This window comes from Isoptericola cucumis (genome assembly GCF_014635665.1).
Lineage (GTDB): Bacteria > Actinomycetota > Actinomycetes > Actinomycetales > Cellulomonadaceae > Isoptericola > Isoptericola cucumis.
The window spans coordinates 221,827-279,497 of the sequence record NZ_BMDG01000002.1; the positions used below are offsets into that span (position 1 = coordinate 221,827).

The 57,671-nt window shown below is 74.9% G+C and carries 52 protein-coding genes (2 of these 52 only partly in view); 41 read left to right on the forward strand and 11 right to left on the reverse strand.

What is annotated here, in order from left to right:
• The 15 genes from dacB to IEW03_RS03280 form a co-directional block, all read left to right on the forward strand.
• On the forward strand, positions 1–1,314 hold the 3' portion of the coding sequence (gene dacB / locus IEW03_RS03210) for a D-alanyl-D-alanine carboxypeptidase/D-alanyl-D-alanine endopeptidase (RefSeq protein ID WP_188522208.1). It extends 93 nt beyond the left edge of the window; 1,314 of the gene's 1,407 nt are visible here — the last part of the coding sequence; its start codon lies off the left edge, out of view; it ends in the stop codon at positions 1,312–1,314.
• Positions 1,315–1,369: 55 nt separating this feature from the next.
• Positions 1,370–2,455: an Rv3626c family coenzyme F420 biosynthesis-associated protein gene (locus tag IEW03_RS03215; protein WP_188522209.1), complete on the forward strand. Its 1,086-nt coding sequence runs from the start codon at positions 1,370–1,372 to the stop codon at positions 2,453–2,455.
• A gap of 87 nt (positions 2,456–2,542) precedes the next feature.
• A complete protein-coding gene (tilS, locus tag IEW03_RS03220) occupies positions 2,543–3,724 on the forward strand; it encodes a tRNA lysidine(34) synthetase TilS (protein ID WP_188522210.1) in 1,182 nt (393 codons plus the stop codon).
• Positions 3,725–3,727: 3 nt separating this feature from the next.
• Positions 3,728–4,279, forward strand: a complete 552-nt coding sequence (gene hpt, locus IEW03_RS03225) for a hypoxanthine phosphoribosyltransferase (RefSeq protein WP_188522211.1) — start codon at positions 3,728–3,730, stop codon at positions 4,277–4,279.
• Between the two features lie 160 nt (positions 4,280–4,439).
• Positions 4,440–6,521, forward strand: a complete 2,082-nt coding sequence (ftsH, locus tag IEW03_RS03230; RefSeq protein WP_188522212.1) for an ATP-dependent zinc metalloprotease FtsH — start codon at positions 4,440–4,442, stop codon at positions 6,519–6,521.
• The gene (gene folE, locus IEW03_RS03235; protein WP_188522213.1) at positions 6,518–7,126 is read left to right on the forward strand and encodes a GTP cyclohydrolase I FolE; all 609 of its coding nucleotides are present in this window, start codon (positions 6,518–6,520) and stop codon (positions 7,124–7,126) included. Before ftsH ends, folE begins: the two co-directional genes overlap by 4 nt.
• Before the next feature lie 2 nt (positions 7,127–7,128).
• Entirely contained in the window at positions 7,129–8,133 is a 1,005-nt protein-coding gene (gene folP / locus IEW03_RS03240) for a dihydropteroate synthase (protein ID WP_371870588.1), read from the forward strand.
• Positions 8,130–10,052 (forward strand): 2-amino-4-hydroxy-6-hydroxymethyldihydropteridine diphosphokinase, encoded by a 1,923-nt coding sequence (gene folK, locus IEW03_RS03245; RefSeq protein ID WP_229737347.1) that lies wholly within the window; start codon positions 8,130–8,132, stop codon positions 10,050–10,052. Before folP ends, folK begins: the two co-directional genes overlap by 4 nt.
• Before the next feature lies 1 nt (position 10,053).
• Positions 10,054–10,539: a DUF3180 domain-containing protein gene (locus tag IEW03_RS03250; protein WP_188522214.1), complete on the forward strand. Its 486-nt coding sequence runs from the start codon at positions 10,054–10,056 to the stop codon at positions 10,537–10,539.
• Between the two features lie 118 nt (positions 10,540–10,657).
• Complete coding sequence (locus IEW03_RS03255; protein WP_229737348.1) at positions 10,658–11,194, forward strand: PH domain-containing protein; 537 nt, start codon at positions 10,658–10,660, stop codon at positions 11,192–11,194.
• Positions 11,191–12,834, forward strand: coding sequence for a PH domain-containing protein (locus IEW03_RS03260; RefSeq protein ID WP_188522216.1), 1,644 nt, complete (start codon positions 11,191–11,193; stop codon positions 12,832–12,834). Before IEW03_RS03255 ends, IEW03_RS03260 begins: the two co-directional genes overlap by 4 nt.
• Positions 12,831–13,844, forward strand: a complete 1,014-nt coding sequence (locus tag IEW03_RS03265; protein ID WP_188522217.1) for a Rossmann-like and DUF2520 domain-containing protein — start codon at positions 12,831–12,833, stop codon at positions 13,842–13,844. Before IEW03_RS03260 ends, IEW03_RS03265 begins: the two co-directional genes overlap by 4 nt.
• Entirely contained in the window at positions 13,841–14,821 is a 981-nt protein-coding gene (gene panC / locus IEW03_RS03270) for a pantoate--beta-alanine ligase (RefSeq protein WP_188522218.1), read from the forward strand. Before IEW03_RS03265 ends, panC begins: the two co-directional genes overlap by 4 nt.
• A 34-nt stretch (positions 14,822–14,855) precedes the next feature.
• A complete protein-coding gene (gene panD / locus IEW03_RS03275) occupies positions 14,856–15,269 on the forward strand; it encodes an aspartate 1-decarboxylase (protein WP_229737403.1) in 414 nt (137 codons plus the stop codon).
• Between the two features lie 7 nt (positions 15,270–15,276).
• The gene (locus tag IEW03_RS03280; RefSeq protein ID WP_188522219.1) at positions 15,277–16,986 is read left to right on the forward strand and encodes an L-aspartate oxidase; all 1,710 of its coding nucleotides are present in this window, start codon (positions 15,277–15,279) and stop codon (positions 16,984–16,986) included.
• A 48-nt stretch (positions 16,987–17,034) separates the two neighbouring features.
• Here the strand turns inward: IEW03_RS03280 and nadC are convergent, their stop codons facing one another.
• Positions 17,035–17,982 carry a carboxylating nicotinate-nucleotide diphosphorylase gene (gene nadC, locus IEW03_RS03285; RefSeq protein WP_229737349.1) on the reverse strand — a complete coding sequence of 316 codons (948 nt, stop codon included), beginning with the start codon at positions 17,980–17,982 and terminating at the stop codon, positions 17,035–17,037.
• Positions 17,983–18,049: 67 nt separating this feature from the next.
• Between nadC and lysS the strand changes: the two genes are divergently transcribed.
• From lysS to mshA, 5 genes are all read left to right on the forward strand, one after another.
• Positions 18,050–19,567, forward strand: coding sequence for a lysine--tRNA ligase (gene lysS / locus IEW03_RS03290; protein WP_188522220.1), 1,518 nt, complete (start codon positions 18,050–18,052; stop codon positions 19,565–19,567).
• An 18-nt stretch (positions 19,568–19,585) separates the two neighbouring features.
• On the forward strand, positions 19,586–19,753 hold the full coding sequence (locus IEW03_RS03295) for a hypothetical protein (protein WP_188522221.1): 168 nt from the start codon (positions 19,586–19,588) through the stop codon (positions 19,751–19,753).
• Positions 19,754–19,877: 124 nt separating this feature from the next.
• Positions 19,878–20,213, forward strand: a complete 336-nt coding sequence (locus tag IEW03_RS03300; RefSeq protein WP_188522222.1) for a histone-like nucleoid-structuring protein Lsr2 — start codon at positions 19,878–19,880, stop codon at positions 20,211–20,213.
• A gap of 95 nt (positions 20,214–20,308) precedes the next feature.
• The gene (locus IEW03_RS03305) at positions 20,309–21,451 is read left to right on the forward strand and encodes a lactonase family protein (RefSeq protein ID WP_188522223.1); all 1,143 of its coding nucleotides are present in this window, start codon (positions 20,309–20,311) and stop codon (positions 21,449–21,451) included.
• Positions 21,451–22,851 (forward strand): D-inositol-3-phosphate glycosyltransferase, encoded by a 1,401-nt coding sequence (gene mshA, locus IEW03_RS03310; protein ID WP_188522224.1) that lies wholly within the window; start codon positions 21,451–21,453, stop codon positions 22,849–22,851. Before IEW03_RS03305 ends, mshA begins: the two co-directional genes overlap by 1 nt.
• Positions 22,852–22,958: 107 nt before the next feature.
• Here mshA and IEW03_RS03315 read toward each other — a convergent pair whose 3' ends face one another.
• Complete coding sequence (locus tag IEW03_RS03315; protein WP_188522225.1) at positions 22,959–23,579, reverse strand: LuxR C-terminal-related transcriptional regulator; 621 nt, start codon at positions 23,577–23,579, stop codon at positions 22,959–22,961.
• Entirely contained in the window at positions 23,576–24,907 is a 1,332-nt protein-coding gene (locus IEW03_RS03320; protein ID WP_188522226.1) for a sensor histidine kinase, read from the reverse strand. Before IEW03_RS03320 ends, IEW03_RS03315 begins: the two co-directional genes overlap by 4 nt.
• Before the next feature lie 188 nt (positions 24,908–25,095).
• Here IEW03_RS03320 and IEW03_RS03325 point away from each other — a divergent pair, with 188 nt between their 5' ends.
• From IEW03_RS03325 to IEW03_RS03335, 3 genes are all read left to right on the forward strand, one after another.
• Positions 25,096–26,193, forward strand: coding sequence for an ABC transporter permease (locus tag IEW03_RS03325; protein WP_188522227.1), 1,098 nt, complete (start codon positions 25,096–25,098; stop codon positions 26,191–26,193).
• Positions 26,194–26,249: 56 nt separating this feature from the next.
• Positions 26,250–26,945 carry an ABC transporter ATP-binding protein gene (locus IEW03_RS03330; RefSeq protein WP_188522228.1) on the forward strand — a complete coding sequence of 232 codons (696 nt, stop codon included), beginning with the start codon at positions 26,250–26,252 and terminating at the stop codon, positions 26,943–26,945.
• 76 nt (positions 26,946–27,021) lie between these two features.
• On the forward strand, positions 27,022–27,447 hold the full coding sequence (locus tag IEW03_RS03335) for a DUF2871 domain-containing protein (protein WP_188522229.1): 426 nt from the start codon (positions 27,022–27,024) through the stop codon (positions 27,445–27,447).
• On the opposite strand, the gene IEW03_RS03340 is transcribed toward IEW03_RS03335, so the two are convergent.
• Positions 27,438–29,120 (reverse strand): DHA2 family efflux MFS transporter permease subunit, encoded by a 1,683-nt coding sequence (locus IEW03_RS03340; RefSeq protein ID WP_188522230.1) that lies wholly within the window; start codon positions 29,118–29,120, stop codon positions 27,438–27,440. The two genes, IEW03_RS03335 and IEW03_RS03340, sit on opposite strands and share 10 nt — an antisense overlap.
• A gap of 166 nt (positions 29,121–29,286) precedes the next feature.
• Between IEW03_RS03340 and IEW03_RS03345 the strand changes: the two genes are divergently transcribed.
• The 4 genes from IEW03_RS03345 (at position 29,287) to IEW03_RS03360 (ending at position 34,235) form a co-directional block, all read left to right on the forward strand.
• On the forward strand, positions 29,287–29,727 hold the full coding sequence (locus IEW03_RS03345) for a nitroreductase family deazaflavin-dependent oxidoreductase (RefSeq protein WP_188522231.1): 441 nt from the start codon (positions 29,287–29,289) through the stop codon (positions 29,725–29,727).
• A 79-nt stretch (positions 29,728–29,806) separates the two neighbouring features.
• Positions 29,807–30,547, forward strand: coding sequence for a phosphoglyceromutase (locus IEW03_RS03350; RefSeq protein WP_188522232.1), 741 nt, complete (start codon positions 29,807–29,809; stop codon positions 30,545–30,547).
• A gap of 81 nt (positions 30,548–30,628) precedes the next feature.
• The gene (locus IEW03_RS03355; RefSeq protein WP_188522233.1) at positions 30,629–31,651 is read left to right on the forward strand and encodes a DUF4037 domain-containing protein; all 1,023 of its coding nucleotides are present in this window, start codon (positions 30,629–30,631) and stop codon (positions 31,649–31,651) included.
• A gap of 127 nt (positions 31,652–31,778) precedes the next feature.
• Positions 31,779–34,235, forward strand: a complete 2,457-nt coding sequence (locus IEW03_RS03360) for a polysaccharide lyase 8 family protein (RefSeq protein ID WP_188522234.1) — start codon at positions 31,779–31,781, stop codon at positions 34,233–34,235.
• Positions 34,236–34,241: 6 nt separating this feature from the next.
• Here the strand turns inward: IEW03_RS03360 and phoU are convergent, their stop codons facing one another.
• The gene (phoU, locus tag IEW03_RS03365; protein WP_188522235.1) at positions 34,242–34,907 is read right to left on the reverse strand and encodes a phosphate signaling complex protein PhoU; all 666 of its coding nucleotides are present in this window, start codon (positions 34,905–34,907) and stop codon (positions 34,242–34,244) included.
• 172 nt (positions 34,908–35,079) lie between these two features.
• On the opposite strand from phoU, the gene IEW03_RS03370 reads away from it, so the two are divergent.
• From IEW03_RS03370 to pstB, 6 genes are all read left to right on the forward strand, one after another.
• The gene (locus IEW03_RS03370) at positions 35,080–36,375 is read left to right on the forward strand and encodes a sensor histidine kinase (RefSeq protein ID WP_188522236.1); all 1,296 of its coding nucleotides are present in this window, start codon (positions 35,080–35,082) and stop codon (positions 36,373–36,375) included.
• Complete coding sequence (locus tag IEW03_RS03375) at positions 36,372–37,100, forward strand: response regulator (RefSeq protein WP_188522237.1); 729 nt, start codon at positions 36,372–36,374, stop codon at positions 37,098–37,100. The genes IEW03_RS03370 and IEW03_RS03375 overlap by 4 nt, the downstream gene beginning before the upstream one ends.
• Before the next feature lie 186 nt (positions 37,101–37,286).
• Positions 37,287–38,408, forward strand: coding sequence for a phosphate ABC transporter substrate-binding protein PstS (locus tag IEW03_RS03380; protein WP_188522238.1), 1,122 nt, complete (start codon positions 37,287–37,289; stop codon positions 38,406–38,408).
• A gap of 124 nt (positions 38,409–38,532) precedes the next feature.
• Positions 38,533–39,525, forward strand: a complete 993-nt coding sequence (gene pstC, locus IEW03_RS03385) for a phosphate ABC transporter permease subunit PstC (RefSeq protein ID WP_188522239.1) — start codon at positions 38,533–38,535, stop codon at positions 39,523–39,525.
• Positions 39,525–40,496 (forward strand): phosphate ABC transporter permease PstA, encoded by a 972-nt coding sequence (pstA, locus tag IEW03_RS03390; protein WP_188522240.1) that lies wholly within the window; start codon positions 39,525–39,527, stop codon positions 40,494–40,496. Before pstC ends, pstA begins: the two co-directional genes overlap by 1 nt.
• 49 nt (positions 40,497–40,545) lie before the next feature.
• Positions 40,546–41,325: a phosphate ABC transporter ATP-binding protein PstB gene (pstB, locus tag IEW03_RS03395; protein WP_188522241.1), complete on the forward strand. Its 780-nt coding sequence runs from the start codon at positions 40,546–40,548 to the stop codon at positions 41,323–41,325.
• Positions 41,326–41,446: 121 nt separating this feature from the next.
• Here pstB and IEW03_RS03400 read toward each other — a convergent pair whose 3' ends face one another.
• Entirely contained in the window at positions 41,447–41,944 is a 498-nt protein-coding gene (locus tag IEW03_RS03400; RefSeq protein ID WP_188522242.1) for a hypothetical protein, read from the reverse strand.
• Positions 41,945–42,194: 250 nt separating this feature from the next.
• Here IEW03_RS03400 and IEW03_RS03405 point away from each other — a divergent pair, with 250 nt between their 5' ends.
• The 3 genes from IEW03_RS03405 to ispF all read left to right on the forward strand — a co-directional run bounded on the left by IEW03_RS03405 (position 42,195) and on the right by ispF (position 44,104).
• Positions 42,195–42,677: a CarD family transcriptional regulator gene (locus IEW03_RS03405; protein WP_188522243.1), complete on the forward strand. Its 483-nt coding sequence runs from the start codon at positions 42,195–42,197 to the stop codon at positions 42,675–42,677.
• Between the two features lie 189 nt (positions 42,678–42,866).
• Positions 42,867–43,610: a 2-C-methyl-D-erythritol 4-phosphate cytidylyltransferase gene (gene ispD, locus IEW03_RS03410; RefSeq protein ID WP_188522244.1), complete on the forward strand. Its 744-nt coding sequence runs from the start codon at positions 42,867–42,869 to the stop codon at positions 43,608–43,610.
• On the forward strand, positions 43,607–44,104 hold the full coding sequence (gene ispF / locus IEW03_RS03415; protein WP_188522245.1) for a 2-C-methyl-D-erythritol 2,4-cyclodiphosphate synthase: 498 nt from the start codon (positions 43,607–43,609) through the stop codon (positions 44,102–44,104). Before ispD ends, ispF begins: the two co-directional genes overlap by 4 nt.
• A 27-nt stretch (positions 44,105–44,131) precedes the next feature.
• Here ispF and IEW03_RS03420 read toward each other — a convergent pair whose 3' ends face one another.
• Entirely contained in the window at positions 44,132–45,493 is a 1,362-nt protein-coding gene (locus IEW03_RS03420; protein WP_415803635.1) for a D-arabinono-1,4-lactone oxidase, read from the reverse strand.
• A gap of 187 nt (positions 45,494–45,680) precedes the next feature.
• On the opposite strand from IEW03_RS03420, the gene IEW03_RS03425 reads away from it, so the two are divergent.
• The 4 genes from IEW03_RS03425 (at position 45,681) to rlmB (ending at position 50,871) form a co-directional block, all read left to right on the forward strand.
• Positions 45,681–46,871, forward strand: a complete 1,191-nt coding sequence (locus IEW03_RS03425) for an alanine racemase (RefSeq protein ID WP_188522247.1) — start codon at positions 45,681–45,683, stop codon at positions 46,869–46,871.
• Between the two features lie 36 nt (positions 46,872–46,907).
• Positions 46,908–48,233: a low temperature requirement protein A gene (locus IEW03_RS03430; RefSeq protein ID WP_229737351.1), complete on the forward strand. Its 1,326-nt coding sequence runs from the start codon at positions 46,908–46,910 to the stop codon at positions 48,231–48,233.
• Between the two features lie 9 nt (positions 48,234–48,242).
• Positions 48,243–49,676 (forward strand): cysteine--tRNA ligase, encoded by a 1,434-nt coding sequence (gene cysS / locus IEW03_RS03435; protein WP_188522248.1) that lies wholly within the window; start codon positions 48,243–48,245, stop codon positions 49,674–49,676.
• A 205-nt stretch (positions 49,677–49,881) separates the two neighbouring features.
• Positions 49,882–50,871, forward strand: a complete 990-nt coding sequence (gene rlmB, locus IEW03_RS03440) for a 23S rRNA (guanosine(2251)-2'-O)-methyltransferase RlmB (protein WP_188522249.1) — start codon at positions 49,882–49,884, stop codon at positions 50,869–50,871.
• A 52-nt stretch (positions 50,872–50,923) separates the two neighbouring features.
• Here the strand turns inward: rlmB and IEW03_RS03445 are convergent, their stop codons facing one another.
• The 4 genes from IEW03_RS03445 to IEW03_RS03460 all read right to left on the reverse strand — a co-directional run bounded on the left by IEW03_RS03445 (position 50,924) and on the right by IEW03_RS03460 (position 56,074).
• Positions 50,924–52,261: a DUF4032 domain-containing protein gene (locus IEW03_RS03445; protein WP_188522250.1), complete on the reverse strand. Its 1,338-nt coding sequence runs from the start codon at positions 52,259–52,261 to the stop codon at positions 50,924–50,926.
• Positions 52,262–52,367: 106 nt separating this feature from the next.
• Positions 52,368–53,492 (reverse strand): ABC transporter ATP-binding protein, encoded by a 1,125-nt coding sequence (locus tag IEW03_RS03450; protein WP_188522251.1) that lies wholly within the window; start codon positions 53,490–53,492, stop codon positions 52,368–52,370.
• A 234-nt stretch (positions 53,493–53,726) separates the two neighbouring features.
• The gene (otsB, locus tag IEW03_RS03455; RefSeq protein ID WP_188522252.1) at positions 53,727–54,602 is read right to left on the reverse strand and encodes a trehalose-phosphatase; all 876 of its coding nucleotides are present in this window, start codon (positions 54,600–54,602) and stop codon (positions 53,727–53,729) included.
• Complete coding sequence (locus tag IEW03_RS03460; protein ID WP_188522253.1) at positions 54,599–56,074, reverse strand: alpha,alpha-trehalose-phosphate synthase (UDP-forming); 1,476 nt, start codon at positions 56,072–56,074, stop codon at positions 54,599–54,601. Before IEW03_RS03460 ends, otsB begins: the two co-directional genes overlap by 4 nt.
• Positions 56,075–56,213: 139 nt before the next feature.
• On the opposite strand from IEW03_RS03460, the gene IEW03_RS03465 reads away from it, so the two are divergent.
• On the forward strand, positions 56,214–57,671 hold the 5' portion of the coding sequence (locus tag IEW03_RS03465) for a serine/threonine-protein kinase (RefSeq protein ID WP_188522254.1). Its footprint extends 489 nt past the window's final position; only the first 1,458 of its 1,947 coding nucleotides appear in the window; the start codon lies at positions 56,214–56,216; its stop codon lies beyond the right edge, outside the window.

Genomic DNA, 57,671 nt, shown 5'->3' on the forward strand with positions numbered 1-57,671 from the left:
GGCATGCTCACCACCGCTCCCGCCCCCGCACCGCCCGCGCCGTTCCCGTCGGCCCCGGGGGCCACCACCGGCACGATGGCGGAGCGTCCGCTGCCCGACCTGCCGGACGACGCCCCCGTGCCCACCCGTCAGGCGGTCGGCAGGCTCGTGACCGACGTCACGGACTCGGGCCGGCTCGGCAAGCGTGTCGGGGTGCTCGTGACCGACGGCACCACCGGCGACGCGCTCGGCGGCGCCGCCCCGGACCGGCCGATGGTGCCCGCCTCCACGCAGAAGGTGCTCACGGCCGTCGCGGCGATGTCCGGCCCGGGAGGCGACGCCACGCTGCCCACCACGGTCGTCCTCGACGGCGACGACCACCTGGTGCTGGTCGGCGGCGGCGACATGATGCTCGCCGCGGGGGCGGGCGACCCCGACGCCGTGAACGGGCGCGCCGGGCTCGCCGACCTCGCCGAGCAGGTCGCGGACCAGGTCGCCGACGACGGTCGCGCGACGGTCACGCTGAGCGTCGACGACACGCTGTTCACCGGTCCGGCGATCGCGCCGGCCATCCCGAAGGCCTGGATCAAGGGCTACATCGCCCCGGTGTCCGCCCTGGCGGTCGACGTCGCCCGGCGCTCCGACGGCGAGTACGCGCCGCGCTACGCCGATCCCGCGCTGCGCGCCGCGGGCCAGTTCGCCGCCGCGCTCGAGAAGCGGGGCGTGACCGTGCGCGGCGACGTCGGGCGTGCGGCCGCGCCGTCGTCCGCCCACGAGGTCGCGCGCGTCGAGTCCGCGCCGCTGCGCGACCTCGTGACGTACCTGCTGGAGCACTCCGACAACACGATCACCGAGGTGGTGGGGCGCGTCGTGGCGCTCGACGCCGGGCTCCCGGGCTCCCTGGACGGGGCACGCGAGGCCGTGACCGCCCAGGTCACGGACCTCGGCGTCGACCTCGACGGCGTGCGGCTGGCCGACCTGTCCGGTCTCGGCAGGGGCTCGCTGATGACGCCGCGCCAGCTGGCGGACGTCGTGCAGCTGGTGCTGGACCCCGAGCACCCGGCGCTGCGCGACGTGGCCCGGGGGCTGCCCGTCGGGGGCCTGTCCGGCACCCTGGGCGACCGCTTCCCGAAGAGCAACCCGGGCCGCGGGTACGTGACCGCCAAGACCGGCAGCCTGCCCGACGTGCGAGGGCTCGCGGGCACGGTCGTCACGGCGGACGACCGGCAGCTCGTGTTCGTCGTCCTGGCCGACCGGATCGACGACACGTGGCGCGCGACCGACGTGTTCGACGACTTCGCCGGCGCGCTCGCCGCGTGCGGCTGCTCGCCGTGACCCTCCGCCCGTCCCACCCGGCGGGCCCACGGGGGTCGCTGGATACGGTGGACCCGTGACCTCCACCGCTCCCGCCGCGGAGCCCCTGCTCGACTGGACGGCGGCGGCACAGATCGCCGGCCGTCTCGCCCGACCCGGCACCACCGCGCCCCGCGCCGAGCTCGACGAGCTCGTGGCCGGGCTGCGGACCGCCGCGGGCGACGCCGTCGGGCACGTGCTCGACGTGACCCGCATGGCCCCGGCGGCCCGGCTCGCCGACGGCGGGCTCGGCGACGTGCACGTCGTGGACCGCGCCGGCTGGACCCGCGCGAACGCCCAGTCGATGCGCGCCATGACCGACCCCGTGATGGCGACGCTGGGGTCGCAGGTGCCGGCGACGTCGGCGGGCGCGCGGTTGGCGGGCGCCGCCGAGGCGGGCGGCCTGCTGGCGCTGCTCTCGGGCCGCGTGCTCGGCCAGTTCGACCCGTACGGCGCCGACCGTGGCCGGCTCCTCCTGGTGGCGCCGAACGTGCTCCAGGTGGAGCGCGCCCTGAACCTGCGCCCGCGGGACTTCCGCCTGTGGGTGTGCCTGCACGAGCAGACCCACGCCCTGCAGTTCGCCGCCGCGCCCTGGCTCGCCGACCACCTCGTGGGGCGCGTCGGGGGACTCCTGAGCGGGGTCACGGAGAGCTCGCTGCGCATGGCGCGGGCGCCCCTGCGGCAGAAGCTGGCCGTCGTCGGGCGCACGGTGCTGCGTGCCGCGCGCGGCGAGCTCGTGACGCCGCTCGACGGCGTCCTCGGGCCCGCCGAGCGGCGCGAGCTGGAGGAGATCACCGCCGTGATGGCCCTGCTCGAGGGGCACGCCGACGTGATGATGGACGCCGTCGGGCCGCGCGTGGTGCGCACCGTGCGCACCATCCGCGCCCGCTTCGAGAAGCGTCGTGACGGCGAGGGCGCGCCCGCCCTCGACGTCGTGCTGCGCCGGGTGCTCGGCATGGACGCCAAGCTCGCGCAGTACCGCGACGGCGCCGCCTTCGTGCGGGCCGTCGAGCAGCAGGTGGGCCGCGACGGCCTCAACGCCGTCTGGAGCGAGTCGGCGCACCTGCCGTCCGCCCGCGAGATCGCGGACCCGCGCGCCTGGGTGCGCCGGGTGCACGGATGAGCCGGAGATGCAGCAGAAGGGACGAGGAACGAGGCGCTCGCCTGCAGCGGGACCGCAGGCTCGGCCGTCAGGGACAGAGGCGGCACGGTGACGAGGGTTGACCCGGCGCTCGCGGCGGCGCGCTCGGCCGTGCGCGCCGAGCTCGCCGACCTGGTCGCCACGGGCTCGCTCGGGCCGTCCGGCACGGTGCTGGTCGCGTGCTCCGGCGGCGCGGACAGCCTCGCGCTGGCCGCGGCCACCGCGCTGGAGGCCGGCCGTGTGGGCCGGTCGGTGCGGTCGCGGGGGTTCGCCGTGCGGGCCGGCGCCGTCGTGGTGGACCACGGCCTGCTGGCGGGATCGGCCGACGTCGCGGACCGGGCCGCCGCGCGGTGCCGCGAGCTCGGCCTCGACCCCGTCGTCGTGCGGCGGGTGCACGTCCCGGACGACGCGGCGGCCGGAGGGCCCGAGGCCGCGGCGCGCGCGGCGCGGTACGACGCCCTCGAGGCCGCCGCGCGGGAGACGGGCGCCGCTGCCGTGCTGCTCGGGCACACGCTCGACGACCAGGCGGAGTCCGTGCTGCTGGGGCTGGCCCGGGGGAGCGGCGCCCGCTCGCTCGCCGGGATGCCGCGCCGCCGGGGCGTGCACCGCCGCCCGTTCCTCGGGCTGCGCCGGTCGCAGACCGAGGCGGTGTGCGCCGCGGTCGGCCTCGAGTACTGGACCGACCCCACCAACCTGCTGCCGCCCGACGGAGCCCCGGCCCCGGCCCGGACGCGCGTGCGGGGCGTCGTCGTGCCCGCGCTGACGGCCGCCCTCGGGCCCGGCGTGGTGGAGGCGCTCGCCCGCACCGCCGACCAGCTGCGTGACGACGCCGACCTGCTCGACGACCTGGCCGCCGACCTGCTCGCCGAGGTCTCGACGGTGCCGGCCGGCGAGCCGGACGGCACCGGGCCGGGCGGCGGCGGGGCCGCCGGCGCCGGGCTCGTGCTCGACGCCGAGGCGCTGGCCGGGGCCGCCCCCGCGCTGCGGCGCCGCGCGCTGCGAGCCGCGGCGCTCGCCGTCGGCTGCCCGCCCGGGTCCACGACGGCGCGCCACGTCGACGCGCTCGACGCCCTCGTCGTCTCGTGGCGTGGGCAGGACGCGGTCCACCTGCCGGGCGATGCTCGCGCCCGGCGTGCGTGTGGCAGTCTTTTCCTGCGACCGGCCGGCCCCCGACCGGGCCGGGCCACCTCGGCGGTCCCCTCGACGCCGTCGCACCAGCACGTCCCCCAGCCCCGCCCCGAAGAGGAGTAACCCGTGGATCAGTCGGACGTCTCCGGCGACCTCGCCAACGTCCTGCTCACCGAGGAGCAGATCGGCGCCAAGCTCGACGAGATCGCCGCCCGGATCGACGCGGACTACGCGGGCAAGGACCTGCTGCTGGTCGGTGTGCTCAAGGGGGCGGTCATGGTGATGGCCGACCTCGCGCGGCGCCTGCACCACCCCGTGCAGATGGACTGGATGGCCGTGTCCTCGTACGGCTCGGGGACCAAGTCCTCGGGCGTCGTGCGCATCCTCAAGGACCTGGACGCCGACCTGTCCGGCCGCAACGTCGTGATCGTCGAGGACATCATCGACTCGGGGCTCACGCTCTCCTGGCTCGTGGCGAACCTGCGGTCCCGCGGCCCGGCGTCGGTCGAGATCGCGGCGATGCTGCGCAAGCCGGACGCCGCGAAGGTGGACGTCGACGTGCGCTACGTCGGGTTCGACATCCCCAACGAGTTCGTCGTGGGCTACGGCCTCGACTACGACGAGAAGTACCGGAACCTGCCGTTCGTCGGGACCCTCGCCCCGCACGTCTACAGCTGACGTCGCACGCCGGGGCCGCCGGCCTCACCGCCTGCGTCGTCGCCCCACGGCCCGCGTCGCGCCGTGGGCGAACACCCACCGTTCGTCCACATCCAGCGTGTAGCGTCGTGGACACACATTGCCCGGACGGAAGGGAAACGGGGAGCCGCCCCCGTCGCCGATGAACATCAAGAAGATCCTCACTGGCCCGATCATCTGGATCGTGGTCGGGCTCCTGCTCGTCTCGCTGGCCTTCAGCGCGTTCAACACGGAACGGGTCTCGCGGATCGAGACCTCGCAGGGCATCGAGCTGCTCTCGGGTGACACGGTCGAGCACGCGCTCCTGGTGGACGGGGAGCAGCGCGTCGAGCTCGAGCTGAGCGAGAAGTACGTCACCGACGCCGGCTCGGACGACGAGCAGGACCACGGCACCAAGGTCGAGTTCTTCTACGTCGCCCCGCAGGGTGACGAGGTCGTGTCCGCGGTCAACGGTGCCGACCTCGCGGACGGCTTCGACTCCGAGGTGCCGCAGCCGAGCTTCTGGGGCTCGATGCTGTCCTTCATCATCCCGTTCCTCATCATCGGCGTGGTGTTCTGGTTCATCCTGTCCCGGATGCAGGGCGGCGGGAAGAACGGGGTCATGGGCTTCGGCAAGTCGAAGGCCAAGATGATCACCAAGGACATGCCGCAGGTGACGTTCGCGGACGTCGCGGGTGTGGACGAGGCCGTCGAGGAGCTCCACGAGATCAAGGAGTTCCTCTCCGAGCCCGCCAAGTTCCAGGCCGTGGGCGCCAAGATCCCCAAGGGCGTGCTGCTGTACGGCCCGCCCGGCACGGGCAAGACCCTGCTCGCGCGCGCCGTCGCGGGCGAGGCGGGCGTGCCGTTCTACTCGATCTCCGGCTCGGACTTCGTCGAGATGTTCGTCGGCGTCGGTGCCTCCCGCGTGCGCGACCTGTTCGAGCAGGCCAAGAACAACGCCCCCGCGATCATCTTCATCGACGAGATCGACGCCGTCGGCCGCCACCGCGGCGCCGGCATGGGCGGCGGCCACGACGAGCGCGAGCAGACGCTGAACCAGATGCTCGTCGAGATGGACGGCTTCGACGTCAAGACGAACGTCATCCTCATCGCGGCGACCAACCGCCCCGACATCCTCGACCCCGCCCTGCTGCGCCCGGGCCGCTTCGACCGTCAGGTCTCGGTCGAGGCCCCGGACCTCAAGGGCCGCGAGCACATCCTCAAGGTGCACGCCCAGGGCAAGCCGATGGTCGAGACGGTCGACCTGGCCGTCGTCGCGCGCCGCACGCCGGGCTTCACCGGCGCCGACCTGGCGAACGTCCTCAACGAGGCCGCGCTGCTCACGGCCCGCAGCGGTGCCCAGCTCATCGACGACCGCGCCCTGGACGAGGCGATCGACCGCGTCATCGCGGGCCCGCAGAAGCGCACCCGGGTGATGAAGGTCAAGGAGCAGAAGATCACCGCGTACCACGAGGGCGGGCACGCCCTGGTAGCGGCGGCGATGCGCTACACGGACCCCGTCACCAAGGTGACGATCCTGCCGCGCGGCCGGGCGCTGGGCTACACGATGGTCATGCCGCTGGAGGACAAGTACTCCACGACGCGCAACGAGCTGCTCGACCAGCTCGCGTACGCGATGGGCGGCCGGGTCGCCGAGGAGATCGTCTTCCACGACCCGACCACGGGCGCCAGCAACGACATCGAGAAGGCGACGGCGATCGCCCGCAAGATGGTCACCGAGTACGGCATGAGCGAGAAGGTCGGCGCGATCAAGTACGGCACCGGGTCGGGCGAGCCCTTCATGGGCCGCGACATGGGCCACCAGCGCGACTACTCGGAGGCCGTGGCCGGCGCGATCGACCACGAGGTCCGCATGCTCGTCGAGGCCGCGCACGACGAGGCCTGGGAGGTGCTGACGCAGTACCGCGACGTGCTCGACGACCTCGTCCTGCGCCTCCTGGAGTCCGAGACGCTGAACCAGGCCGAGCTGGCGGAGATCTTCGCGCCCGTGGTCAAGCGCGACCCGCGCGACGTGTGGCTCTCCAGCGAGCAGCGCACGGTGCACACCCGCGGGCCGATCCTCACGGACGCCGAGAAGTCCGCCGCGTCGGACGGCAACGGGCAGTCGGCCGTCGTGCCGCAGGACGAGGCCGCCGTCGTGGGCGAGGACTCCTCGCAGTCCGGCCCCGACTTCGGACCGGGCCTGGGCCCCGACGCCGACGGCCCTGCCGGAGGGGCGCGGTGACCGAGGCGTCGTTCGGCGTCCGGCGCGCCGCCGACGTGCCCCCGTACGACGAGGCGCGCGCCGAGGCCGCCGTGCGCGAGCTGCTGCTCGCGGTCGGGGAGGACCCCGACCGCGAGGGCCTCAAGGAAACGCCCGCCCGCGTGGCGCGCGCGTACAAGGAGATCTTCGCGGGCCTGCGCCAGGAGCCCGAGGACGTCCTGACCACCACCTTCGACCTCGGCCACGAGGAGATGGTGCTGGTGCGCGACATCGAGGTGTACTCCACCTGCGAGCACCACCTGGTGCCGTTCCACGGCGTCGCGCACGTGGGCTACATCCCGAGCACCGACGGGCGCATCACCGGGCTGTCCAAGATCGCGCGCCTGGTGGACGTCTACGCCCGCCGCCCGCAGGTCCAGGAGCGCCTCACGACGCAGATCGCGGACGCGCTGGTGCGCATCCTCGAGCCCCGCGGCGTGCTCGTCGTGGTCGAGTGCGAGCACCTGTGCATGTCCATGCGCGGCGTGCGCAAGCCCGGGTCCCGCACCGTCACGTCGGCCGTGCGGGGCGGGCTGCAGAACCCCGCGACGCGTGCCGAGGCGATGAGCCTCATCACGGGGCGTTGACCGTGCCGGCGACGGGGCACCCGCGCGACGGGGAGGTCGCCGGGCTGCCGGAGCTGACCGCCGTCGGGCGGTGCCTCGTCATGGGGGTCGTCAACATCACCCCCGACTCGTTCTCGGACGGGGGCGAGTGGTTCGAGCCCGACGCCGGCGTCCAGCACGGGCTCGACCTGCTGGCGGACGGCGCGGACCTGCTCGACGTCGGCGGCGAGTCGACCCGTCCCGGGTCCGCGCGCGTCAGCGAGGACGAGGAGCTGCGCCGCGTGGTCCCGGTGATCGAGCGGCTCGCCGCGCACGGCGCCGTCGTGTCGGTCGACACGACCCGGTCGGCCGTCGCGGAGCGGGCCGTCGCCGCCGGCGCCCGGCTCGTCAACGACGTCTCGGGCGGCCTCGCCGACCCGCGCATGGCGCACGTCGTGGCCGAGACCGGCGTCGCGTACGTGGCGATGCACTGGCGGGGGCACGCCGACGTCATGGATGACCTCGAGGTGTACGACGACGTCGTGGCCGAGGTCGCGGGCGAGCTCGCCGCGCGGCTGGACGCGCTGACCGCCGCGGGCGTCGACCCGCGGCAGGTGGTCCTCGACCCGGGCCTCGGGTTCTCCAAGGCCGGCACGCTCAACTGGCCGCTGCTCGCGCACCTCGACGCCCTGCACGCCCTCGGGCGGCCCGTGCTCGTGGGCGCGTCGCGCAAGCGGTTCCTCGGCCACCTGCTGTCCGGGTCGCACGGCCTGCGCGACGACGCACCCGCGCCGCCGCTGGCGCGCGACGAGGCGACGGCCGCGGTCTCGGCCCTCGCCGCCGCCTCGGGGGCGTGGGCCGTCCGCGTCCACGCCGCCCGGGCCAGCGCCGACGCCGTCCGAGTCGCGGACGCCTGGACGTCGGCGGGGGTCGGCGGGGAAGATCTGCGGGTGCCCGACGCCGGTCCGCCCGGCACCGGCACGACAGCACGCACCACGACCAGCACCAGCACAGGCGGGGCCGCCGCCGAAGGAGAGGGCACCTCGTGACTTTCGCCGCAGCCGTACCCGGCCCTCAGGGACAGCCGCTCGACCAGATCCGCCTCGACGGCGTCACCGCGACGGGCCACCACGGCGTCCTGCCGCACGAGCGGACGGACGGCCAGGAGTTCCGCGCCGACGTCGTCATGCACCTGGACACCCGCTCGGCGGCGTCGTCCGACGACCTCGCCGCCACCGTGAGCTACGCCGACGTCGCCCAGGACGTGCACGACGTCCTCGCCGGGTCGCCGGCGGACCTCGTGGAGACCGTCGCGGAGCGGATCGCCGCCGCCGTCCTCGCGCGGCCTGCCGTGCAGGCCGTCGACGTGCGCGTGCACAAGCCGCAGGCCCCGATCGAGGTGCCGTTCGACGACGTGTCGGTGGTCGTGCGCCGGGACCGGTCGCACGCCCCCGTCGTCGAGCCTGTCGTCGAGCCCGTCGCGGAGCCGGTCGTCGAGCCCGTCGCGGAGCCGTTCGCGTCGTCGGCGGAGCCCGCGGGCGCCCCGGCCGCCGTGGTGGCGGCCGAGCCGGTCCCGGTGCCCGTCCCGGCCGCGCCGCCCGTCCCGGCCGTCGACCCGCTCGACGCGGCGCCCGAGCAGCCCGTCGAGGCGGTGCTCGCCCTCGGTGCCAACCTCGGTGACGCCCAGGTGACGCTCCGCGAGGCGGTCACCGACATCGACCGTGTCCCGGGCGTCCAGGTCACCGACGTCTCGCCGCTCGCGCGCACCGCCGCCGTCGGCGGCCCGGAGCAGCCGGACTTCCTCAACGCGGTGCTGATCGTGCGCACCACGCTCGCCCCGCGCGACCTGCTGCGGGCCCTCCAGGACGTCGAGGACCAGCACGGCCGCGTCCGTGACGAGCGCTGGGGCCCCCGGACCCTGGACGTGGACATCGTCCAGTACGGCACCCTGACGTCGACCGAGCCCGACCTCGAGCTGCCGCACCCGCGCGCCCGCGAGCGGGCGTTCGTCCTCGTGCCGTGGGCGGAGGTCGCCCCGGACGCCGTGCTCGGCGGCCTCGGTGGCGGCGTCGTCGGCCAGCTCGCCGTCACGGCGCCCGACCGCGCGGGCATCCGCTGGCTCGCGCTCGACTGGCTGACGGGGCCCACCCAGAGCACCGGGCAGGTCGCGACGGGCGACGCCCCGGCGCCGTCCGCGCCCGTGCCGCAGGCCGACCCGGCGCCGGCCCAGGTGCACGAGCAGGCGCACGAGCCGCAGGCTCCCGCCCAGCCGCAGGCGCCCCAGCCGCAGGCGCCCCACCAGCCGCCGCCGGCGCAGCCGCAGGCGCCGGAGGCGTACGCCCCGGAGCAGCAGGCCCCGGAGGCGTACGTGCCGCAGGCCTACGTCCCGGAGCAGTACGCGCCCGAGCCGGAGCCGTACGCGCCCCGGCCCTACGCGCCGTCGGGCGAGACGCCGCTGGCGCAGCCCGGACCCGGCCTGGCCCCCGCACCGGCGGAGCCGCCGTACACGCCGCGGGCGGCGGAGCCGCCGTACACCCCGCCGGCGGAGCCGGGGCACCCGTTCCCGCCCGTGGCGGACGCGGAGCCGCCGTTCCCGCCGACGCACGACGCGCTGCCGCAGCGGTCGCCCGCCCCGCACGCGCCGGAGCACCCGGATCGCCCGGAGCCGGTGTTCCCGCCGGTCAGCGCCGGCCAGGCTCCGCCCGAGCCGGCTCCGGCCGGGCCGATCCACGACGTCCCGGCCCCGCCCGCACCCGTCGAGCGGCCCCGGCAGGGTGACGACGGGCTGGTGTCGGGCGTCCCGGCCGACCTGAGCCCGCACGCCCCCGTGCCTCCGGCGCCCCCGGAGGCGGACGTGTTCCCGCCGTACGGCGGCGAGCCGGCGCAGGCCGACCCGTTCCCGCCGTTCGGGGCGGGCGACGCCGGGCAGGTGCGCGACGAGGAGCGCGACGAGGGTCGCGACCGCTGACATGCGCCGCACCTCCGTGGGGACCCTCGCGCTGGTCGCGGGCGTGGTGGCCGTCGTCGGCGCCGTCGTGCTGCGGCTGCTCGAGACGCGCGGCATCTACCTGCCCGCGGTCGCGTGGGTCGAGGACGCCGCCATGCTCGCGCTCGCCGCGGGGATCTTCTGGGCGGGCTGGGCGGTGCGCGCCTACCAGCGGGGCGACCGCCCGGACCTCGACCCGTTGCGCGCGGCGCGCACCTTCGTGCTGGCCAAGGCGGGAGCACTCACGGGGGCGCTGCTGACGGGCCGCTACCTCGCGACGGTGCTCGTGGTGCTCGGCCAGCTCGAGATCGAGTCCCGGCGCGAGCAGGCCGTGGCCGCCGGCATCGGTGCCGTGTGCGCGGTCGTGCTGGCCGTCGTGGGGCTCGTCGTGGAGAAGTTCTGCGAGCTGCCGCCGTCGGACGACGACGACGGGGACCGCGAGGAGAGCGTCGACCCGCTCCCGTCGTGACGTGCCCCGCCCGGCGGCCGGTGGAGCGCCGAGTCATGCTTCCGGCGGACCCGGGTGCCGGGAGACCAGCCCGACGGACGATGTCGCGACGTGCGGGCCGGATGGAAGGATGGGAGCCATGACCAGCATCCCCACCGGGCCGGAGCCGTCGCCCGCGCCGCCGGCCACGCCGTCGACCGGACCCTTCGACCCGCCGGGCGTCACCTGGCAGGGCGTGTCCCCGCGCCTGGTCCAGGCCCGGCTGATCTCCGCGACCGCCACGACAGCCGTGCCGGTGGTGGCGGGCGTGGTGCTGGCCCTCGTGCTCTCGCCGTGGTTCTGGCTGCTGGCGGGCGTCCCGGCGGCGCTGCTGCTGTGGGCGGTGCTGCTCGTGCCGCGCCAGGTGCGCGCCATCGGGTACGCGGAGCGGGACGACGACCTGTTGATCCGCAAGGGCATCCTGTTCCGGTCGCTCGTGGTCGTGCCCTACGGGCGGATGCAGTTCGTCGACGTCGAGGCGGGCCCGCTCGACCGGAAGCTGGGCATCGCGAAGGTCCAGCTGCACACCGCGTCGGCGAACACCGACGCGGACATCCCGGGCCTGGTGCCGGACGAGGCCGAGAGGCTCCGCGACCGGCTCAGCGCGCGGGGCGAGGCGAGGCTGGCGGGCCTGTGAGCACCGAAGAGACCGCCGGGCCGGCGGCGGGCGCCGGCCTGAGATGGCGGCGGGTCCATCCCGTCACCCCGTTCGTGCGGGGGTGGGCCGTGATCGTCGCGGTGCTCGTCATCGGCAGCCAGCAGGTGCTCGACGACGTCGCGGGGGCGCTGGAGGCGGCCGGCGAGATCGGCAGCTTCTGGTGGATCGTGGTGCTCGCCATCGTGCTGTTCGTCGGCATCGTCTTCGGGTACGCCGCGCTGGCGTGGCGCATGACGGCGTACGCGGTCGACGACGACGCGGCGCACCTGCGCAAGGGCGTCCTGTTCCGCCAGCAGCGGCACGCACGGCTCGACCGGCTGCAGGCCGTGGACGTGCGCCAGCCGCTGCTCGCGCGGCTCTTCGGCCTGGCCGAGCTGCGGCTCGAGGTCGCGGGCGGCGCCGACTCGGCCGTCGCGATCGGCTTCCTCAAGGAGGCCGAGGCGCAGCGGCTGCGGGCCGACCTCCTCGCGCGCGCCGCGGGCATCCGCGCGGGGAAGACCTCCCCGGCCCGGCCGTCGACGGCGGACGCGCACGGGGCGCCCGTCCCGGCCGCGGAGCCCGTCGCGGGCGTCGACCTGCCGGTGGCGCCCCCGGGCGGTGACACGGCCGCCGCGCCCGGAGCACCCGGTCCGGCCGCCGAGACATCGTCCGTCGGCGGGCCCGCTGGCGAGCCCGAGGACGCGCCGGCGGCAGGGGAGGACGTCGCGCCGCCCGAGGCGCCGGAGCGCCCGGTCTACGAGGTGCCGCCGTCACGGCTGCTGCTGTCGCTGCTGCGGCTGCCGGGCCTGTGGGTCGCGGTGCTCTTCCTGGTGGGGCTCGGCGTCGTGGTCGCCATGACGGGGAGCTTCGGCGTCCTCGTGTCCGCCGCGCCGGCGGTGCTCGGCGTCGGCGGCTACCTGTTCCAGCGGTTCGCGGGCGAGTTCGGCTTCCGCGCGGCGCTGTCGCCGGACGGGATCCGTCTGCGCCACGGGCTGCTGGAGACCCGCGCCCAGACCATCCCGCCCGGCCGGGTGCAGGCCGTCTCGCTCACGCAGGGCCCGTGGTGGCGCGGTCCGGACTGGTGGCGCGTGCGGGTGACCGTCGCCGGGTACGGCGGCGCCGAGGGCTCCACCGACGAGTCGCAGAACGTGCTGCTCCCGGTCGGCCCGCGCTCCGAGGCGCTCACCGCGTTGTGGCTGGTGCTGCCGGACCTCGAGGTGCCGGGCGGACCCGACGAGACGCTCGCGCTGCTCGACGAGGCGCTGACGGGCGACGCGCGCACCGACCGGTGGTTCGTCACCAGCCCGCGCCGGGCGCGGCTCCTGGATCCCTTGAGCTGGCGGCGCAACGGGTACGCGGTCACCGGCCGGGCCCTGTTCGCCCGCGGCGGCAGGTGGGTGCGTCACCTGGAGGTCGTGCCGCACGAGCGCACGCAGTCCCTCGGCCTCGACCAGGGGCCGTGGCAGCGGCGGCGGGGGCTGGCGTCCGTCGCCCTGCACACGACGCCCGGCCCGGTCAGCCCGGCCGTGCACCACCTCGACGCGGACGAGGCCGCGCGGCTGCTCGGCGAGCAGTCCGTGCGGGCGCGTGCCGCGCGGGCGCACGCCGGCCCGGAGCGCTGGATGGAGGCGCGGCAGTGAGCGTCCCGGCGCCGGGGGCCTCGCGACCGGGGCGTCTCGGCGTGGGCGTCGTCGGCGCGGGCCGCGTCGGCGCGGTCCTCGGCAGCGCGCTGCGCTCCACGGGTCACGTCGTGGTGGGCGCCAGCGGCGTGAGCGACGCGTCCCTGGAGCGGATCGAGACCCTGCTGCCCGGCGTCCCGCACCTGGAGGTGCCGCAGGTCGTCGAGCGGGCCGAGCTCGTGCTGCTGGCGGTGCCGGACGACGAGCTCGCGGAGGTCGTGGCAGGCCTCGCGGCCCTGGGGGCGTGGCAGCCGGGCCAGCTCGTCGTGCACACGTCGGGCCGGTACGGCACCGCGGTCCTGGAGCCGGCCCTCGCGGTCGGCGCGATCCCGCTGGCGATCCACCCCGCGATGACGTTCACCGGCACCTCGCTCGACCTGCACCGCCTCACGGGCAGCACCTTCGCGGTCACCGCGGCGGCCACGGTGCAGCCGATCGGCCAGGCCCTCGTGGTCGAGCTGGGCGGCGAGCCCGTGATCGTCGACGAGGCGGCGCGCGGCCTGTACCACGCGGCGCTGGCGCACGGCTCCAACCACCTCGTGGTGCTGGTCGCGCAGGCGGCGCAGGCGCTCGAGGCCGCGGGGATCGAGCGGCCGGGCCAGGTGCTCGCGCCGCTGCTCGGCGCGGCGCTCGACGGCGCCGTCCGGTCCGCCGACGTGCGCGAGGGCGTCGGCCCGGGGGCGATCGCCGCCCTCACGGGCCCCGTCTCGCGCGGCGACGTCGGCACGGTCCGCGCCCACCTCGACGCGCTGGCCGGCCTCGGCACGACCGCCGGCGCCACCGACGTCCCGACGTCGTACGCCGAGCTGGCCCGCGCGGCCACGCGGCGTGCGCTCGCGGCGCACCGGATCGACGCCACCGCGGCGCGCACCCTGCTCGACACGCTGAACCCGCCGCCCGCGGACCCACCCGACGAGCGCCCCGACCCTCCCGACGAGAACCCCGACGAGCCCCACCAGGAGCGACCGTGACCGACGAGACGCCGAGCGCCGAGGCGACGAGCGACCCGACCGCCCCCGCCGTCGTGCGCACGCGCGAGGAGCTGCGCGACGCCCTCGCGACGTGGACGATCTCGGGTGCGGAGCCGACCGACCGGCGCGCGGTCGTGATGACGATGGGCGCCCTGCACGACGGGCACCTGCGGCTCGTGCGCCGCGCGCGCGAGGAGGCCGGCCCGACCGGCCAGGTGGTCGTGACGATCTTCGTCAACCCGCTGCAGTTCGGGGCGGGCGAGGACCTCGACCGCTACCCCCGCGACCTGGACGGCGACGTCGCGAAGCTCGCCACCGCCGGCGCCGACCTCGTGTTCGCGCCCACGCCCGACGTCGTGTACCCGGACGGCGACCCGATCGTGCGGGTCTCGGCGGGGCGCATCGGCGAGGTGCTCGAGGGCGAGCTACGACCCGGGCACCTCGACGGGGTGCTCACGGTGGTGCTCAAGCTGATGCACCTGGTGCGGCCCGACGTCGCGCTGTTCGGCCAGAAGGACGCGCAGCAGCTGCTGGCGGTGCGCCGGATGGTGGCCGACCTGGACCTCGACGTCGAGGTCGTGGGGGTGCCGACGGTGCGCGAGGCGGACGGCCTCGCGATGTCGTCGCGCAACGCGTACCTGTCCGACGAGGAGCGCGCGCTGGCGCTCGCGCTCTCGCGTGCGCTGCGCGGCGGGGCCGACGAGGCCGCCGCAGGTCACGGCGCCGCGGCGGTGCTGGGGGCGGCCTCGGGAATCCTCAACGCCGCCGGCGGTGTTGTGGTGGATTACCTCGCGCTCGTCGACCCGGCTACCGTTGACCCGGTGCCCGCGGACCATCGCGGTCCCGCGCTCCTGCTGGTGGCGGCGCGCGTGGGCGCCACCCGACTGATCGACAACCAGGCCGTGGACGTCACCGCCGCCCCCGACGAGGGCCGCGAGCCGGACGACACCGCAGGCCAGGAGGCAGACCGTGACTGACCGCCCCTCGACTCCCGCGTCCCTGCAGCGGCCGATGATGATCGGCAAGATCCATCGCGCCACGGTCACGCAGGCCGACCTGCACTACGTGGGCTCCGTCACGGTCGACACCGACCTGCTGGAGGCGGCCGACCTGCTCCCCGGGCAGCAGGTCGACATCGTGGACGTCACGAACGGCGCCCGCCTCACCACGTACGTCATCCCCGGCGAGCGCGGGTCGGGCCAGATCAGCATCAACGGCGCGGCGGCCCACCTGGTGCACCCGGGCGACATCGTCATCATCATCGCCTACGGCATGCTGTCCGACGCCGACGCGCGCACCTTCGACCCGCACGTGGTGTTCGTCGACGCCGCCAACCGCATCGTCGAGGCCGGTGACGACCCGGGCCAGGTGCCGGCGGGCCACGGCCTGCAGGCGAGCGGCCTGCCGTTCGCGTCGGTGCGGTGACCGCTCGGTGAACGGGCCGCGGCTCGCCCGCGCCCTCGCCGCCCCCGCCCCGGGCTGGACGACCGCCGCCGACGCGGTCGTCGTCGGGTCCGGCATCGCCGGCCTCACCGCGGCCCTGGAGCTGCGCACCCGCGTCCCGCGCGTCCTGCTCGTCACCAAGGGCGAGCTCTCGTCGGGCTCGACCGTCTGGGCGCAGGGCGGCATCGCGGCCGCGCTGCACCCCGAGGACACCCCCGACGCGCACCTGACCGACACGCTCACCGCGGGCGGCGGGCTCAGCGACCCGGACGCGGTGCGCGTCCTCGTCACCGAGGGGCCGGACCGGGTGCGCGAGCTGGTCGCGCGCGGCACGACGTTCGACCTGGGGCCGGACGGCGGCATCGCCCTCACCCGCGAGGGCGGGCACCGCGCCGACCGCATCGCGCACGCGGGCGGCGACGCGACGGGCCGGGAGATCTCCCGCGCCCTCGTGGCGCAGATCGACGCGGTGCGGCACGACCCGGGCATCGAGGTGATCGAGAACGCGCTCGTCCTGGACGTCCTCACCGGGGAGCCGGGCGCGGGCGGTCCGGGCTCCGGCGGGCGCCCGCCGGTCGCGGGCGTGACGCTGCACGTGCGCGGCGCGGGCACGCGCGACGGCGTGGGCGCTGCCCTGGCGCCCGTCGTCGTGCTGGCCACCGGGGGAGTGGGCCAGGTGTTCCGCTCGTCCACCAACCCGCCCGGTGCGACGGGCGACGGGATCGCGGCGGCCCTGCGGGCCGGGGCCGCGGTCGGCGACCTCGAGTTCGTGCAGTTCCACCCGACGGTGCTGTGGCGCGGGCTGGGCGCCAAGGGGCAGCAGCCGTTGATCAGCGAGGCCGTGCGCGGGGAGGGCGCCCTGCTGCTCGACGTCGACGGCGTCCGGTTCATGCCGGCGGAGCACGAGCTGGCCGAGCTCGCGCCGCGCGACGTCGTCGCGCACGCCATCGTGCGGCGCACGGCTGCCACCGGCGCCGACCACGTGCTGCTCGACGCCCGCCACCTCGGCGCCGCGTTCCTGCGCCGCCGCTTCCCGAGCATCACCGCGCGGCTGGCCGGCCACGGCATCGACTGGACCGAGGAGCCGGTGCCCGTCGCGCCCGCCCAGCACTACCACTCGGGCGGCGTCGTCACCGACGCGCGGGGACGCACCGACGTGCCGGGCCTGTACGCCGTCGGGGAGGTCGCGTGCACGGGGGTGCACGGCGCCAACCGGCTCGCCTCGAACTCGCTGCTCGAGGGGCTGGTGTTCGCACACCGCGCCGCGCGGGACGTGGCCCGGCGCTACGACGACGGCGAGCTGCGCCGCGCGCCGGACCCGGTCGCGCGGCCCGGCGGCACGGGACTCGTGGCCGCCCCCGCGCGCTCGCGCGTGCAGCGGGCGACGTCCGACGGGGCCGGGCCGGTGCGCTCGGCGGAGTCGTTGGCCCGGGCCGCCGCCGACCTCGCGGCCGTGCGCACCGACGCGCACCGCGCGAGCGACGTCGTCGCCGACCCGCAGGCCGCCGAGTGGGAGACGACCAACGTGCACCACGTGGCGACCGCGCTGGTCCACGCGGCCGCGCTGCGCACGGAGTCCCGCGGCGGGCACTTCCGGACCGACTTCCCCGCGCCGGACGCGGCCTGGCGGCGGCGCGTCGCGCTCGCCCTCGACGACGACGGCGCCCTCGCCGAGGCCGTGCCGGCCGTGGCGAGGTAGGAGGCGAGGTACGGGGCCAGGTGGTCGGGGCCGCGCCGGGCGGTGCGGCTAGCTCGCGGGGCGGAGGTCGAGGGCCAGGTCGAGGATCGGCGCCGAGTGGGTCAGGGCCCCGACGGACAGGTAGTCGACCCCGGCCTCGGCGACCTCGCGGGCGCGGTCGAGCGTGAGGTTGCCGGTGGCCTCCAGCTCGACGTGCGCCGGCACGCCGTCCCGCCCCTGCCGGGCCCGCACGGCGGACACCGTCGCGGCGAGCACCGGCGTCGGCATGTTGTCCAGCAGGAGGAAGTCCGCCCCGGCGTCGAGCGCCTCCATGGCCTGCACCGTCGTGTCCGCCTCGACCTGGACCGCGACGTCGAAGGCGGCGCGCACCGCCGCCACGGCGGCCGCGACGGAACCGGCGGCGACGACGTGGTTGTCCTTGATCATCGCGACGTCGTACAGGCCCATGCGCTTGTTGGTGCCGCAGCCCGCGCGGACCGCGTACTTCTCGAGCGCGCGGAGGCCCGGCGTGGTCTTGCGCGTGTCGAGCACCTGGGCGCCGGTCCCGGCGAGCTCACGGGCCCACGCGGCCGTCGCCGTCGCGACGCCCGACGCGCGCGAGGTGAGGTTGAGCAGCGTGCGCTCGGCGACCAGCAGCACCTGGACGGGGCCCGCGAGCGAGGCGAGCACCTGGCCGCGCGCGATGTCGTCGCCGTCCTGGGCGTGGAAGGTCACGGCCGGGGCCGGCAGGCCGAGCCGCGTCGCGACCTGGCGCAGCGTCTCGGTCACGACGACGAGCCCCGCGACGGTGCCGGCCTCGCGCGCGACGAGATCGGCGGTGCCGGTGGCCGACGCCGGGACGGTGGCCTGGGAGGTGACGTCGCGGCCGGGGGCGGGGCCGAGGTCCTCGTCGAGCGCCGTCGTCACCGCCCCGGCGACCCACGCCGGGTCGAGGCCGGGCTGGACGGCGGACGGTTGGTCGACGACGGGCAGGTCCCGCTCTGGAGTCGTGCTCACGGCGTGCCACGCTACCGGGCGGGGGCGGGCGTGCGGCTGTGCTACGGGCCACACGTAGAATCGACGGGTGACCTCCCCGCAGAATCCCGCTCCCGCCGTGCCCGAAGACGACCTGCCCGAGCAGCTCCGGGTCCGTCGGGAGAAGCGCGACCGGCTGCTGGAGGGCGGCACCGACGCGTACCCCGTGAGCGTGCCCGTCACGCACCGGATCGACGCGGTGCGCGAGGCCTACGGCCACCTGGCGGCGGGCGAGGAGACGGACGACGTCGTCGGCGTCGCCGGCCGCGTGGTCTTCCTGCGCAACACGGGCAAGCTGTGCTTCGTCACGCTGCAGGACGGCGAGGGGAACCGGCTGCAGGCGATGCTGAGCCTCAAGGAGGTCGGCGAGGAGTCGCTGGCCTCGTTCAAGGCCGACGTCGACCTCGGCGACCACCTGTTCACACACGGCCGGGTGGGGGCGTCGCGGCGCGGCGAGCTGAGCGTCTTCGCGGACGAGTGGCGGATGGCGGCCAAGGCGCTGCGCCCGCTGCCGGTGCTGCACAAGGACCTCTCGGAGGAGGCGCGCGTCCGCCAGCGGTACGTCGACCTCATCGCGCGGCCCGCGGCCCGCGACATGGTGCGGCTGCGCTCGGGCGTCAATCGTTCGCTGCGCGACAACTTCCACCGCCGGGACTTCCTCGAGATCGAGACGCCGATGCTGCAGACGGTGGCGTCGGGTGCTTCTGCGCGTCCCTTCACGACGCACATGAACGCCTATGACATCGACCTGTTCCTGCGGATCGCGCCCGAGCTCTTCCTCAAGCGCGCGGTCGTCGGTGGTGTGGAGAAGGTTTTCGAGATCAACCGGAACTTCCGTAACGAGGGCGCCGACTCCACGCACTCGCCGGAGTTCGCGATGCTCGAGTCGTACGAGGCGTACGGCGACTACAACACCATCGGCGCGCTGACCCAGGACCTCGTGCAGAAGGCGGCCGAGGACGTTCTCGGCACCACCGTGGTCACCCTTCCCGACGGCGAGGAGTACGACCTGGGCGGCGAGTGGGCCCAGATCACGATGTACGGCTCGTTGTCGGAGGCGCTGGGGGAGGAGATCACTCCCGCCACGAGCGTCGAGCATCTCCTGGTCCTCGCCGAGAAGGCGGAGATCTCCCTCGACCCGAAGAAGGCCAACCACGGCAAGCTCGTCGAGGAGCTGTGGGAGCACCACGTCGGCGACGGGCTGTACGCCCCCACGTTCGTGCGCGACTTCCCGGTCGAGACGTCGCCGCTGGTGCGCGACCACCGCACGGTGGACGGCGTGGTCGAGAAGTGGGACCTGTACGTGCGAGGCTTCGAGCTGGCCACGGGGTACTCCGAGCTGGTCGACCCCGTGATCCAGCGCCGCCGGTTCGAGGCACAGGCCGTGCTCGCGGCGGCCGGTGACGACGAGGCCATGGCACTGGACGAGGACTTCCTCGAGGCGATGGAGTACGCGATGCCGCCCGCCGGTGGCATGGGAATGGGAATCGACCGGCTCCTCATGGCGCTCACCGGGCTCGGAATTCGCGAGACCATCCTCTTCCCCCTCGTCAAGCCGACGCTCTGAAACGAGACGAGATATTCGATGAACACGTTTCTCGCCGTGCTGGCCGGTCTGATCCCTTCAGTCGGGGTCGGGCTGCTGTTCTGGCTCGCCATGCGAAAGATCATGCACGCCGACCGGAACGAACGGCTCGCGCTCGACCGAATGGACGCCGAAGAGAACGAGACCGCGAAGGGCACCACCGCCTGAGACGGCTCACCATTCTCGTCGCCGTCATCGGCCCCGCCGAGAAGTCGCATTGACAAATGCGCTCCCGAATGGGCATCGTTCGTATTGTCACGCACAATTCGACGGAACCGAGAAGGAGCCCAGAGTGGTTCAGAAGCAGCAGATCGTGCTGATCGACGATGTCGACGGCGGCGAGGCGGACGAGACCGTCACCTTCGCGCTCGACGGCGTCGCCTACGAGATCGACCTCACGACCGCGCACGCGGCCGAGCTGCGGGACTCGTTCGCCACGTGGATCGGGCACGGTCGCAAGACGTCGGGCCGCGCCGCGGGCGCCGCACGTAGCGGGGGCCGCCGGACGGGCACCGACCGCGCGCAGCTCGCCAAGATCCGCGAGTGGGCCCGCGACAACGGCCACCAGGTCAGCGACCGGGGCCGTATCCCCGGTTCCGTCCTCGCCGCCTACGAGGCCGCGCACTGATCGAGCACTGACGCGGCGCCGCCGCACCCACGACGCACGCCCCGGCCGGGACACCCCGGCCGGGGCGTGCGTCGCGTGCGTCCTAGGCTGGTGCCATGACCGACGCGACCTCCCGCCCGCTGTGGATCGGCACGTACCCCCGGCCGGGCACCGCCCCGGGCAGCGGCGAGGGGGTGCACCGCGTCGACGTCGACCCGGCCGACGGTACGGTCCGGGCCGAGCGGCTCGTCGCGACCGTCCCGTCGCCCGCCTTCCTCGCCCTGCACCCGACCGGGCGCACGCTGTACGCCGTCTCCGAGACGCCCGCGGGCACGCTCTCCGCGTTCCGGCTCGACGGCCCGGAGGGCGACGCCGCGCCGGTCGTGTCCGGCGCCGTCGCGTCGGGCGGCGACGACCCCTGCCACGTCCTCGCCCTCCCGGACGCCGTCTGGGTCGCGAACTACGGCGACGGCGTGGCCGCCGCGCTGCCGGCCGACCCGGGCTCCGGCGACCTGGGCGCCGAGGCCGTCACGACCTTCCCCGGCGCAGGGTCCGGCCCGGTCGCCGCGCGCCAGGGCGGGCCGCACGCACACTTCGTCGCGGCGGCCGGCGACGACGTCGTGGTCAGCGACCTCGGCGCCGACGTGCTCCGGCGCTACCCGGCGTCCCCGGCCCCCGGCGGGTCCGTTGACGGGGGTGCTGACGAGTCCCCCGGGGACGTCGCGGCGACCCTGCCGCCCGGCACGGGGCCGCGGCACCTGGTGACGCTGCCGGACGGGTCGCTGGTCGTGGTGGGCGAGCTGGACGCGCGCGTGCACGTGCTGACGCCCGACGGCGACGGGTGGGCGCCCTCGTCGGCGGCCCCGGTGAGCGCGGGCGCGGCGGCCGGCACGGACTTCGCCTCCCACGTGACCCTCAGCGCCGACGGCATGCGGCTGCACGTCGGCGTGCGCGGCTCCGACGTGCTCGCCGTGCACCGCGTGCGGTACCCCGCCGGGTCGTCCGGGGCGCCGACGCTCGAGCACCTCGCCGACGTGCCGCTGGGCGAGGGCGCCTGGCCGCGGCACCACGCCGTCGTGTCGACGCCCGCCGGCACGGGCGGGGCGGCCGGCGCGACGCCCGCGACGGAGCTGGTCGTCGTCGCCCTGCAGGGCACCTCGGAGCTGGCGACGGTCCGCGTCGACACGACCACCGGCCGGGGCGAGGTCGTGAGCCGGTACGGGCTGCCCACCCCGCCGGCCTGCGTGCTGGAGGCGTGATGCGTGACGCGCACACCACGGGTGCGGGCCGTCCGGGGCCGCGCGTCGCGATGCTGTCGGTGCACACGTCCCCGCTCGACCAGCCGGGCACCGGCGACGCCGGCGGGATGAACGTCTACGTGCTCGAGCTGTCCCGGGCGCTCGCGCGCCGGGGCGCGGAGGTGGAGATCTTCACGCGGGCGACGTCCTCCGCCCAGCCGCGCTGGGTGGACGTCGAGCCGGGCATCCGGGTGGCGCACGTCGCGGCGGGCCCCTTCGAGGGCCTGGACAAGCACGACCTGCCCGGCCAGCTCTGCGCGTTCGCGGCCGGGCTGATGCGGGCCGAGGCGCACCGTCCGCCGCACTGGTACGACGTCGTGCACAGCCACTACTGGCTCTCCGGCCAGGTGGGCTGGCTGGCCGGCGAGCGGTTCGACGTCCCGCTCGTGCACACCATGCACACGATGGCGCGGGTCAAGAACGCGGCGCTCGCCCCCGGCGACACCCCGGAGCCGCTCGGCCGGGTCGTGGGGGAGGAGCAGGTCGTCGCCGAGGCGGACGCGCTGGTGGCCTCGACGCGCGAGGAGGCCGACGAGCTGGTGCGCGAGTACCGGGCCGACCCGGACCGGGTGCACGTGGTGGCGCCGGGAGTCGACCTGGACACGTTCACGCCGCTGCCCGCCGGGCCCGACGGCGTTCATGACGCGGCGGCCCACGACGCGGCGAAGCGGGCGCTGCGCGAGCGGCTCGGGCTGCCGACCGACCGGCCGGTCGTGCTGTTCGCGGGCCGGGTGCAGCTCCTCAAGGGGCCCGACGTGCTGGTGCGCGCCCTCGGGGTGCTGGCCGACCACGCGAGCGAGTCCGCGGGCCGGGGTCCGCTGCCCGAGGGCGCCGCGGCCGACTGCTGGCGCGACGGCGGCGGCGCGCAGGTGCCCGCGCTCGTCGTGGTCGGCGGGGCCAGCGGTCGGCCGACGGCCGTGCGGGAGCTGGAGGCGCTCGCGCACCAGATGGGTGTGACCGACCACCTGGTCGTGCGTCCGGCCGCGCCCCGCGAGGAGCTCGTCGACTACTTCCGGGCGGCGGACGTCGTCGCCGTCCCGTCGCACAACGAGTCGTTCGGCCTCGTCGCCGCGGAGGCGCAGGCCGCCGGGACGCCGGTCGTCGCGGCCGCCGTCGGGGGCCTGCAGACGGTGGTGCAGGACGGCACCTCCGGCGTCCTCGTGCCCGACCACAGCCCGTGGACGTGGGCGCGCGTGCTCGGTGACCTGCTCGCCGACGACGAGCGGTTGCGCCGGCTCGCGGCGGGGGCGCGGCGGGCGAGCGAGCGCTTCTCGTGGGACGCGGCCGCGACCGCGATGCTCGACGTCTACGCGCAGGCCGCGAAGGTGCACGGGGCGCGCCGCGCCGACCCGCCGGCCTGACGCGCGCGCCGGGTCTTGCATCCGACCCTGCATCCGACCCTGCACCCGACCCTGCACCCGACCCTGCACCCGACCCGGCGTCGCCCCGCTCGTCCGTCCGGCCGTGGTCAGAGCATGCCGCGCTCGCGGGCGACGGCCGCGGCCTCCGTGCGGGACTGGGTGCCGAGCTTGGTGTTGACGTGCGCGAGGTGCGACTTCACGGTCGCGACGGACACGAACAGCTCGCGCGCGATGGCGTCGTTCGACCGGCCGGCGGCGACGAGCCGCAGCACCTCGAGCTCGCGCGCACTGAGGGACTCGCCCGGGTGCCGCATCCGCCCGAGCAGCCGCCGCTGCACGTCCGCGCCGAGCGCGACCTGCCCCGCCGCGGCCGACCGGACGGCGCCGGCGAGCTCCTCGGTGGGGGCGTCCTTGAGCAGGTAGCCGGTGGCGCCCGCCTCGACGGCGGCGAGGATGTCGGCGTCCGTGCCGTAGGTCGTCACGACGAGCACGGGGGTCGAGTGGTCGCGGACGACCGCGCCGGTCGCCTCCGCGCCGCCCATCCGGCCCGCGCCGAACCGCAGGTCGAGCAGGACGACGTCGGCGCGGCCGCCGTCCGCGAGCCACCGCAGCAGGTCCTCGGCGCTCGACGTCTCGTGCACCACCTGCATGTCCGGCTGGGTGTCGACGACGGCGCGCAGGCCGGCGCGGACGACCGGGTGGTCGTCGGCGAGGACGACGTCGATCATCGGGGGGCCTCCGTGGGTCCGGCGGGCTGCGTGGTCGGCACCGTGACCGCCAGGGCGGTGCCGCCGCCCGGGGTCGTCTCCAGCGCGAGCGTCCCACCCAGCTCGGCTGCGCGCGAACGGATGGCGGGCAGGCCGAACCCGCGCCCGCCGTGCCTGTCGGTCTGCCTGCCTGCCTGCCGGTCCGCGGGCGTCGTCGCGGCGTCGAACCCCTTCCCGTCGTCCACCACGTCGAGGGTGACCGTCTCGGGGGCGTAGGTGAGCGTCACCTGCGCGCGGGCGGCGTCCGCGTGCTCGGCCACGTTGGCGAGCGCGGACTGGGCGATGCGCAGCAGCCCGGTCTCCAGCGGGACGCCCAGCGGCCGCGGCGTGCCGCTGGTGCGCACCGTCACCGTCAGCGGCCGCCCGGTGCCCTCGTCCTGGCTCGCGTCGTGGCTCGCGTCGTGGCTCGCGTCGTGGCTCGTCTCCCGGTGGGTGGCCTCCGTCCGTTCCGCGACGCGGCGCAGCGCCTCGAGCAGCGTCGTGGTGCGCTCCAGGTCGGGCGGGGTGAGGTCGTGCACCACGCGGCGCGCCTCGGCGAGCCCGTCGCGGGCGGCGCCGCGGGCGTCGGCCAGGAGCGCCCGCACCCGGTCGTCGTCGGTGCCGACGGTGTTCTCCGCGGCGCGCAGCAGCAGCTCGATCGCCGAGAGGGACTGCGCGAGGGTGTCGTGGATGTCGCGCGCCAGCCGGGCGCGCTCGTGGGTGACCGCCCGCTCGCGCTCGGCCTGTGCGAGGTGCTGGCGGACCTCGGTCAGCTCGTCCACGGTGCGCTGGCGGGCCTGCGTCTCTCGCACGAAGGCCTCGATGCCCAGCACCACACCCACGGCGACGGCGCCCCCGAGCACGGGCCCGAGGACGTAGCCGGTCCAGGAGTCACCCGGCCCCACCTGCACCAGCAGGCCCTCGGCGACGGCGACGACGGTCGTGGCGGCGACCGCCACCACGCCCCGGTGCGGCCCGAGGACGTGCATCTGCAGGAACATGAACGGGAACGCGATCCACAGCGCCGCCGGCGTCAGCCACAGCAGCGCCACCCAGGCGAGGGCGAGCCCGGCGACCCACGCGGCGTCCGGCCACCAGGCGCCGCGCGGGGTGTCCACCGACCTCTCGTGCACGCGCACCACGATGCGTCCCCAGACGTAGACGCCGAGCAGCACGGCCGCCACGGCGACGGCCGGCCCGGTCCGGCCGGAGGGCGCCTGCACCACGGCCACCACGACGAGCACCGCGAGCAGGACGTCCAGCCCCAGGAACAGGCCGCGCGTCGCGGAGGGCACCCGGTGGCGGATCACCCGTCCACCGTAGCCGCGGGGAGCCGGCGCGCATCGTCCGAAAGGTGGAGCGCCGGGCCCACCCTTCGGCGCCGCGAGATCACCCCGGGTCCCGATGATCGCGGGGCCCTCGCAGCGGAGGCTGGAAGCAGTCCGGCAGCCGGTCCTGCGCCGCCTGCTCCCCGCGTCCCCGCAGCATGGAGGTACCCGTGTTCGTCGCCCTGCGCGATCTCAAGAACGCCCGCGGCCGGTTCGTCCTCATGTCGGTGGTGATCGTGCTGATCACCTTCCTCGTGACCTTCCTCGCGTCGCTCACCGCCGGCCTGGCCCGCGAGTCGACGTCGGCGGTGACGGACCTGCCGGCCGACCACGTCGCGTTCTCGATGCCGACGGCCGGCGACGACCCGGAGTTCACGGCCTCGAGCGTGACGTCCGACCAGTGGGAGGCCTGGGCGCAGGTGCCGGGCGTCGAGTCCGCCGAGCCGCTGGGTCTGGCCACCACCCGGGCGCAGTCCGACAGCACCACGGCCTCGGTGACCGCGCTGGGGGTGGCCGACGGCTCCGGCCTGGTGCCCGAGGGCGCCGGTGATGTCGAGGAGGGGACCGTCGTCCTCAGCCCGGGCGCGGCGGACGCGCTCGGCGCGCAGGCGGGGGACACGGTCTCCCTGGCCGGCACCGAGCTCACCGTCGCCGCGACGACCGGCGCGGACCAGTCGTTCTCCCACACTCCGGTCGTGTGGACCACGCTCGACGACTGGCAGACGATCGGCGCCCGCGGCCCCGCCGCCGGGTCGGACGAGCCCGTCGCGACCGTCGTCGCGCTGACGACCACGGGGGCCGACGCCGCCCTCGCCGGCGCCGACGACGACCTCGGCACCACCACGGTCACGACGTCGGACGCCCGGTCGGCCGTGTCCTCGTTCGCCGGGGAGAACACGTCCCTGACGACCATGCAGGCCTTCCTGCTCGTCATCTCCGCCCTCGTCGTGGGCGCGTTCTTCACCGTCTGGACGATCAGCCGCTCCGGCGACATCGCCGTGCTCAAGGCGCTGGGCGCCTCCACGCGCTACCTGCTGCGCGACGCGCTCGGCCAGGCGGCGGTGCTGCTGGTCGGCGGCGTCGCCCTCGGCACCGGTCTCACCGCCGCCGGCGCGGCGCTGCTGCCGGACGCCGTCCCGGTCGTCGTCACCACCGCCACGACCCTCGTGCCCGCCGCGGGCCTGATCGTGCTCGGCCTCGTCGGCGCCGGGATCTCCGTCGCACGCATCACCCGCATCGACCCGCACGCGGCGCTCGCGGCCCGCTGAGCCGCGTCACCACCCGCGTCACCACCGCACGTCACACCCACCGAAGGAGCAATCCCGTGGACCTGCACCTGGAGCACGTCACCCTCGTCTACCCCGACGGCGACAGCACCCTGACGGCCGTCGACGACGTCGACCTGCACGTGGCCGCCGGCACGACGACCGCGCTGCTCGGCCCGTCGGGCGCCGGCAAGTCGAGCCTGCTGGCGGTGGCCGCAGGGCTGACCCGTCCCACCGGCGGCACGGTGCGGATCGGCGACGACGTCGTGCTCACCCCCACCACGACCGTCGCGGCGTCCACCCGCGTGCGGCTCGAGAGCATCGGCATGGTCTTCCAGTCGCCGCAGCTGCTCGGCTCGCTCACCGCCCTCGAGCAGCTGGAGCTGCACGCCCACCTGCGCGGCCGGCGGCCGGCGAGCGTGCGGGAGCGCGCCCTGGAGCTGCTCGACGCCGTCGGGGTGGCCGACCACGCGGGCAAGCGGCCGGCGCAGCTGTCCGGCGGGCAGCGGCAGCGCGTCGCGATCGCGCGCGCCCTCGTCGGCCGGCCCGAGGTCCTGCTCGTCGACGAGCCGACGTCGGCGCTCGACCACGAGCGCGGGACGCGGGTCGTCGAGCTCATCACCGGGCTGGCCCGCGAGACCGGGGCCGCGACGCTGCTCGTGTCGCACGACGCCTCCACCCTCGCGACCGTCGACGCCACGGTGCGGATGCTCGACGCCCGGATCGAGGAGCCGGCGCCGCTCGCGGCGCGCTGACCCGCCCGTCCCGTCACTGCCTGTCCCCGTGCCTGTTTCCGGTTCCCCGTCCCGTCCTCGTCAGAAGGAGACCTTCGTGAAGAAGCTCTACGTCGCCGCGGCCGTCTACGCGACCCTCGGCCTGCTCGCCGGCCTGTTCTACCGGACCTACACCGTCGCGCAGGACTTCACCGGGAGCACCCAGCTCGCGGTGACCCACACCCACCTGCTGGCGCTCGGCTTCATGGTGATGCTGATCGTCCTCGCCCTCGACGCCACCCTGAAGATCTCCGGCTCCCGGTCGTTCTCGTGGTTCTTCGCCACCTACAACGCGGGGCTCCTGCTCACCGTCGGGGTCATGGTCTGGCACGGCATGCTGCAGGTGCAGGGCGAGACGGAGGTCAGCGGCGCCGTCCCCGGGATCGCCGGGCTCGGGCACATCCTGCTCACCGTCGGGATGGTCGCGCTGCTGGTCTCCCTGCGGGCGCCGGTGCGCGACGCCGTCGCCCGCCGTCAGGCCTGAGGCCCGGGCGCCGGCCGTCGTGACGCCCGCACCACCGCGCCGGACGCGACCAGGCCGAGGACGAGGAACACCCCGGCCACGAGCAGCGAGCCGCGGGTGGCGTCCGCGAAGCCGGCCGACAGGGCGTCCACGACCGCCGGCCCCTGGTCGCCCAGGTCACCGTGGGTGCCCTGGGCCCGCAGGCCCGAGATGACGTTCCCCGCGGAGCCGCTCGTCGCGTCGGCGAGCCGGTCGACCTGGCCGGCGGGGAGACCCTGGCCGTCGAGCGCCGCCGGCACCGTCGTGGCGAGCGAGACGGCCAGGGCCGTCCCGACCAGGGCGGTGCCCAGCGCCGAGCCGACCTGACGCACCGTGGACTGCGTCGCCGAGCCCTGGCCGGACTGCGCGGGCGGCACCTGCGCGAGCGTGGTGCTCGTGAGCTGGGCGGACGCGAGCCCCAGCCCCACCCCGTAGACGACGAGGACGCCGGCCAGCAGCCACGGCGAGACGGTCGGCGTGACGACGAACGCCACGGCCGCCACGCCCACGACCTCGAGCACCAGGCCGATCACGACGACGAGCGGGGCGCCCACCCGCTCGGCGAGGTGGCGGGCGGAGGCCCCGGAGGCGAACGCGCCGATCGCCATCGCCGCGAGGACGAGCCCGGCACCCATCGTGGACAGGGCCAGCACGTTCACCAGGAAGAGCGGCAGCACGAAGATGATGCCGAACTCGCCCACGGCGACGGTCGTCGCGGCGACGTTGCCCCACCGGAACGTCGGGATGCGGAACAGGTCGAGGTCGAGCAGGGCCGACCGGCCCACGCGGGCCCGGTGCCGCTCCCACACGACGAACAGGACCAGCAGGCCCAGCCCGAGCGCGATGAGCACCGGCACCGCCGAGACGGGCGCCGTCGCCGGCCACGTGAGGCCCAGGACCTCCAGGTCCGCCTCCGGCGCCCACCACCCCAGCGTCTGGCCCTCGATGAGGCCGAAGACCAGCGCGCCGAAACCCAGGCCCGACAGCAGCAGCCCGTCGACGTCCAGCCCGGGCACCGTCACGGTCGCGCGGGTCTCGGGGACCCACAGGTATGCGCCCACCACGACCAGCACGCCGATCGGCAGGTTCACGAGGAAGATCCACGGCCAGGTGAACGACGTCGTCAGCCAGCCGCCCGCCAGCGGGCCGATCGCCGCCGCCCCGGAGATCACCGCGCCCCACACGCCGAACGCGGCGGCGCGGTCCTTGCCCCGGAACGTCGCGTTCACCGTCGACAGCGTCGACGGCAGGATGGCGGCGGCCCCCAGGCCCTGCACCAGGCGTCCGCCGATCAGCGTGCCGCCGTCGTCGGCCGCGGCGGACAGCAGGGAGCCGACGAGGAACGCCGCCACGCCCACGACGAGCAGCCGGCGCCGCCCCAGCCGGTCGCCCAGGCGCCCGGCGGACAGCAGCAGCCCGGCGAGCACCACGGCGTACGACGCGCTCACCCACTGGGCGTCGCTCAGGCCGAGGTCGAGGTCCGCGACGATGTCGGGGATGGCGACGGCGACGATCGTGCCGTCGATGACCACCATCGACAGCGCCACCGACAGCACCACCAGGGCGCGCCACCGGTGGTCGTGCGCGCGGTCGTCCACCTCGGGCTCCTCGTCGGGGCGCCCGCCCGCGGCGCCGGTCGTCGGATCAGCGTTCATCCCTCGTCCCTCGTCGGCTGCGGTGCCCGGTGGTGCCGGTCCCGTGGCGTGATCGGGGCCTCCGGGTCGACCTGGCTGATATGACACCACGTCAGAAGCCTCGGGGCACCTGCGGCGGATCGGCCGCGGCGGGAATGCTCGGCCGCGGCTCGTCATTGCAGCAGGCATGCCGATCACCGGAGAGTACGCACCCAGCCCGTCCGCCCAGGCCGCCCGCCAGGTCGAGCTCTACGAGAGCTCCGGCGGCACGAAGGGCACGACCATGCGCGGCATGCCCGTCGTCATCCTCACGACCGTGGGCGCCAAGACCGGCAAGCTCCGCAAGGTCCCGCTCATGCGGGTCGAGCACGAGGGCGCGTACGCGGCCGTCGCCTCCCTCGGCGGCGCTCCGAAGCACCCGGTCTGGTACTTCAACGTGCTCGCGAACCCCCGCGTGGAACTGCAGGACGGCCCCCAGGTGCACGAGTACGTCGCCCGCGAGGTCACCGGCGACGAGAAGGCGCTGTGGTGGGAGCGGTGCGTCGCCGCGTACCCGGACTACGCCGACTACCAGACGAGGACCGACCGCCAGATCCCCGTCTTCGTGCTGGAGCGCGCCGACGCCTGATGCGACCCTCCGGCCCGGCGCCGGTCCGGGATCCGGCCCGGCGGTGCGACCCGCCGGGCCGAGAAGGCAGGATGGACCCATGACCTACACCCTCGTGCTGCTCCGCCACGGCGAGAGCGAGTGGAACGCGAAGAACCTCTTCACCGGCTGGGTGGACGTGCCGCTGTCCGAGAAGGGCACCGCGGAGGCGACGCGCGGTGGCGACCTGCTCAAGGAGGCCGGCGTCGCTCCTGACGTCGTGCACACCTCGCTGCTGCGCCGCGCCATCAACACGGCCAACCTGGCGCTCGACGCCGCGGACCTGCACTGGATCCCGGTCAAGCGCAGCTGGCGCCTCAACGAGCGCCACTACGGCGCCCTGCAGGGCAAGGACAAGAAGCAGGTGCGCGACCAGTACGGCGAGGAGCAGTTCATGCTCTGGCGCCGCTCCTACGACGTGCCGCCGCCGGACATCGAGCTCGGCTCCGAGTTCTCGCAGGACGCCGACGTGCGCTACGCCGGCGAGCCGATCCCGCGCGCGGAGGCGCTCAAGCAGGTGCTCGACCGGGCGCTGCCGTACTGGGACGGGGAGATCGTGCCCGACCTGCAGGCCGGCAAGACCGTCCTCGTCGCCGCGCACGGCAACTCCCTGCGCGCCATCGTCAAGCACCTCGACGGCGTCGACGACCAGACCATCGCCGGGCTGAACATCCCGACGGGCATCCCGCTGGTGTACGAGCTCGACACCGAGACGCTGAAGCCCACCAACCCGGGCGGCACGTACCTCGACCCCGAGGCCGCGAAGGACGCCATCGCGGCCGTCGCCAACCAGGGCAAGTGACACCCGGCGCCTGACACCGACCGACCCCGGGTCTCCGAAAAGAGGCCCGGGGTTCGTCGTGCCTGCTGGCAGCATGGCCCCGTGCACACCGGGACCGGCCTCGCGCGGGCCTATTACGACGACGTCGTCCGCCCTCTCCTCGACGCGTGGCGGCCGGGCCTGCCGCACGCGGCCGCCCGGCTGGGCAGCGGGTCCGACGTGCTGGGGCTCGACGACGCGACGTCGCGCGACCACGACTGGGGCCTGCGGCTGACGCTGCTGGTCGACGCCGCCGACGTGGCGGACGTCGACGCGCACCTCGAGGCGGCGCTCCCGGCCGAGCACGCGGGGCTGCCCACCCGGTTCGCGACCACCTGGGATCCGGTGGTCCGCCAGCGGGCCGAGGTCGCGACGCCCGCCGGGTTCGCCCGGTCCCGGCTGGGTCTTGACCCGACGACGGAGCTCGACGCGGTGGGCTGGCTGTCGCTCACCGGGCAGAGCGTCCTCGAGGTGACGGCGGGGCCGGTCTTCGCCGACGGCCCCGGCGAGATCACGGCGATCCGGGAGCACCTGCGCTGGTATCCCGACGACGTGTGGTTGCACGTGCTCGCTGCCGAGTGGGCGCGCGTCGGGCAGGAGCTGCCGTTCGTCGGGCGGACGGGCTCGCGCGGCGACGACCTGGGCTCGCGGGTCCTGGCGGGCCGCCTCGCCGGCTCGCTGATGCGCCTCGGGATGCTGGTGGAGCGGCGCTGGCCGCCGTACCCGAAGTGGCTGGGCACGATGGCGGCGGGCACGGCGGCGGGCGCCGCCGCGGGACCGCACCTCGCCGCCGCGCTCGCGGCACCCTCCTGGCAGGAGCGCGACGCGGCCCTCGGCCGGGCGTGCGACGCCCTGCACGAGCGGCAGCGCGAGCTGGGGCTGCCCGCCGTGGACGGCCCGGCCACCGAGGTGTTCTACGACCGCCCGTTCCGCGGGCTGCGCGGCATCCCGGAGGCGCTGCACGCCGCCGTGCCGGCCGGCGTGCGCCGGCTCCCGGCCGCCGTGGAGCAGTGGGTCGACGCGGTCGACGTCCTCATGGACCCGGAGCGCCGGGTCGCGGTCTCGAGGTCGGCGGCGCCCGGCTGAGCGCCGGGGCGCACTGAGCGGTTCTGAGCGAAACCTTGTCGTACGGATCATTCCGGGCCACAGTGGGCCGCGGGCATCCACGACGACGTGGGTGGCCGGGACCGCTTCGACGACGAGAGGGACGCCCATGCGAGCGCAGCACCCGACGGACCGTACCGGACCGGGCCTCACCCGCCGCCACCTGCTCCTGGCCGGGGCCGCGGTCCCCGTCGCGGCCGGGCTGCTCGGCTCGCCGTTCGGCGCCCCCGCCGCCCGAGCCGCTGCCCGAGCCGCCGGCAGCGTCGACGACCTGCGTGCCCGCTGGGCGGACTACCTCACCGGGGGCGCCGACCTGGACGTCGCGCACCCGCAGATCGCGGCGCAGCTCGCGGACCTGTCGACCGAGGCCGCGGACGCCCTGGCGAGCGCGGTGGCCACCCCCGCCGCCGGCGGCGACCTGTGGCCCGACCTGCCGATGGCCGGGCCGAAGGAGGGCAACATCTCCCTCACGTACTCCCGGATCCTGGTGGTCGCGACGGCCTGGGCCACGCGCGGCACCGACCAGCACGGCGACGCGGCCGTCGCCGAACGGCTCGCCGCCTGGTACCGCCACATGAGCGCGCACTGGTACAACCTGACCATCCGGAAGTCGGGCAACTGGTGGTTCTGGGAGATCGGCATCCCGCGCACCCTCGGCGACCTGTCCGTCCTCGTCGACGCGCTGCTCACCGACGCCGACCGCGCGGCCGCCGTCGCCGCCGTCCGGCGGTTCACCCCGAACCCGAACTACCGCGGCACCGGGACCTCGCCGGAGACCGGCGGCAACCGCGCCGACAAGGCGCTCGCCTGCCTGCTGCGCGGCATCACCGCCCGCGACGACGCGGACATGGTGCTGGCCCGCGACGCGCTCAGCGACGTCGCCGGCGGCGGTCGCCACAGCCTCTTCCGCTACGTCACGTCCGGGAACGGCTTCTACGCGGACGGCTCGTACATCGACCACTCGTACCTGCCGTACGTGGGCACCTACGGGAACGTGGCGCTCGCGGGCGTCGCGCGGTCGCTCATGCTGGTCGCGGGCAGCCCGTGGGACGTCACCGACCCGGACGTCGACGTCGTCCTCGACGCGCCCGAGCGGTCGTTCGCGCCGTTCGTCTGGAACGGCCGGATGCTGGAGACCGTCCGCGGCCGTGCCGTCTCGCGCGAGCACGAGCACGACTTCCACGACGGCTTCACGACGGCGGGCTCGCTGCTGCTGCTCGCCACCCAGATGCCCGCGCCCTACCGCGACACGTACCGCGCGCTGGCGAAGGGCTGGCTGTCGCGGTGCACCGAGGACTACACCGCGTCCGCCACGATCAGCGACCTCTCCCGTGCGCTGCCGCTGCTGGCCGACGACGGCGTCGCCGGAGCGCCGGAGCCGGTCGGCCACCGGCAGTTCGGCGCGCAGGAGCGGATGGTGCACCGCGGCGACGGCTGGGCGTACACCGTCGCGACGTCGTCGCGGCGGATCGGCCGCTACGAGTGGGGCAACGACGAGAACAACCTGGGCTGGCACCAGGGCGACGGCGCCGCGTACCTGTACGTCGACGGCGACCAGGGCCAGTTCGCGGACGACTACTGGCCCACCGTCGACCCCTACCGCCTGCCCGGTACGACGGCGTCGCTCACCACCCGCGAGTCCGGCGCCTCCGGCGCGGGCACCGGCATCCCGCGGGCCCAGAACGCGTGGGGCGGCGGCGTCGGCCTCGCGGGGCGGTGGGGCACCGCGGGCATGGACCTGACCAACAGCCTCGGCACCCTGACGGCGAGGAAGTCGTGGTTCCTGCTCGACGACGCGGTGGTGGCGCTGGGCTCGGGCGTGGACGTCACCGGCGACGACGCCGAGACCGTGGTGGAGAACCGCGCGTTCGCGCAACACGCCGACCCGGTGCTCGCGCTCGACGGCGCGCGCGTGACGACGCCCGTCGAGGGTGCGACGCCGTCGTGGGCGCACCTCGAGGGCGTGGCCGGGTACGTGCTGCTGGGCGGTGGCCAGGCGGTCCGCGCGGCCGTGGCCGACCGGTCCGGGTCCTGGTACGACGTGAACTCCGGCGCCGACACGGGCGGGTCCACCGACGTGCGCACCCGCCGGTACGCGACGGTGAGCGTCCAGCACCCGGCCGGGACCGCCGGCGGCCGGTACGGGTACGTGATCCTCCCCGGCGCGAGCGCCGAGCGGACCGCGGAGGCGGCGGCCGACCACGCCGAGGAGCTCGGCGTCGAGGTGCTGCGCCAGGACGCCACGGCGCACGTCGTGCGGGCCGTGCGGCAGGGCCGGTGGTTCCTGTTCGCGCACCTGTTCGCCGCGACCGACGAGGGGCCGGTGCGCGCGACCGGGCCCTGCGCGGTGCTCGTGTCGGGCACGGCGCGCACCGCCGACCTGGCCGTCTCGTCGCCGTCGAGGTCGCTCGAGCGCGCGACGGTCGAGATCGACCTCGACCGGCCGCTGCGCCGGGTGACGGCCGCCCACGAACGGCTGACCGTCACGGGCGGGAACGTCGTGCGGGTCGAGGCCGTGCTCTCGAACGCCGCCGGCGCGTCGTTCGAGGCCTCCCTGGCCGGCTGACGGCGGTCAGACCTCGGGGCGGGCGTGCTCCGCCTCGAAGTCGCCCGTCACCAGGAACGTGATGCGGCGGGCCACGGACACGCCGTGGTCGCCGAAGCGCTCGTAGTACCGGCCCAGCAGGGTGACGTCGACGGTCTGCTGCGGCGTCCCGGTCCACTCGGGCGAGAGCGTCGCCGCGAACGTGTCCTGGTGCAGGGCGTCGAGCAGGTCGTCGTCCTGCTCCAGCTGGGCGGCGTCCTCGAGGTCGCGGGTGGCGAGGAGCGACGTCATGCGCTGCGCGACGTGGACCGCGGCGTCGTTCATCTTGACGAAGGTCTCGCGGGCGGACGGCGGCACCGCCTGGGCGGGGTAGCGGCCGCGCGCGATCTCGGCCACGTGCCGGGCCAGGTCGCCCATGCGCTCCATCGTGGCGCTGATCCGCAGCGCGGTGATGATGACGCGCAGGTCGGTGGCGACGGGCGCCTGCTGGGCGAGCAGGTGCACGCACCGCTCGTCGAGCGTGCTCTCGAGCCGGTCGATGGCGTGGTCGGAGGCGATGACCTCCTGCGCGAGCTGGTGGTCGGCCTCCAGCAGCGCGGTCCCGGCCCGGGTGATGGCCGACTCGACGAGCCGGCTCATCTCGATGAGGTCGTCGCCGACCTGGCGCAGCTCGGCCTCGAAGATCTCTCGCATCAGGTGTCCTCTCAGGAAAGGCGGGTCTGCCCCCAGGTTGCCACGCGCCGGAGACGCGGCGTGGGCCGCAAGGTGAACTCGGAGCGCCCCGAAGGTGAACAGTGGACGACGGGTCGCTGAGCAGTTCGGATTCCCGACGGTTGCGGGGCGCGCGCCGACCTACCCTGAGGTCGTGGACGAAATCATCCAGGGCGTCACGGCGGTCCTCGCGGGCGTCCTCGGCGTCGTGGTGGGCGTGGTCGCGACCCTCGCCTTCCGCATCTCGGAACGGGTGCAGCGCAAGCCCGCGGAGGCGCCGGCCGCCGAGCTCGACGAGGGGCTGGTGCGCGTGCTCGCCGTGCTGCGCTCCGCCGCCGTCGTGCTGGACGCGGAGGACGACGTCGTGCGGGCCTCGCCGCCGGCCTACGCCCTGGGGGTGGTGCGCAACGACGCGCTCGCGCACCCGGCGATCGTCGACCTCGTGCGGCAGGTGCGCCGCGACGGCGTGATCCGCGAGGAGGAGCTCGAGCTGCCCCGCGGACCCATCGGGTCGGGCACCGTCCTGCTGCAGGTGCGCGTGGCCCCGGTGGGGCCCGACCAGCTGCTCGTCCTGGCGGAGGACCGCACCGAGGCCCGCCGGGTCGAGGCCATCCGCCGCGACTTCGTCGTCAACGTCTCGCACGAGCTCAAGACGCCGGTCGGCGCGCTGGCGCTGCTGGCCGAGACGGTGCAGGACGCGGCGGACGACCCCGTGGCCGTGCGGCGGTTCACCGAGCGCATGCAGGCGGAGGCCACGCGCCTGTCGGCGCTGGTGCAGGAGATCATCGAGCTCTCGCGGCTCCAGGTCGCGGGCGCGCTGCAGGAGGTCTCCGCCATCCCCGTGCGCGACGTCGTCGACGAGGCCGTCGACCGGGCGCGCACCACCGCGAACGGAAAGAACATCGCGATCACGGTCGGGGGTGCGGCCGACTGCCTCGTCTACGGCGACCACAACCTGCTCGTCACGGCCGTGCGCAACCTGCTGGACAACGCCGTGTCGTACTCCGAGGAGAACACGCGCGTGGGCGTGGGCGTGCGCGAGCGCGGCGGCCTGGTGGAGATCGACGTCGTCGACCAGGGCGTCGGCATCTCGGCCGACGAGCAGGACCGCGTCTTCGAGCGCTTCTACCGGGTGGACCCGGCGCGCTCCCGCGACACCGGGGGCACGGGCCTGGGCCTGAGCATCGTCAAGCACGTCGCGGCCGACCACGGCGGCGACGTGCGGATCTGGTCCGAGCCGGGCAAGGGCTCGACGTTCACCCTGCGCATCCCCGCGGCGGACCTGCCGCACGACGACCTGCCGGCCCTGCCCGGCACCGGCCCGCACCCCGGTCCCACCGGCGCGGGCAGCACGGACAGCACGGACAGCAGCATCCACAGCAGCCCGGCGGGGGGCGCGGGGACGGACCCGGCCCGCCACCGGACGACGGACGAGGAGGTAGGCGCGTGACGCGCATCCTGGTGGTCGAGGACGAGGAGTCGTACCGCGACCCGCTGACGTATCAGCTCACCCGTGAGGGGTTCGAGGTCGTGGAGGCCTCGAACGGGGTCGATGCGCTGGCGGCGTTCGACGACGGCGGGGCGGACCTGGTGCTGCTCGACCTCATGCTCCCCGGCCTCAGCGGCACGGAGGTGTGCCGCGAGCTGCGCCAGCGCAGCGACGTCCCCGTCATCATGCTCACGGCGAAGGACTCCGAGATCGACAAGGTCGTGGGCCTGGAGCTCGGCGCCGACGACTACGTCACCAAGCCGTACTCGTTCCGCGAGCTGCTGGCGCGGATGCGGGCGGTCATGCGTCGTCGCGGCCCGGCGGCCGCCGAGGCGCCCACGAACGGGCACGACGACGACGGCGAGGCGGTCCTCGAGGTGGGCCCGGTGCGCATGGACGTGGAGCGGCACACGGTCTCCGTCGGCGGGGACACCGTGTCGCTGCCGCTCAAGGAGTTCGACCTGCTGGAGCTGCTGCTGCGCAACGCGGGCCGCGTGCTGACCCGCGGCCAGCTCATCGACCGGGTGTGGGGCGCCGACTACGTGGGCGACACCAAGACGCTCGACGTCCACGTGAAGCGGATCCGCTCCAAGATCGAGGCCGACCCCGGCAGCCCGACGCTGCTCCTCACGGTGCGCGGCCTGGGGTACAAGCTCGCCGACGACGAGGTCTCCCCGACGTCCTGACGGCGGGACGAGGCGCTCACGACGAGGCGCTCGTGACGGGTCCGCACGGCGTGCCGTGACTGCCCCCGATCGAGCGCCTCGCACTGTTCACCTGTCGTTCACCTGCTCCTGGGGCCCGGGCCACCTTGCCTCCTTAACGTTCCCAGCGAGGCCGGCGGTCGCCGGCTCGACCAACGCGTGAACAGGATGGAACGACACGTGAAGCTCAGCCGATTCACCCGTGCTGGATCCGTCGTCGCGGTAGGCGCTCTGGCTCTCTCGCTCGCAGCGTGCGGCTCGGACCCGGAGACGTCTGCGACAGAGGGCACCACCTCTCCCGACTCGGGCGAGTCGTCCCTGTCCGGTGAGCTCAGCGGTGGTGGCGCCTCGTCCCAGGAGGCCGCGATGGAGGCCTGGCGCGCCGGTTTCCAGCAGGCGAACCCCGACAGCACCGTCAACTACGACCCGGTCGGCTCGGGCGGCGGCCGCACCGGCTTCGGTGACGGCACCTACGCCTTCGCCGGCTCGGACGCGGCGCTCGAGGACGACGAGCTCGCCGCCGCCGAGGCCCAGTGCGGCGCCGGCGGGGTCATCGAGTTCCCCGGGTACGTGAGCCCGGTCGCCGTGGCCTTCAACCTGCCGGGCGTCGAGGAGCTCAACCTCAAGCCCGAGGTGATCGCCGGGATCTTCGCCGGCGACATCACCACGTGGGACGACGAGGCGATCGCGGCCGACAACCCGGACGCCGCGCTGCCCGCCACCGACATCACGGTGGTGCACCGTTCCGAGGAGTCCGGCACCACCGAGAACTTCCAGGAGTACCTGGCGGACACGGCCCCCGACGCCTGGACGCACGAGGCCTCGGGCGTCTGGCCGATCAAGGGCCAGGAGTCGGCCCAGGGCACCTCCGGGGTCGTCGCGGCCGCGCAGGCCGGCGAGGGCACGATCACGTACGCCGACGCGTCGCAGGTCAGCGGCCTCGGCACGGTCGCGGTGGGCGTGGGCGACGAGTTCGTCCCGTACAGCGCGGACGCCGCCGCCGAGGTCGTGGCCCAGTCGCCGCGCACCGAGGGCACCGCCGAGGGCATCTACTCCATCGACCTGCAGCGCGACATCCCGGGCACGTACCCGATCGTGCTCGTGTCCTACTCGCTGGCCTGCGGCACGTACGAGGACGAGGCCACCGCCGAGCTGGTCAAGGGCTTCATGAGCTACCTGGTCAGCGAGGAGGGCCAGCAGGCCGCCGCGGACGCCGCGGGCTCGGCCCCGCTGTCCGCGGAGATCCGCGACGCGGTGCTGCCGTCGATCGAGGCGATCGCGGCGGGCTGACCCCGATCGCACACGGACACCGACGCCGGACAGTCCGCTGGTCGGGCCTGAGGAGACCGCAAGGTCTCGACAGGCCCGACCAGCGGATTCCGTCGGACCAGACAGGAAGCAACGAGGAGCACGAGTGACCACGACCGTCAGCCCACCGCCCGCCGAGGCGCCGGGGCGACGACGCACCCGCCGTCGCACGACCGACCGAGGGTTCAACCGGGTCTTCCGGTGGATCGCCGTCGGCGCCGGCGTCCTGATCCTGGCGGTCCTGGCCGCCGTCGCGCTGTTCCTGCTGCAGCAGGCGTGGCCGGCGCTGACCGCGGGCGAGGACGAGCTGGCGTCGGCGGTGCCGCGCTTCCCGGACGACACCTCGCTGCTGGAGTACGTCGGGCCGCTCGTGTTCGGCACCCTCCTGGCGGCGGCGCTGGCGCTCGCGATCGCCACCCCGCTGGCGATGGGGATCGCGCTGTTCATCTCGCACTACGCCCCGCGGCGGCTGTCCCAGCTGCTCGGCTACCTGGTGGACCTGCTGGCGGCCGTCCCGTCGGTCATCTACGGCCTGTGGGGGATCTACGTGCTCGGCCCGGCGGTCCAGCCGGTGTGGGCGTGGCTGAACGAGTACGTCGGCTGGTTCCCGCTGTTCGCGGGTCCGGTCTCGCCGACGTCGCGCGTGCTCGCGACGGTGTCCGTGGTGCTCGCCGTGATGATCCTGCCGATCATCACGGCCGTGGCGCGCGAGGTGTTCCTCCAGACGCCGAAGCTGCACGAGGAGGCGGCGCTGGCGCTGGGCGCCACCCGCTGGGAGGTGGTCCGCACCGCGGTGCTGCCGTTCGGCCGCTCGGGCGTGATCTCGGCGGCGATGCTCGGCCTGGGCCGCGCGCTCGGGGAGACGATGGCGGTGCTCATGATCCTGTCGCCCGGGTTCCTGTACTCGTTCCGGATCCTCGACAGCTCCCAGCACCAGACCATCGCCGCCTACATCGCGGCCGACTTCCCGGAGGCCAGCGGCCTCGCGGTGAACACGCTGATCGCCACCGGCCTCGTGCTGTTCGTCATCACGCTGGCCGTCAACATGGCCGCACGCGCCATCGTCGCGCGGCGCAAGGAATTCTCGGGGGCCAACTGATGAGCGCGACCGCACCCACCACCCCCACGACGGACGCCGCCGACTCCACCGCCCGCACGCGGGCGCTCCTCACCGCGGCCGACCCGCGCCGCCGGCGCACCGACCGCACGATGCAGGTGCTGATCTGGGCGGCCTTCGCGGTGGCGATGGCCCCGCTCGTGTCGCTCATGTGGACCGTGGTGTCCAGCGGCATCGGGCGCATCAGCATGGACTTCCTCAGCCTGTCGATGCGCAACATCTTCGGCGGCGACCCGAACGGCGGCATCTACCACGCCATCATGGGCACGCTGATCATCACGGGGCTGGCGACGCTCATCTCCGTGCCGATCGGCGTGCTGACCGCCATCTACCTCGTCGAGTACGGCAAGGGCGCGCTGGCCCGGGCCGTGACGTTCTTCGTCGACGTCATGACCGGCATCCCCTCGATCGTGGCCGGGCTCTTCGCGATCTCGCTGTTCACCCTCATCCTCGGGCCCGGTGTGCGGATGGGGCTCATCGGAGCCGTCGCCCTGTCGGTGCTGATGATCCCCGTGGTGGTGCGCTCCTGCGAGGAGATGCTCAAGCTCGTGCCGAACGAGCTGCGCGAGGCGGCGTACGCCCTCGGCGTGCCGAAGTGGCTGACGATCATCAAGGTCGTGCTGCGCACGTCCGTGGCAGGCCTGACCACCGGCATCCTGCTCGCCGTCGCCCGCGTGATCGGCGAGACGGCGCCGCTGCTGGTCACCGTCGGGGTCACCGACTCGATCAACTTCGACCCGTTCGAAGGGCGGATGATGACCCTGCCGGTGTTCGCCTACCGGCAGTACAGCCAGGGCGTGGCGCCCTGCCCGGGCGGCGAGTCGGCCTCCTGCGTCGCCGACATCGCGATCCAGAACGCCTGGGGCGCGGCGCTCGTGCTGATCGTGATCGTCCTCGCCCTCAACCTCATCGGACGCCTGGTGAACCGCTGGTTCTCCCCGAAGCTGCGCTGACGCGCAGACGCACCTGCCCGCCGCAGCCTCCCCACGAAGGACACCCACGATGGCACAGCGCATCGACACCAAGGACCTGAACATCTACTACGGCGACTTCCTCGCCGTGCAGGACGTCACCATGACGGTCGACCCCAAGTCCGTGACGGCCTTCATCGGCCCGTCCGGCTGCGGCAAGTCGACGTTCCTGCGCACCCTCAACCGCATGCACGAGGTGATCCCCGGCGCCCGCGTCGAGGGCTCCGTGGAGCTCGAGGGCGTCGACCTGTACGGCGACGACGTCGACCCGGTGGCGGTCCGCCGCAACGTCGGCATGGTCTTCCAGCGCCCCAACCCGTTCCCCACGATGTCGATCAAGGACAACGTGCTCGCGGGCGTGAAGCTCAACAACCGGCGCATCAGCCGCTCGGACGCCGACGACCTCGTCGAGCGGTCCCTGCGCGGGGCGAACCTGTGGAACGAGGTCAAGGACCGGCTGGAGAAGCCAGGCTCAGGGCTGTCGGGCGGCCAGCAGCAGCGGCTGTGCATCGCCCGCGCCATCGCGGTGCGACCGCAGGTGCTCCTCATGGACGAGCCGTGCTCGGCCCTGGACCCGATCTCGACCCTCGCCATCGAGGACCTCATCGGCGAGCTGAAGCAGGAGTACACGATCGTCATCGTGACCCACAACATGCAGCAGGCGGCCCGCGTGAGCGACCGCACCGCGTTCTTCAACATCGCCGGCACGGGCAAGCCGGGACGCCTCATCGAGATGGACGACACGGCGACGATGTTCTCCTCGCCGTCGCAGCAGGCCACGGAGGACTACGTCTCCGGCCGCTTCGGATGACGCCGTCGAGCTGACGACCCTCGCCGGGACGACGAAGGGACGGACCGCCCGCGGGCGGTCCGTCCCTTTCTCGTCGCGGTGCGTGCCGCTCGCGTGCCGGCCTGCGGCCGGCTCGTGCGGCTCAGGAGCCGACGACGGCCTCGGGGACGAGGTCGGCGTACTCCGGCAGGGTGCCGTCGAAGACCGGCATGGGGAACTCCTCCTGCGCGCCGGCGCCGGACAGCGTGGTCTCCAGGTCTCCGCCCGGGATGGCCGCGACCTCGTCGATCAGGGCCTCGAGCCCCTCGCCCTCGGGGAAGCCCCCGCCGAGGTAGACCGTCTCGCCGGCCGGGACGGACACGGTCAGCGGCGCCGCGCCCTCGGGGGCGAGCTCGAACTCGACGGTCTCTGCGGAGTCGTTGGCGAGCGCGCCCAGGATCGTGCCCGGCTCGCCCTCGGCCGCGGACACGACCAGCAGGTTGAGCCCGCGCACGGTGTCGGTGAGGTTCACGCGCGCGCCGTCGGACGGGGCGTACGGCATCACCGTCGTGGTGGGGGAGCAGGCGGCCAGCAGCAGGGTGCCTGCCGCAGCGCTCGCGGCGACGACGACGGAACGTGCGGGACGGGCGGAGCGGGACACGTGCTCTCCTTCGCAAGGCGTGGCCTGGCGCGCGGGCTTCACGACGCGCACACACGGCAAGTGGTGACTGAGCCCGCAGGGGGCCCCGGCTCATCGTACCGATGCCGTGCGCCGATCGCCCCATCGGTTGGCGATCATGCCTCTGACCTGCGAAAACACCGACCGGACCGGCGCGTGACGACGCCCCGGGCCCGCGGGGGCGTCAGGCCCGCATGGTAGGATCGTCGATTGGGAAAGGGGACATCTGCAGATGACGTTCACAGTAGGCGAGACGGTTGTCTACCCGCATCACGGTGCCGCGCTGATCGAGGAGATCAAGACGCGCAAGATCCGTGGCGAAGAGAAGATGTACCTCAAGCTCAAGGTCGCCCAGGGGGACCTGACCATCGAGGTCCCGGCGGAGAACGTCGACCTGGTCGGCGTGCGCGACGTGGTCGACCAGCAGGGGCTGGACAAGGTGTTCGAGGTGCTGCGCGCCCCGTACACCGAGGAGCCGACCAACTGGTCGCGACGTTACAAGGCGAACCTCGAGAAGCTTGCCTCCGGCGACGTGATCAAGGTCGGCGAGGTCGTGCGCGACCTGTCGCGCCGCGACGCGGACCGTGGCCTGTCGGCCGGCGAGAAGCGGATGCTGGCCAAGGCCCGCCAGATCCTCGAGTCCGAGGTCGCGCTCGCGGAGGGTGTCGACGAGGAGAAGGCCGGCGCGATCATCGACGAGGTCCTCGCCAGCTGACGGCCTCCTGATCGTTCCCGCTGCGGATCCTCGAGAGTCGCCGCGCACCGTCCTCGGTGCGCGGCGACACTCATGTCCGGAGCCTTCTCCGGAGCCTCGTCCGCAGCGACCTCCTGCCCCGCCCGCCACGACGCCCCGCCACCACGCCCCGTCCGCCGCCCCGTCCACCGAGCCGAAGGCCAGCCCCCGATGACGACGCTCGCGATCCTCACCGCCGCCGGTTCCGGCACCCGCCTCGGCCGCGACCTGCCGAAGGCGCTCGTGGACCTCGCCGGCTTCCCGCTGGTGCTGCACGCCGCCCGCCGCCTCGCGGCCTCCGGCGTCGTCGACTCCCTCGTCGTCACGTGCCCGCCCGGCCTCGCCGTCGAGGTCGGCGAGCTGGTGGCGCACGACCCGCAGGTCGGCCTGCCCGTGCGGGCGGTCGAGGGCGGGAGCACGCGGCAGGCGTCCGTCGCCGCCGGGCTCCGGCTCGCCGCAGCCGACGTCGACGTCGTCCTCGTGCACGACGCGGCCCGGCCGCTGGCGCCCCCCGGCCTCGTGCGCCGCGTGGTCGCCGCCGTGCGCCAGGGGCACGCCGCCGTCGTCCCCGGGCTGCCGGTCGTCGACACCGTCAAGCGCGTCGTCCCCACGTCGCCGGACACCGTCACGCGGGCCGAGGGGCCGCTGGCCGAGCGGGTCGTCGAGACCCCCGACCGCGGGCTCCTGCGCGCCGTGCAGACGCCGCAGGGTTTCGACCGCCCCGTCCTCGTGCGCGCGCACGAGGACGGGGCCCGGCGGGCGGACGCCGAGCACCTGGCCGCGACGGACGACGCCGGGCTGGTCGAGGCGCTGGGGCTGCCCGTGCACGTGGTCGCGGGCGACGACGCGGCGATGAAGATCACCACCGAGCGCGACCTGCTGGTCGCGGGCCTGCTGGCCGAGGAGGAGTCGTGAGCACCGAGCACCGCCTGCCCCGCACCGGGATCGGCGTCGACGTCCACGCCTACGCCCCCGAGGGCGAGGACCGCGAGCTGTGGCTCGGCGGGCTGCACTGGCCGGGCGAGCGCGGCCTGGCCGGGCACTCCGACGCGGACGTCGCGGCGCACGCCGCCGCCGACGCCCTCTTCTCCGCCGCCGGGATCGGCGACCTCGGCAGCCATTTCGGCACGAGCGAGCCGCAGTGGGCGGGCGCGGCCGGGACCGTCCTGCTCGCCGAGGCCGCGCGCCGGGTGCGGGACGCCGGGTTCGACGTCGGGAACGTCGCCGTCCAGGTGATCGGCAACCGGCCCAAGATCGGCCCTCGCCGCGACGAGGCCGCCGCCGCGCTGACCGCGGCCGCGGGAGCGCCGGTGTCGGTCACGGCCACCACGACCGACGGCCTCGGGCTGACCGGGCGCGGCGAGGGCGTCGCGGCGGTCGCGACCGCGCTCGTCGTCCCCCGCCCCTGACGAGGCTGGTCGCCCCCACCACGGGGGTCAGCGGGGCGGGCCCAGGACCGTGTCGGTGTAGTCGTTGCGGAACACGCCGTCCGGGTCGACGACGCCGCGCACCCGGGCCACGTCGTCCAGCGGGTAGTGGTCGGCGAGGTCGTCGGCCGTCCGCGTGTGCAGCTTGCCCCAGTGGGGGCGCCCGCCGACGGCGGTGAAGACCTGCTCGGCGGCGTCGAAGTAGCGCCGGTGCGGCATCGGCGCGTACTGGTGCACCGCCACGTACGCCGTCTCGCGGTCGCGTGCCGTCGAGAGCCACACGTCGTCCGCGGCCGCGAAGCGCACCTCCACGGGGAACGGCACCGGCTCGCCAGAGCGGCGCAGCCAGCCGTCGAGCTCGGCGAGCGCCCCGCGCAGCTCGGCGCGGGGCAGCGCGTACTCCATCTCGGCGAACCGTACGCGGCGGGGATGGATGAAGACGTCGTGCGACGGCGCCACGTAGTCCCGCGCGCCGAGCGCCCGCGCGCTCACGGCGTTGAGCCGGGGCACCGCCCCGGGCGCCGCCAGGGCGATGCGGTTCACCACCCCGAAGGCGCCGTTGGACAGCACCTCGTCGTCGAGCAGGGCGCGCGCCCGGCCGGCCGCCGCGCGCAGCCTGCCGGCCGCGCCCGTGCGGCGCGCCGCCCAGGCGGCGACCTCGTCGGCGTCCGCGCGGTTGTTGCGCAGGGTCAGCGCGCGCCGGGTGCCGGGGAACCAGTAGAACTCGGCGTGGTCGTTGCCGTCGACGTAGTCCTCCAGGCCCTCCAGCACGCGGTCCAGGGGCCAGGGTTCCTCCCGGGCCCGGAGCCAGAAGGCGGGGACCACCTCGAGCGTCACGGCGGCCAGCACGCCCGCGGTGCCGAGCCCGAGGCGCGCGACCTCGAAGAGGTCCCGCTCGGGCGTTCCCGGTGCGGCGGCGTCGGTCGCCGTCCGGACGGTGCCGTCGGCGGTCACGACGCGCACGCCGCGGACCTGGGTGGCGAGCCCGCCGAGCCGCACGCCCGTGCCGTGCGTGCCGGTGGAGATCGCGCCGGCGACCGACTGCCGGTCGATGTCGCCAAGGTTGCGCATCGCGAGCCCCAGGACTGCCAGCAGCCGGTTCAGCGCGGACAGGCGGGTGCCGGCACGCACGGTGACGTGGGTGGTGCCGTCGGGCTGCGGCAGCACGGACTCGATGCCGCCGAGCCGGTCCAGGTCGAGGTGCAGCCCGTCGGTCACCGCGGCCGGGGTGAAGGAGTGCCCGGCGCCCATCGCGCGCACCCGCAGCCCCTCGGCGGACGCCGCCGCGACGGCCGCGGCGAGACCGGCCTCGTCGTGCGGGGCGACCCTCCGGGCCGGGGTCCACGTCACGGTGCGCCCCCACGTGCGCAGGGGGGTGCCGCCGCCGGCTGGTCCGGGGACGGCGGGTGGTGCGCTGGCGACGCTGCTCTGAGTCACGCGGACACTCTGCCACGGCACCGCCGTGCTCCGGGAGGGCGGGTGGGCAGGTCGTCGCGGGCGGGTGGGCAGGTCGTCGCGGGCGTGGGGCGCGCGTCGCGCCGGGTGTACGGTGCGGGCCATGACCCTCACGGACCGGTTGGGCCGTGCGACGGCGCGGGTCTCGGCGCCCGTCGCCGTCGTCGACCTGGACGCCTTCGACGCGAACGCCGCCGACCTGCTGCGCCGGGCCTCGGGGACGCCGGTGCGGCTCGCCAGCAAGTCCGTCCGGGTGCGGGCGCTGGTCGGCCGGGCGCTGGACGCCGGGTTCACGGGTGTCATGGCGTTCTCGCTGGCCGAGGCGTTGTGGCTGGTGGGCACGGGGGTGCGCGACGTGCTGGTCGGCTACCCGAGCGTGGACCGGGACGCGCTGGCGCGCCTCGCCGGCGACGCGACCGCGCGCCGCGAGATCACGCTCATGGTCGACGACGTCGCGCAGCTGACGCTGCTGCGCGGCGCCCTCGAGCAGGGCCCCTCGGACCCGCTGTCGGACGTGCAGGTCTGCCTGGACGTGGACGCCTCCCTGCGGGTCGGCGTGGGGCCGCTGCAGGTGCACGTCGGCACACGACGCTCGCCGCTGCGCACTCCGGCGGAGGTGGGCACGCTCGCGGCGCGGGCGGAGGCGGTCCCCGGCGCCCGGCTGCGCGGGCTGATGCTGTACGAGGCGCAGGTCGCGGGACTGCCGGACACCAACCCGGCCGTCCGCCTCGCCAAGCGACTCTCCGTCGCGGACGTCGACGACCGGCGCGGCGACCTGCTCGCGGCCGCGGAGACCGCCGTCGGGCACCGCCTGGACCTGGTGAACTCGGGCGGCACGGGGTCCCTCGAGACCTCCAGCGCCGGGCCGCACGTCACCGAGGTGACCGCCGGTTCGGGACTGTTCGTGCCCGGGCTGTTCGACGGCTACCGGTCGTTCCGGCCCCGACCGTCGGCGTTCTTCGGCCTGGACGTGGTCCGCGTGCCCGCCCCGGGGTGGGCCACGGCCTTCGGCGGCGGCTATCCGGCGTCCGGGCCTGGGGGCCGTGCGCGGCTGCCTCGCGTCGCCACCGCGGGCTGGGCGCTGACCGGCACGGAGGGCGCGGGGGAGGTCATGACCCCGCTGCGGCGTCGCTCGGCCGGCCAGCGCCCGCTGCGCGTGGGCGACCGGGTGTGGATGCGGCACGCCAAGGCGGGCGAGCTCATGGAGCGGTTCGACGCCGTGCACCTCGTGCGTGGCGACGAGGTCGTCGATGTCGTGCCCACGTACCGCGGCGAGGGGAAGACCTTCGGCTGAGGCGCGCGCGGCCGGGTCGGTCGCCATGATGGGCGGATGAACGACGTGAACCCCGCCGCGGGGCCGGCCGTGCCGGTGTCCCGGGTGCCGCGGGTGCGGCGGATGTCCGGGCGCGACCCCGGTGACGCGCACCGGCCGTCCACGCCCCTGGAGCTGCTGTTCGACCTGGCGTTCGTCGTGGCGTTCGGCGTCGCAGGGGAGCAGGCCGCGCACCTGGTGGCCGAGGGGCACGTGGCCGCGGGCCTGACGGGCTTCGGCTTCGCGATGTTCGCGATCTGCTGGGCGTGGATCAACTTCTCCTGGTTCGCCTCCGCCTTCGACACCGACGACTGGGTCTACCGCCTCACGACGATGGTGCAGATGGTGGGCGTCGTCGTCCTCGCCCTCGGCCTGCCGGAGATGTTCCGCTCGATCGACCAGGGCCAGCGGGTGGACAACGAGGTCATGGTCGCCGGGTACGTCGTCATGCGGCTCGCGATGCTCGTGCAGTGGCTGCGCGCGTCCCGGCAGGCGCCGCGGTGCCGCGCGATCTGCCTCACCTACGTGCGGGCGCTCGTCGTGTCGCAGGTCGGGTGGGTCGTGCTGGCGGTCGCGCCGGTCTCGGTCGGCACGTTCTTCGCGGTGGGCGGGGTGCTGATCCTCGTGGAAACGGCGGGCCCCTGGGTCGCGGAGCGGCTCCCCGCGGGCCCCGACGGGCGGCGTGGCACGCCGTGGCACCCGCACCACATCGCGGAGCGGTACGGGCTCCTGGCGATCATCACCCTCGGCGAGGGGGTCATCGGCACGGTCGCGTCGCTGTCCGCCGTCGTCGAGACGCAGGGCTGGAGCGTCGACGCCGCGCTGGTGGCGCTCGCGGGCACCGGGCTGACGTTCGGCCTGTGGTGGACGTACTTCATCACCCCGGCCGGCGACCTGCTGGCGCGTCATCCGGAGCGGTCGTTCGGTTGGGGCTACGGGCACCTCGTGGTCTTCGCGGCGCTCGCCGGGGTGGGGGCGGGCCTGCACGTGGTCGCCTACGACCTCGAAGGGCACTCGGCGCTCGGGCCGGTCGGCGCGCTGCTGGCCGTCGCGGTGCCGGTGCTGGTGTTCCTCGTCGCCGACTACCTCATGTTCTGGACGCTGGCCCGCACCGTGGACCCGCTGCACCTGGCGCTGCTGGCCGGCGGGGTCGCGACGGTCGTGCTCGCGGTCGTCGTGGTCGCCGTGGGGGCGCCGACGTCGGTCGGGCTGCTGGTCGTCATGCTCGCCCCGGCGGTGACGGTCGTGGGCTACGAGACGCGCGGGCACCAGCACGTGGCGGCGCTGGTCGAGGGGGCCGGGCCGGGGCAGGAGCAGGGGCAGGGCTCGGGGGGCGGCCGGTAGGCTGGACGGGTGACCCTCCGCCTGTACGACACCGCCACGCGCGACGTGCGCGACTTCGTCCCCCTGACCACGGGCGAGGTCGGCATCTACCTGTGTGGCGCCACCGTCCAGGCACCCCCGCACGTCGGTCACCTGCGTCCCGCGGTCGCGTTCGACGTGCTGCGCCGCTGGCTCGAGCGCCAGGGGTACCGCGTCACCCTGGTGCGCAACGTGACCGACATCGAGGACAAGATCCTCGCGAAGGCGGCGGCCGCGGGCGTCCCGTGGTGGGCGCACGCCGCGCGCTACGAGCGCGTGTTCACCCAGGCGTACGACGCGCTCGGCATCCTGCCGCCCACGTACGAGCCGCGGGCCACCGGCCACGTGCCCGACATGGTGGCGCTCATGGAGCGCCTCGTCGAGCGCGGCCACGCCTACCCGACGGGGGACGGGGACGTCTGGTTCGACGTGCGGTCCTGGCCGGCGTACGGCGAGCTGACGCGCCAGCGCCTGGAGGACCTCAGCCCGGAGCCGACGGGCGACCCGGACGCCGCGGCGTCGAGCAAGAAGGACCCCCACGACTTCGCGCTGTGGAAGGCGCCGAAGCCGGGCGAGCCCGGCACGGCGTCGTGGGACACGCCGTTCGGCCGCGGCCGGCCGGGCTGGCACCTCGAGTGCTCGGCGATGGCGCAGCGCTACCTGGGCGAGTCGTTCGACATCCACGGCGGCGGCCTCGACCTGCGGTTCCCGCACCACGAGAACGAGCAGGCGCAGTCGCGTGCCGCGGGGTACGGCTTCGCGCAGCGCTGGATGCACTGCGCGTGGGTGACGCAGCAGGGCGTGAAGATGAGCAAGTCGCTCGGCAACGGGCTGCTCGTCTCGGAGCTGCTCGCGCAGGCGCCCGCGCCGGTCGTCCGCTACGCGCTCGCTGCGGTGCAGTACCGCTCGATGCTGGAGTGGACCCCGGACACGCTCGACGAGGCGGGCGCCACCTGGGAGCGCCTCACGGGCTTCGTGGAGCGCGCACGGGAGCGGGTCGGCGAGGTCTCCGACCAGGAGGTGGCCAAGGTCGAGCTGCCGGCGGACTTCGTCGCGGCGATGGACGACGACCTCAACGTCCCGGCCGCGCTCGCGGTCGTGCACGAGCACCTACGGGCGGGGAACTCCGCGCTGGCGTCGCGTGACGACGCCGCGGCGCGCGACGAGCTGGTCGCGCTCCGTGGGATGCTCGACGTGCTCGGCCTCGACCCGGGGTCGCCGCAGTGGGCCGGCGGCGCGGACCGCGGGTCGTCGCGGGCCCGTGCGGCGCTGGACTCCCTCGTCGCCGCCGAGCTCACGGCGCGGGCCGAGGCGCGTGCCGCGAAGGACTGGGCCACGAGCGACGCGATCCGCGACCGCCTGGCCGCGGCCGGCGTCGTGGTGCAGGACTCCGCGGACGGCGCCCGCTGGACGCTCACCGACTGAGCCGGAGGTGAAGCAGAGGGTGAGGGCCGAGGAACGAGGCACTCGCCCGCCGCGGAACCGCATGCTCAGGCGGCAAAGAACCCGACTGAGCCGGAGGTGAAGCAGAGGGTGAGGGCCGAGGAACGAGGCACTCGCCCGCCGCGGAACCCCATGCTCAGGCGGCCGTTACTCAGACTGAACCTGAACCGCTGAGAAGAGAGACACGATGGCAGGCAACTCGAAGCGTCCCGGCGCGGTGCGCAAGGACGGCAGCAAGAAGGGCGCCCGCGTCGGTACCGGCGGCCACAGTCGCAAGTCCCTGGAGGGCAGGGGACCGACGCCGAAGGCGGAGGACCGCACGTACCACGCCGCGCACAAGCGGAAGGTGGAGGCCGAGAAGCGCAAGACGTCGCAGGCCGGCAAGGGCGCGGCCAAGGGCGTGGTGCGCGGCACGCGGCGGGCCACGGGCGGCGCGGAGGTCGTCGCGGGTCGTAACGCGGTGCTCGAGGCGCTGCGGACCGACGTCCCGATGACGGCGGTGCACCTGGCGTCGCGCATCGACCACGACGACCGCACGCGCGAGATCCTGGAGCTGGCGTCGGTGCGCGGGCTCCAGCTCCTCGAGGTGAGCCGCACGGAGCTCGACCACCTCACGGAGGGGTCGGTCCACCAGGGTGTCGCGGCGCAGGTGCCGCCGTACGCGTACCGGGACGTGGAGGACCTGCTCGACGCGGCCGCCGAGGCGGGCGTCCCGCCGCTGCTGGTCGCGCTCGACGGTGTCACGGACCCCCGCAACCTCGGGGCGGTGCTGCGTTCCGCGGGCGCGTTCGGGGCGCACGGCGTGATCGTGCCGTCGCGGCGTTCGGCGGGCGTGACGGCGTCGGCGTGGAAGACGTCGGCGGGCGCCGCCGCCCGCGTGCCGGTGGCGAAGGTGACCAACCTGTCGCGGACGCTGGCCGACCTGAAGAAGTCGGGCCTGTTCGCCGTGGGGCTCGACGCGGGCGGGGACGCCGAGGTGCACACGCTCGCGTTCGCGACCGACCCGGTCGTGATCGTCGTCGGCTCGGAGGGCAAGGGGCTGTCCCGCCTGGTGCGCGAGTCGTGCGACGCCGTGGCGTCGATCCCCATCTCGTCGGACGTCGAGTCGCTCAACGCGGGCGTGGCCGCCGGCATCACCCTGTACGAGGTGGCGCAGGCCCGCCGCTCGGCGGGGTAGCCCGCCCGCGGGTGGTGCGTGCCTGCGTGCGGCAGGGCGCACCGCCCCGGCGTCAGGTCGACAGGTGGAAGTGGTCGTCCTCGGGGTCGCCGGGCTCGGCGACGTCGTCCGGGTCCTCCTCGCCCGGGGCGAGCCCCAGGATCGCCTTCTCGTCCGGCCGGTGCCGCAGCACGTGCTCGACGTACGACCGCGTCGTCTCGGGCATGGGGACGTCGTGCCCGGCCTGCTCGGAGATGAACCACCGGTGGTCGAGGATCTCGTGGAAGAGCTGCGCCGGCTCCAGCTTGCGCCGCAGGTCGCGGGGCACGGCGCGGACGGTGGGGTGGAACACGTTCTGCAGCCAGTCGTGCGCGACGAGCTGCGGGTCCTCCTCCTGCCGCTCGGTCGCCGCCTGGTAGGAGTCGAGGTCGTTGAGCAGGCGCCGCGCCTGGTTGTCCTGCACGTCCAGCCCGGTGAGGCGGAACAGGCGGCGCGAGTGGTGACCGGCGTCGACCACCTGCGGCTGGATGCGCACGGTGGTGCCGTCGATGTCGGTGGTGATGGACAGCTCGCCGACATCGAAGCCCAGGTCGTTGAGCCGCTCGATGCGGGCGGCCACGCGCCAGCGCTCGTCGGAGGCGAACGACTCCACCCCGGTGAGCGCCTCCCACAGCTCGGAGTACCGCGCGATGAGGGCGTCGCCGATGCCGACCTCGTCGACCTCGTCGTCGAGCAGCTCGCCCGCGGCGAGGTCCATGAGCTCGCCGATGATGTTGGTCCGGGCCAGGTCGAGGTCGTACTCGCGCTGGCCCTGCGACAGGGTGCGGTGCAGGTCGCCCGTCTCGGCGTCCACGAGGTAGGCCGCGAACTGGTGGGCGTCGCGCCGGAACAGCGTGTTCGACAGGGAGACGTCGCCCCAGTAGAAGCCGACGAGGTGCAGGCGGACCAGGAGCACCGCCAGCGCGTCGATGAGCCGGGTGGCGGTCGCGGGCCGCAGCGCCTGGCTGAACACGGCGCGGTACGGCAGGGAGAACGCGAGGTGCTCGGTGACGAGCGCGGCCTCCAGCGGCTCCCCGTCGTCGTCGCGGCGCCCGGTGACGACGCCCAGCGGCACGACGCCGGGGATCTCGAGCTTGCGCAGCTGGCGCAGCAGCCCGTACTCGCGGAACGCGACCGACTCGCTGATCTCCTTGATCGCGAGCACGCGCCCGTCGAGCCGCACGAAACGCACCACGTGCCGCGAGATGCCGCGGGGCAGCGCGGCGAGCACGTCGGTGGGCCAGTCGGCGAGGGGCAGCCGCCACGGCAGGTCGAGCAGCGCCGAGTCCGGCGTCGCCGAGGTGATCTGCAGCTGCTCGGTCTCCACGGTCGCCCCCACCTCCTCGGTCGCTCGCCCTCGGTCGCTCGCCATGGTCACGACGACGGCAGGTCGCGACGAAGATCGGACGCCAGCGTAGACGAAGGGCGGGCCCGGCAGCAGCCGGACCCGCCCCTCGTGCGACGACGTCGGTGGAACGTCAGCTCAGGCGGTTGCCCGTGGCGGCCGAGAAGACGTGCGCCTTGCCCGGCTTGATGGCGACGTGGATCGTGTCGCCCTTCATCGGGACGTCGCGCGGGTCGATGCGCACGATCACCTGGTCCTCGCCGGCGCCCGAGCGGACCTCGGCGTCGTGCGCGAACTCGCCCGTCAGGGTGCCGTAGACGAACGCGTCGGAGCCGAGCTCCTCGACGAGGTTCACGAGCACGGGGATGGCGTCCGCGTCGGTGCTGGAGACGATGTCCAGCGACTCCGGGCGGAACCCGACGGTGACCTTGCCGCCGTCGGCCTCGGTGAGCTGCGCCACGACCTCGCGCTCCAGCTTGATGCGCGCGGGGCCCACGTGCGCCACGCCGTCGTCGACCTTGAACGTGGCGATGTTCATGGCCGGGGAGCCGATGAAGCCCGCGACGAACACGTTCTGCGGGGTGTCGTACATCTCGCGCGGGGTACCGACCTGCTGCAGGAGGCCGCCCTTGAGCACCGCGATGCGGTCGCCCATGGTGAGGGCCTCGGTCTGGTCGTGGGTGACGTAGACCGTGGTGACCCCGAGGCGGCGCTGCAGCGACGCGATCTGCGTGCGGGTCTGGACGCGGAGCTTGGCGTCGAGGTTCGACAGCGGCTCGTCCATGAGGAACACCTGCGGCTGGCGCACGATCGCGCGGCCCATGGCGACACGCTGGCGCTGACCGCCGGAGAGCGCCTTCGGCTTGCGGTCGAGGTACTCGGTGAGGTCGAGGATCTTGGCGGCCTCCTCGACGCGCTCGCGGATCTCGGCCTTCGGCTTGCCCGCGATCTTCAGGGCGAAGCCCATGTTGTCCGCCACCGACATGTGCGGGTACAGCGCGTAGTTCTGGAAGACCATCGCGATGTCGCGGTCCTTCGGCTGGACGTCCGTGACGTCGCGGTCGCCGATGTAGATGCTGCCGCCGTTCACGTCCTCCAGGCCGGCGAGCATGCGCAGCGACGTGGACTTGCCGCAGCCGGACGGGCCGACGAGGACGAGGAACTCGCCGTCCTCGACGTGCAGGTTGAGCTGGTCGACGGCGGGGCGCTCGGTGCCCGGGTAGATGCGCGTCGCGTGGTCGAAGGTGACCGTTGCCATGATGTGCTTCCCTCCACCGGCAGGTACGTGCCGGACGATCCGTTGTGGGTGGGTGCCGTTGCGCTCTCACGACTGGCGTGTCGGCGGTGACACATTCTGTTGTCGTGCGCGCCCGGCCAGGGACGTCACCGTGCTCCGGCCGGGTCGTGCGGGATGATCGTACATGCCTGTGACGAGTGTCTCGTCCAGCCGCTGGTGGCGGCCGGTAACGGCCGCCGCACGGCGCGGGTCCGGTCAGTGCTCCAGGCGGTCCGCGAGCGTCCTCAGCAGCGCGGCGAGCGCGTCGGCGTCGGCCACGCGGTGCGCCGCGAGGGTGGGGCCCGGCCCGACCTTGACGCCGAGGTCGCCGGGCCGGAGCACCGCGAACGCGGCCTCGTCGGTGGTGTCGTCGCCGGCGTAGAGCAGCAGGGTGCGCAGGCCGGTGTCCTCCTCGGTCTCCTCGCGCAGCCGTTCGACGGCGATCCCCTTGGACGTGGGCACGACGGCGACCTCGACGACGTCCTTGCCGTGCATGGCGTGCAGGCCCAGGCGCGACGCGACGGCGTCGGCAGCGGCCACCGCCGCCTCGGCGTCGGGTGCGGGGGACAGGCGGGTGTGCAGGACGGCGGCGCTCGGCTTGTCCTGCACCCACGCGCCGCGGCGGCCCGCGGCGGCGTCGGCCATCCCCGCCCGCAGGGCGGCGAGCGTCGCGTCCTGCTCGGGGCTCAGGTGGAGGTCGGCAGCGTCCACGCCGTGGGAGGTGACCCGCCCGGTCTCGGCGCCGTGGCTCCCGACGAGCCAGGTGCCGGCGGGCGCGGCCGACCGGGCCGCGAGGTCGGTGAGGTTGCGGCCCGAGACGAGCGCGAGCCGCAGCACGTCGCCGGACGGCGGCACGGGGCGGGCGGCGAGCGCGGCGAGCCGGTCGACCGCGGCCCGCGCGGCGGGCGTCATCGTCGCGGCCGACGGGACGTCGACCAGCGGCGCGAGCGTGCCGTCGAAGTCGAGCGCGACCAGCCGCGCGCAGCGCGCGGTCGCCGGGTCGGGCGGGTCGACACGGTCGGGCGGGTCGACACGGTCGGGCGGGCCGGCGAAGCGGAGCGCCGCGACCGCGGCGTCGTCCGTCGGCGTCACACGTGGCTCGTTCGGGGCGGCATGGCGGTGAGGACGCCGAGGAAGCTCTGCGACCACTTCGCCACGTCGTCCGCCATGACCTTGCGTCGCAGCCGGCGCATGCGGCGGCGCTGCTCCCGGGGCTCCATGCGCGCCGCCGTGACGATGATGTCCTTCATCCCGTCGATGTCGTGCGGGTTGACCAGCAGCGGTCCGGGGGCGAGCTCGTCGGCCGCGCCGGTGAACTCGCTCAGCACCAGCACCCCCTGCTCGTCGGAGCGGGCGGCGATGTACTCCTTCGCCACGAGGTTCATGCCGTCGCGCAGCGACGTGACGAGCATGACGTCGGCGGCCAGGTAGAGCGCCGCCATCTCCTCGGCCGGGTACGAGTGGTGCAGGTAGTGGATGGCGGAGTGGCCGAGCTCGCCGAACTCGCCGTTGATGCGGCCGACGAGCCCCTCGACGTGCTCGCGCAGGTCCTGGTAGGCGCCCACGTTCTCGCGGCTGGGGCTCGCGACCTGCACCAGCGTGCAGTGCTCGACGTCGAGGCGGCCGTCCTGCAGCAGCTCGCCGTAGGCCTTGATGCGGTGCCGGATCCCCTTGGTGTAGTCCAGGCGGTCCACGCCCAGCATCATCACCTTCGGGTTGCCCAGGTCCGCGCGGATCTCCTTGGCCCGCGCCTGCACCTCGGGGGTGCGGGCCAGCTCGTCGAAGTGCTGGGAGTCGATGGAGATGGGGAACGCCGCGGCGCGCACGTGCCGGCCGGGCTTCCCGTCGGCGTCCGCCACCGTGATGATCGGGCCGCGGGTGGTGTGCTTCGTGAGCCGCCGCACCGACCGCACGAAGTTCGAGGCGTCGCCGCCGCGCTGGAAGCCGATGAGGTCGGCGCCGAGCATCCCCTCGACGATCTGGGTGCGCCACGGGAGCTGCTGGAAGAGCTCGACCGCGGGGAACGGGATGTGGTCGAAGAAGCCGATCCGCAGGTCGGGGCGCAGCTCGCGCAGCATCGCCGGGACCAGCTGGAGCTGGTAGTCGTGCACCCACACGACGGCGCCGGGTGCCGCCTGGGCGGCGGCCGCCTCGGCGAAGCGGCGGTTCACGCGGCGGTAGGCGTCCCACCACTGCCGGTGGTAGGTGGGCGGCGAGATGACGTCGTGGTACAGCGGCCACAGGGTGTCGTTCGCGAAGCCCTCGTAGTAGCGCTCGATGTCGGACCGGCTGAGCGTGACGGGCACCAGCAGCATGCCGTCGGCCTCGAAGGGCTCGTGCTCGACGTCGGGGGCGCCGGACCAGCCCACCCAGGCGCCCTCGGCCTCCCGGGTCACCGGCTCGAGGGCCGTGACCAGGCCGCCCGGAGAGCGGTGCCACTCGACGTGGCCGTCCTCGTCCGTGGTGAAGTCGACGGGGAGCCGGTTGGCCACGACGACGAGGTCGGACCGGCCCTTGTCGTTGCTCTTGGCGCCGGACTTCTTTGACGATCCTTGACCTGTCAACGGAGATCTCCCCAAGCGTTGTTGGACGACTTCCTACCCTGGCAGGGTACGAGACGCCCTGCGCACACCCTAGCCACGGGTGTGCGTGCATGCCCTCGCAGCGCGCGCCCGCAGGTGCGGGGGCGACTACGGTGTGCGCATGGGTGAGGTCGACGCGGTGCAGGTCCCGGGGCCGGGTCGTCCCTCGGTCGCCCCCGCCGTCGGTCACCGCGGCGGCAGCGGCACCGACGGCGGCGACGGCGCCGAGGGCAGCGCGGTCGTGCGGGCGGGCACGCCCCCGGAGGTGCCCCGCGACGGCGGGCTCGCCCCCGGCGCGGAGGTCGGCGGCTACACCGTCGTGCGCCCCCTGGGGCGCGGCGCGATGGGCGCCGTGTACGAGGCCGTCGACGGCGGCGGAGACTCCGTCGCGCTCAAGGTGCTGCACGCCCACGTCGACGCGGACCCCGCCGGGCGGGAACGGCTGCGCCGGGAGGCCGCGGCCCTGCAGCGCCTGCGCCACCCGGCCGTCGCGCAGGTGCTCGACGCCGAGCTGGACGGCCCCTACGCGTTCGTCGTCACCGAGCTGGTCGACGGCGTGACCCTCGAGGAGGAGGTCGACTCCCGCGGCCCGCTGGACGCCGCCGACCTGTACTCCCTGGCGGACCAGCTCGCCGACGCCCTCGAGTCCGTGCACGACGCCGGCGTCGTGCACCGCGACCTCAAGCCGTCGAACGTCATGATCACCACGGCGGGCCCCGTGCTCATCGACTTCGGTATCGCCCAGGGGCCGGGGGACACGCGGACCACCTCGGTGGGGTTCGTCATGGGCACCCCCGGCTACATCGCGCCCGAGCTGCTGGACGGCGCCGCGCCCGTCGCCGAGTCCGACTGGTGGAGCTGGGCCGCGCTGCTCGCCTTCGCCGCCACGGGGCGCTCGCCGTTCGGCGTGCGGCCCACCGAGCTCGTGCTGCGCCGCTCCCGGGAGGGGCGGCCGGACCTCGTCGGCCTCCCGTCGCGCACCACGCGGTCGCTCGCCGGCGCGCTGCAGGCCGACCCGCACCGGCGCTGGGGGCCCACCGAGGTGGTGCGCGCCATGCGCCGCGACCTGGACGACGCACTCGGCGTCGCCGCCGCGCCGGCCGAGGACCACGGCGGGACGCAGCGGATCGTGCAGGGCTTCGAGACGCAGCGCCTGGGGGTGCCCACGCAGGCCGTGGGTCCCGCCGCGGCGGGCGCCGCGGCTGCCGCCGCGTCGACGCCGCCTCCTCCGCCGCCGCCGAGCGTGCCGCCCACCGGCAGCGTGGGCAGCGTCGTCGTCGACCCCCAGGACACCGGCCAGACCATGACCGCGCTCGAACGGGACCGCCTGCAGGCGCAGGACGGCGGGACGCAGGCGATCCCGGTCGGTGACGCGCGCTACAAGGGTTACGACCAGCTGATCACCGAGCTGCCCGTCGAGCCGCAGCCGTACGAGCGGCCCGTGCACCCGCGGCGGCCGGGGGCCGCCGTCGCCCTCGCGGTGCCGCTGGTCGTGCTGGCCGCGACCCGCCCGCTGATCGGGTTCGGGCTGCTCCTGGCGATCGTCGTGCTGTCCCGCGTCGTGGCGACGTCGGGCGAC

Bases quoted from the DNA above. Each gene is read 5' to 3' on its own strand.
- ftsH (WP_188522212.1), top strand. From the start codon at position 4,440: ATGAACATCAAGAAGATCCTCACTGGCCCGATCATCTGGATCGTGGTC.
- IEW03_RS03250 (WP_188522214.1), top strand. From the start codon at position 10,054: ATGCGCCGCACCTCCGTGGGGACCCTCGCGCTGGTCGCGGGCGTGGTG.
- IEW03_RS03255 (WP_229737348.1), top strand. From the start codon at position 10,658: ATGACCAGCATCCCCACCGGGCCGGAGCCGTCGCCCGCGCCGCCGGCC.
- panD (WP_229737403.1), top strand. From the start codon at position 14,856: ATGATGATCGGCAAGATCCATCGCGCCACGGTCACGCAGGCCGACCTG.
- IEW03_RS03295 (WP_188522221.1), top strand. From the start codon at position 19,586: ATGAACACGTTTCTCGCCGTGCTGGCCGGTCTGATCCCTTCAGTCGGG.
- IEW03_RS03305 (WP_188522223.1), top strand. From the start codon at position 20,309: ATGACCGACGCGACCTCCCGCCCGCTGTGGATCGGCACGTACCCCCGG.
- mshA (WP_188522224.1), top strand. From the start codon at position 21,451: ATGCGTGACGCGCACACCACGGGTGCGGGCCGTCCGGGGCCGCGCGTC.
- IEW03_RS03315 (WP_188522225.1), bottom strand. From the start codon at position 23,579: ATGATCGACGTCGTCCTCGCCGACGACCACCCGGTCGTCCGCGCCGGC.
- IEW03_RS03340 (WP_188522230.1), bottom strand. From the start codon at position 29,120: ATGAACGCTGATCCGACGACCGGCGCCGCGGGCGGGCGCCCCGACGAG.
- IEW03_RS03345 (WP_188522231.1), top strand. From the start codon at position 29,287: ATGCCGATCACCGGAGAGTACGCACCCAGCCCGTCCGCCCAGGCCGCC.
- IEW03_RS03350 (WP_188522232.1), top strand. From the start codon at position 29,807: ATGACCTACACCCTCGTGCTGCTCCGCCACGGCGAGAGCGAGTGGAAC.
- IEW03_RS03360 (WP_188522234.1), top strand. From the start codon at position 31,779: ATGCGAGCGCAGCACCCGACGGACCGTACCGGACCGGGCCTCACCCGC.
- phoU (WP_188522235.1), bottom strand. From the start codon at position 34,907: ATGCGAGAGATCTTCGAGGCCGAGCTGCGCCAGGTCGGCGACGACCTC.
- IEW03_RS03380 (WP_188522238.1), top strand. From the start codon at position 37,287: ATGGAACGACACGTGAAGCTCAGCCGATTCACCCGTGCTGGATCCGTC.
- pstA (WP_188522240.1), top strand. From the start codon at position 39,525: ATGAGCGCGACCGCACCCACCACCCCCACGACGGACGCCGCCGACTCC.
- pstB (WP_188522241.1), top strand. From the start codon at position 40,546: ATGGCACAGCGCATCGACACCAAGGACCTGAACATCTACTACGGCGAC.
- IEW03_RS03405 (WP_188522243.1), top strand. From the start codon at position 42,195: ATGACGTTCACAGTAGGCGAGACGGTTGTCTACCCGCATCACGGTGCC.
- ispD (WP_188522244.1), top strand. From the start codon at position 42,867: ATGACGACGCTCGCGATCCTCACCGCCGCCGGTTCCGGCACCCGCCTC.
- IEW03_RS03425 (WP_188522247.1), top strand. From the start codon at position 45,681: ATGACCCTCACGGACCGGTTGGGCCGTGCGACGGCGCGGGTCTCGGCG.
- IEW03_RS03430 (WP_229737351.1), top strand. From the start codon at position 46,908: ATGAACGACGTGAACCCCGCCGCGGGGCCGGCCGTGCCGGTGTCCCGG.
- rlmB (WP_188522249.1), top strand. From the start codon at position 49,882: ATGGCAGGCAACTCGAAGCGTCCCGGCGCGGTGCGCAAGGACGGCAGC.
- IEW03_RS03445 (WP_188522250.1), bottom strand. From the start codon at position 52,261: ATGGCGAGCGACCGAGGGCGAGCGACCGAGGAGGTGGGGGCGACCGTG.
- IEW03_RS03450 (WP_188522251.1), bottom strand. From the start codon at position 53,492: ATGGCAACGGTCACCTTCGACCACGCGACGCGCATCTACCCGGGCACC.